This window comes from Paenibacillus xylanivorans (assembly GCF_001280595.1).
GTDB classification, from domain to species: Bacteria; Bacillota; Bacilli; order Paenibacillales; family Paenibacillaceae; genus Paenibacillus; species Paenibacillus xylanivorans.
In genome coordinates, this window is sequence record NZ_LITU01000040.1 from 60,378 (window position 1) to 102,198 (window position 41,821).

General features: G+C 47.9%; 36 protein-coding genes. 13 read left to right on the plus strand and 23 right to left on the minus strand.

The annotated features are described in order from the left end of the window. From AMS66_RS05935 to sbnA, 14 genes are all read right to left on the minus strand, one after another. Window positions 1-662: 3'-5' exonuclease (locus tag AMS66_RS05935; RefSeq protein WP_053779913.1), on the minus strand; the 662-nt coding region annotated here is incomplete at its 3' end. Between the two features lie 286 nt (window positions 663-948). Continuing rightward, the gene (locus AMS66_RS05940; protein ID WP_144424421.1) at window positions 949-1,551 is read right to left on the minus strand and encodes a hypothetical protein; all 603 of its coding nucleotides are present in this window, start codon (window positions 1,549-1,551) and stop codon (window positions 949-951) included. A 70-nt stretch (window positions 1,552-1,621) separates the two neighbouring features. Next, on the minus strand, window positions 1,622-2,209 hold the full coding sequence (locus AMS66_RS05945) for a histidine phosphatase family protein (protein ID WP_053779915.1): 588 nt from the start codon (window positions 2,207-2,209) through the stop codon (window positions 1,622-1,624). Next, on the minus strand, window positions 2,206-4,509 hold the full coding sequence (locus AMS66_RS05950) for a class I SAM-dependent methyltransferase (protein ID WP_053779916.1): 2,304 nt from the start codon (window positions 4,507-4,509) through the stop codon (window positions 2,206-2,208). The genes AMS66_RS05945 and AMS66_RS05950 overlap by 4 nt, the downstream gene beginning before the upstream one ends. 43 nt (window positions 4,510-4,552) lie before the next feature. Continuing rightward, window positions 4,553-5,365: a phosphotransferase family protein gene (locus tag AMS66_RS05955; protein ID WP_053779917.1), complete on the minus strand. Its 813-nt coding sequence runs from the start codon at window positions 5,363-5,365 to the stop codon at window positions 4,553-4,555. A gap of 76 nt (window positions 5,366-5,441) precedes the next feature. Further along, a complete protein-coding gene (locus AMS66_RS05960) occupies window positions 5,442-7,040 on the minus strand; it encodes a helix-turn-helix domain-containing protein (RefSeq protein WP_160319670.1) in 1,599 nt (532 codons plus the stop codon). A 45-nt stretch (window positions 7,041-7,085) separates the two neighbouring features. After that, the gene (locus tag AMS66_RS05965; RefSeq protein ID WP_053779919.1) at window positions 7,086-8,093 is read right to left on the minus strand and encodes a FecCD family ABC transporter permease; all 1,008 of its coding nucleotides are present in this window, start codon (window positions 8,091-8,093) and stop codon (window positions 7,086-7,088) included. After that, window positions 8,090-9,091: a FecCD family ABC transporter permease gene (locus tag AMS66_RS05970; RefSeq protein WP_144424422.1), complete on the minus strand. Its 1,002-nt coding sequence runs from the start codon at window positions 9,089-9,091 to the stop codon at window positions 8,090-8,092. The genes AMS66_RS05965 and AMS66_RS05970 overlap by 4 nt, the downstream gene beginning before the upstream one ends. A 288-nt stretch (window positions 9,092-9,379) precedes the next feature. After that, on the minus strand, window positions 9,380-10,351 hold the full coding sequence (locus AMS66_RS05975; RefSeq protein ID WP_160319671.1) for an ABC transporter substrate-binding protein: 972 nt from the start codon (window positions 10,349-10,351) through the stop codon (window positions 9,380-9,382). Between the two features lie 134 nt (window positions 10,352-10,485). Further along, window positions 10,486-12,552 (minus strand): IucA/IucC family protein, encoded by a 2,067-nt coding sequence (locus AMS66_RS05980; RefSeq protein ID WP_082350595.1) that lies wholly within the window; start codon window positions 12,550-12,552, stop codon window positions 10,486-10,488. Between the two features lie 24 nt (window positions 12,553-12,576). Then, window positions 12,577-14,457: an IucA/IucC family protein gene (locus tag AMS66_RS05985; RefSeq protein ID WP_053779921.1), complete on the minus strand. Its 1,881-nt coding sequence runs from the start codon at window positions 14,455-14,457 to the stop codon at window positions 12,577-12,579. A 43-nt stretch (window positions 14,458-14,500) separates the two neighbouring features. Further along, window positions 14,501-15,724 (minus strand): type III PLP-dependent enzyme, encoded by a 1,224-nt coding sequence (locus tag AMS66_RS05990; RefSeq protein ID WP_053779922.1) that lies wholly within the window; start codon window positions 15,722-15,724, stop codon window positions 14,501-14,503. Continuing rightward, a complete protein-coding gene (gene sbnB, locus AMS66_RS05995; protein WP_053779923.1) occupies window positions 15,715-16,734 on the minus strand; it encodes a 2,3-diaminopropionate biosynthesis protein SbnB in 1,020 nt (339 codons plus the stop codon). The genes AMS66_RS05990 and sbnB overlap by 10 nt, the downstream gene beginning before the upstream one ends. 26 nt (window positions 16,735-16,760) lie before the next feature. Further along, window positions 16,761-17,768: a 2,3-diaminopropionate biosynthesis protein SbnA gene (gene sbnA, locus AMS66_RS06000; RefSeq protein WP_144424424.1), complete on the minus strand. Its 1,008-nt coding sequence runs from the start codon at window positions 17,766-17,768 to the stop codon at window positions 16,761-16,763. A gap of 232 nt (window positions 17,769-18,000) precedes the next feature. Here sbnA and AMS66_RS06005 point away from each other — a divergent pair, with 232 nt between their 5' ends. Together AMS66_RS06005 and AMS66_RS06010 are read left to right on the plus strand one after the other, a co-directional pair. Beyond that, window positions 18,001-19,308 (plus strand): MFS transporter, encoded by a 1,308-nt coding sequence (locus tag AMS66_RS06005; protein WP_053779924.1) that lies wholly within the window; start codon window positions 18,001-18,003, stop codon window positions 19,306-19,308. Window positions 19,309-19,325: 17 nt separating this feature from the next. Next, window positions 19,326-21,170: an IucA/IucC family protein gene (locus AMS66_RS06010; RefSeq protein WP_053779925.1), complete on the plus strand. Its 1,845-nt coding sequence runs from the start codon at window positions 19,326-19,328 to the stop codon at window positions 21,168-21,170. Window positions 21,171-21,195: 25 nt separating this feature from the next. Here the strand turns inward: AMS66_RS06010 and AMS66_RS32665 are convergent, their stop codons facing one another. From AMS66_RS32665 to AMS66_RS06020, 3 genes are read right to left on the minus strand one after another with little or no spacing between them, the layout of a single operon-like run. After that, window positions 21,196-21,360 (minus strand): hypothetical protein, encoded by a 165-nt coding sequence (locus AMS66_RS32665; protein ID WP_160319672.1) that lies wholly within the window; start codon window positions 21,358-21,360, stop codon window positions 21,196-21,198. A gap of 11 nt (window positions 21,361-21,371) precedes the next feature. Beyond that, on the minus strand, window positions 21,372-21,962 hold the full coding sequence (locus AMS66_RS06015) for a GNAT family N-acetyltransferase (RefSeq protein ID WP_181014093.1): 591 nt from the start codon (window positions 21,960-21,962) through the stop codon (window positions 21,372-21,374). Window positions 21,963-21,967: 5 nt separating this feature from the next. Next, window positions 21,968-22,414, minus strand: coding sequence for a RidA family protein (locus AMS66_RS06020; protein WP_053779926.1), 447 nt, complete (start codon window positions 22,412-22,414; stop codon window positions 21,968-21,970). A 188-nt stretch (window positions 22,415-22,602) separates the two neighbouring features. Between AMS66_RS06020 and AMS66_RS06025 the strand changes: the two genes are divergently transcribed. From AMS66_RS06025 to AMS66_RS06030, 3 genes are all read left to right on the plus strand, one after another. Beyond that, window positions 22,603-23,223, plus strand: a complete 621-nt coding sequence (locus tag AMS66_RS06025) for a glycoside hydrolase family protein (RefSeq protein WP_236703226.1) — start codon at window positions 22,603-22,605, stop codon at window positions 23,221-23,223. A gap of 44 nt (window positions 23,224-23,267) precedes the next feature. After that, the gene (locus AMS66_RS33515; RefSeq protein WP_236703228.1) at window positions 23,268-23,489 is read left to right on the plus strand and encodes a hypothetical protein; all 222 of its coding nucleotides are present in this window, start codon (window positions 23,268-23,270) and stop codon (window positions 23,487-23,489) included. A 245-nt stretch (window positions 23,490-23,734) separates the two neighbouring features. Further along, window positions 23,735-24,169: a hypothetical protein gene (locus AMS66_RS06030; protein WP_053779927.1), complete on the plus strand. Its 435-nt coding sequence runs from the start codon at window positions 23,735-23,737 to the stop codon at window positions 24,167-24,169. A gap of 52 nt (window positions 24,170-24,221) precedes the next feature. Here AMS66_RS06030 and AMS66_RS06035 read toward each other — a convergent pair whose 3' ends face one another. Beyond that, window positions 24,222-25,106: an AraC family transcriptional regulator gene (locus AMS66_RS06035; RefSeq protein WP_053779928.1), complete on the minus strand. Its 885-nt coding sequence runs from the start codon at window positions 25,104-25,106 to the stop codon at window positions 24,222-24,224. A gap of 127 nt (window positions 25,107-25,233) precedes the next feature. On the opposite strand from AMS66_RS06035, the gene AMS66_RS06040 reads away from it, so the two are divergent. From AMS66_RS06040 to AMS66_RS06070, 7 genes are all read left to right on the plus strand, one after another. After that, entirely contained in the window at window positions 25,234-26,523 is a 1,290-nt protein-coding gene (locus tag AMS66_RS06040; RefSeq protein WP_053779929.1) for a Gfo/Idh/MocA family oxidoreductase, read from the plus strand. Between the two features lie 108 nt (window positions 26,524-26,631). Then, a complete protein-coding gene (locus AMS66_RS06045) occupies window positions 26,632-28,449 on the plus strand; it encodes a cache domain-containing sensor histidine kinase (RefSeq protein WP_053779930.1) in 1,818 nt (605 codons plus the stop codon). Continuing rightward, window positions 28,421-30,022, plus strand: a complete 1,602-nt coding sequence (locus AMS66_RS06050) for a response regulator (protein ID WP_236703229.1) — start codon at window positions 28,421-28,423, stop codon at window positions 30,020-30,022. Before AMS66_RS06045 ends, AMS66_RS06050 begins: the two co-directional genes overlap by 29 nt. 121 nt (window positions 30,023-30,143) lie before the next feature. Continuing rightward, on the plus strand, window positions 30,144-31,058 hold the full coding sequence (locus AMS66_RS06055) for a carbohydrate ABC transporter permease (RefSeq protein ID WP_053780030.1): 915 nt from the start codon (window positions 30,144-30,146) through the stop codon (window positions 31,056-31,058). A 5-nt stretch (window positions 31,059-31,063) separates the two neighbouring features. After that, complete coding sequence (locus AMS66_RS06060) at window positions 31,064-31,903, plus strand: carbohydrate ABC transporter permease (protein WP_053780031.1); 840 nt, start codon at window positions 31,064-31,066, stop codon at window positions 31,901-31,903. Between the two features lie 80 nt (window positions 31,904-31,983). Continuing rightward, complete coding sequence (locus tag AMS66_RS06065; RefSeq protein ID WP_053779932.1) at window positions 31,984-33,294, plus strand: ABC transporter substrate-binding protein; 1,311 nt, start codon at window positions 31,984-31,986, stop codon at window positions 33,292-33,294. 23 nt (window positions 33,295-33,317) lie between these two features. Beyond that, entirely contained in the window at window positions 33,318-34,964 is a 1,647-nt protein-coding gene (locus tag AMS66_RS06070; RefSeq protein ID WP_053779933.1) for an MGH1-like glycoside hydrolase domain-containing protein, read from the plus strand. A gap of 211 nt (window positions 34,965-35,175) precedes the next feature. Here AMS66_RS06070 and AMS66_RS06075 read toward each other — a convergent pair whose 3' ends face one another. Continuing rightward, the gene (locus tag AMS66_RS06075; protein WP_053779934.1) at window positions 35,176-35,520 is read right to left on the minus strand and encodes a hypothetical protein; all 345 of its coding nucleotides are present in this window, start codon (window positions 35,518-35,520) and stop codon (window positions 35,176-35,178) included. 125 nt (window positions 35,521-35,645) lie between these two features. Between AMS66_RS06075 and AMS66_RS06080 the strand changes: the two genes are divergently transcribed. Further along, window positions 35,646-36,044, plus strand: coding sequence for a hypothetical protein (locus AMS66_RS06080; protein WP_053779935.1), 399 nt, complete (start codon window positions 35,646-35,648; stop codon window positions 36,042-36,044). A gap of 234 nt (window positions 36,045-36,278) precedes the next feature. Here AMS66_RS06080 and AMS66_RS06085 read toward each other — a convergent pair whose 3' ends face one another. From AMS66_RS06085 to AMS66_RS33520, 4 genes are all read right to left on the minus strand, one after another. After that, window positions 36,279-39,452, minus strand: coding sequence for a bifunctional cytochrome P450/NADPH--P450 reductase (locus AMS66_RS06085; RefSeq protein WP_053779936.1), 3,174 nt, complete (start codon window positions 39,450-39,452; stop codon window positions 36,279-36,281). A gap of 369 nt (window positions 39,453-39,821) precedes the next feature. Next, window positions 39,822-40,376 carry a glutathione peroxidase gene (locus tag AMS66_RS06090; RefSeq protein ID WP_053779937.1) on the minus strand — a complete coding sequence of 185 codons (555 nt, stop codon included), beginning with the start codon at window positions 40,374-40,376 and terminating at the stop codon, window positions 39,822-39,824. A 259-nt stretch (window positions 40,377-40,635) separates the two neighbouring features. Next, window positions 40,636-41,361: a LutC/YkgG family protein gene (locus tag AMS66_RS06095; RefSeq protein WP_053779938.1), complete on the minus strand. Its 726-nt coding sequence runs from the start codon at window positions 41,359-41,361 to the stop codon at window positions 40,636-40,638. Beyond that, on the minus strand, window positions 41,351-41,821 hold a 471-nt coding region (locus tag AMS66_RS33520), incomplete at its 5' end, for a lactate utilisation protein LutB domain-containing protein (RefSeq protein ID WP_236703231.1). The genes AMS66_RS06095 and AMS66_RS33520, both read right to left, overlap by 11 nt.

Sequence of the window (41,821 nt, forward strand, 5' to 3'; positions counted from 1 at the left end):
GCTGTCAAATACATCTCGGGTATAACAAAACGTTTCATCGCATGTTCAGCGTCCGCCGTAAAATAATCCAATGCAAGTTCCTGATATTCGTTCAGGACATGTTCAAAAATACGAGCAATCACACTACAATCCGCCAAGGCATTGTGCCTGTGAATTCCTTCTGGATCCAGATCGTAATAATGAATCAAGAAGTCCGTAGAAATGACATCGGAAATTTTCGGATGAATATATGTGAACATCGCTTTTGTATCCAAAACCGGATTGGTCAACATTGACAGCCCATACATATCACAGTGGCGTTTCAGAATGGGCAGATCATACTCATAACCCGCCTGCGTTACTAATACCTTATCCCCGATGAATTCCAGAAAAGTGTGATATGCTTCTGCGAACGAGGGGGCCTGGATCATATCTTCATTCGAAATGCCCGTTAACTTCGCGACCGCTTCCGGAATCGGTTTGGAGGCATGCACAAGTGAAGAGAACGATGAATCTAATGATTCTCCTTTTTTGTAATACATCGCACCAAATTGGGTCTCACTCTCTGCTGTCGGATTAATCCCTGTGCCCTCTAGATCAAATATGCAGTACGTCCTATCATGCAAGTGAGGGACTTTCAGTTCTTCAACAGTGTATGTATCCGACATAAACGTAATCTTCATACAGCGCTTGCCCCCTTTCATCTAGTCCAGCCGATTAATTCGCGTCATTTGCTGTGTTGGTGTTATCCAGGTTCGACATACAAAGTACTGGGGAAGTTGATCTACGAATGACTCTATGAAAGGAACACTCGGCGCATAGAAGAAGGAACCTCCTGGTTTTAGCGCTCTTAATAGCTCCATATATTTCTGAGCGTATCCTTCTGGTTCGCCGTCTGCCTTGAGATGATGATGTGTAAAATGGTTGGAGAATGCCAAATGGGATATTATTGTCCCCCACTGTTCTTGTTCAAAAGAAGATTCCATCCATCCCATAAGCTTCTATCTTTTTTTCACGTAAAAATCGGACCAAATTTGCCTGCGGGCCGCAGCCAAGATCAAGCACCGGTGGATGCAGGTGCTCTACATCCAAGCCGAGCCAGGATACCTGTAGATCCGCCGAATACTCCTCACAAGGCACCCAGAAGAGATGTGGATCCATTGTATATTTTTTAAACAATTCCTCGCTGTTGGTCTGTATTAGAAATGTTCTTAACTGTTGATAGTGCTTTTGGAAAAATTGCTGCACTACCTCTTCCCCTGCCCCCTCGTTCTGCAAAAGAGACCAGATTCGCATAAATTGATCTTTATATAATTCTGCCAATTGCAACTTGTCTTTGCTCGTAAACTGCATAAACTGGTTCACCTGGATAAAATGGCGGATTTCTTGCTCTGCTAGTTTAATTGTAAAATGATTCAATAATCCATCTGTAAAAATAGGTTCTAATGCTTTTGCCACTTGAGCGCGATATTCCAATAGCAAGCACAACGTTCGCGGAGATGGCCCTAAGGCAGACTTGCCCCGATTATAAAATAAACTTTTATTGTCATTAAAACGGATTTGTTGCTCCAAAACGGACCCTATCAACTTGAGGTTCAGTATAGTCGCCTCCTATCGTCGTTAGAACGTGTTACCAAGAGAACTAAACCTGTTCTTCCCACAATCGTGTTACCTGAACCAACCTGCTTTCACGTTCAAACTCCAGTTTGTAGATGTCCGGCATCGTTGTATTTACCCAGAAGTCATAACCATAGGACGGATCATAATAATTGAAAATCAACGTCATGATATCCCCATGGGTGCCAATCACTATTTTTTGTCCCGTATGCCTATCCAGGATACGCTGTATAACAGCAATTGCCCGCGCCCCAGCGACTTCGCCGGATTCTCCACCTGAATAAGCAAATGCAGGATCATCATAAAGCCTTTGTTTGGCTTCACGAAAATGTTCATGCTTCACTTCAGGACCGGACAGCTCACGCTCACGCAAATCCTCTTCGGTGACCACAATGCCACCTGACACTTCTGCCAACCCCTGAATCGTATCCACGGACCGTCTATACGGACTGGAATAAAACAACTGGATCTGCTCCCGATGGAGCAAACCCGCAACGCTAGCCGCATCCCTTTTCCCTTGTTCCGTCAGACCTCGCTCGCGTTCCTGCCCTTCGATATATTCAGATTCCGCGTGCCTTACAAAATATAAAGCCGTGTTGGCTTCATTTGTCATCTGTCCGCCATTCCTTTCTTCTTTTCAATCACGATCAGGCAGGTGCTGTCTGGCAAAGGTGCAGGTTGACCCTGTTCATCCATAAATATAATTCGTTCTCCAAGCGCCTCCGTATATCCTTCTTGAAGAAAGTGTCGGAATGTAATAATCTCGGCTTGCTCACCCAGCGCTTCGCGAATACATTGCTCATATGCCGATGGGGTAAATATGCCGAATTGTTCCTGAATCTCATGGACATATGCTTCTTCGCCCCATGTATAGGTGTACAGAAATTCCATAGCATCATTGATATCCAGCAGCGCCTCGTCCTTAGAGATTCGCTCGAATTCAATGCTGCGTCCCTGGAAATCCTGTGCGTACCGCTCCAGCCATCGCATCCCATCCGGTTCGAGGAAACGAATTCGACGCTTCTGCGCTTCGGGTTCAGTCATGATACCATCCCTGATCAGAATCCGGCCCCCGGGGGACAACACGTTAAATGAACTTCTTAGCGCAGCAACGACCGTATCCCTGTTGAATCTGCGTCCGTCACGTTCAATATACGAATACAGTTCATGCAGAATGGATGAAAAAATAACCGTATCCACCGTGCCTGACTGCACGTATTGATCCAGTTGAAGAGCATCCCCCTTCAATACTTGCCAGTGATGTGCCTCCCGCTGCTTTTTGCGCTCCAACGCCTCAATGACATTCGCTGAAATATCAATGCCGATTGGTTCCATCTCAGGTCGTTCCTGTTCAATCAGATCGAGCAAGATTCCACCGCCGGGACCGATATCGAGCACACGTTTGCCAACCATGTAATCCAGTAGTACTTTCTTGTAATCACCTGAGCTGTTCATGTCGGCCAGATACGTCTCTTCATTATGGAACCGATCATACGCATCCCGACGCAATCCAAACAAGTCAAATAACAACAGCACAGCCTTCTCGTATAACGGAGACTTTTCTGCCTCTATACAGAAAGCAATCAGCTTCTCTGCCGCCGGGGAAAATTCAAATGTCACAAATACCGTATCCCGTAAATCCGGATGCCGTTCAATTCGATGTGTCAGATGAGGGTAAGTGATCGTCTCACCCGCTTCAATCTGCTCCCACGAATATTGCTCCAAATATTTTTCAATCATTCGTTTCTTGTATATATTCAGTTTCTTGACACCTTTGTAATCGTAATACATCGTGTTCATTAGTGGTTCGAAGCTGATATGCCTCACCGCATCTAATTGTTGCTCCTGCGAAGTCGAATTCAAGCCCACTCCTTCTTCTTCGGTTACTCTGCCAGTGCTGTTCTTCATCGAATCATCTACAGATAACACCATAGCTTCACTGCGCAGCGTCAAAAGGAAAATCTTAACCATCTCCTGCAACGAAAAATCGTGCATCGCTGACTCCACATACCATAAGGTTCGATGAGCCAGAGGAGCAAGTACCTTATCCATCTCAAGCTCGGCTTGAAGTTTGGCATACGCTTCATCCATCGCTTCTCCTTGACGTATAGACGAGCTCCGCAAGCGTGACAGCCGCTCCTTCACATTCCAGTCCGTATGATCCGGCTCTGTAATAATCCAGCCTACGATACGCCGCACTTCAGACTGAACCTGATTCCACAGTGCTGGATCAACGCCTGCAATGATGCATTCATTTAATGACATCAGAATAACCTGCAATTCATCTGCGGTCAGCCACCCTTGCGGTATGAACGAATGCAGTGGGGCATTTTCGGCAAATGGGATTTCTCCTCTGATGTATTGACCAATAAGCCCGTGTGTGGCAATAAGGGTTCGAATGATCTCATGCCGAAGTGTGGTCGAACCATATGCAGTTTGCGCAATTTGTGTACTACCACTTGGATAATCATTTGATAAATCACTCAGGGATTCCAATCGAGATGAATGTTCCTCCTCACGATTGCCTTGCTTGCCGTGCAAATCCCCAACTCTTCCATACATGTCGTATAGCTGGGCTGAACCCAAATTGTGCACGAACAAGTTAATCCCCTTCTTCTGCCATTTCCGTCGCTGTTTCTGTGATCCTGCCTTTGCCGTTTCCGACCAGACCAGCACCTCCTCCAGGATTTCTCGCACCCAAAAAGAAACCTCAAGCTGCTCCAGCACCTGAAGTGTGCGTTCTACGTAATCCAGTACCGGATTCGTACCTTCCAGCTCTGCTATGGAATGAATGCGTTCCAGGTTAATATTCGGCTGCTCCGCCGCTGCCAGCAGCTGCAGCCACAATGGCTGCTCCCCCTCCGGGAGATAGCCTGACTTGTAAGATTGGATGGCTTTTAATGAATTCAGCATGGATTTCTTCACCTCGTTATCCTTGTTAGTTAAACTATATATATCATTTCAGCAGACGAATACGATCCTGTACAAGCTTGATTAACTGATCCGCTTCCACTGCAGGTAACCTCTCGTCTAGACGTGCAGCGGCAACAGGTAGAATCCAGGCATCCAACTCCTGGCGGGATATCCCGGAAATCTGTATATACTGCTGGATGTAATGATTCAGCATTACATTGCGAGCCAATTCAAATCCCCTGTGAACAGCCGGGTCCGCATCCTCCGGCAACGTGCCGCTCATTAATATTACCCAACTACGTGCCACATCACCCGCCGGATCACCCGACATGCCTGTCATCCAATCTATAACCCAATGTTGATCTCTTGTTTCATTCAGCATGACATTATCGGGATGAAAGTCGCCGTGACAGATTTGCTTTCGCTCTGGAAGGGTCGACAAATAAGTAATTACCAGTGCTTTATCCTCTTCAGACAGCAGAGAGGTGTTTCGAATGGCTCCAGTAAGAATCTGCTTTTGTGTAGGGAGTGCTCCTTCATCATCCTGTTGGGCGTGAAGGCTATGATGACAGACTGCCATTTGACGCGATAGTTCTTCGATCAACACGGGCTCCTGAATCATGAGGGATAACATCGTGCTGCCTTCAATCCGTTCAAATATAATCCCTTTGCGCGTTGCATCATCCATATACAACCTTGCTTGTGGAACAGGTAAGCCCTTTTGGAATACTGCCTCGGTAATTCGAAACTCATTCTGGACAGCTTCGGTTGGAAAATCCGCATGATATAATTTCATAATCTGATTGGATGGGTACGCATAGATCTCAGCCGTTCTTCCTTGCCCAATTCGTCTCATTCTTCACTCTCCCTGATATGAGTAGATTGCCTATTGCAGTACGATCCCTGTTGAAACGCCACCAGTTCAGCACTGTTTATCCCTGTTGATGTTCACCCACGGCTGCCATTAATTCATTCATGATTCGTTGTCTACCGAGCGGGGTCCAACTCATTACAAACCAATTGGGAATGCGCTTAACTTTTCCATCCTTCACCGCCAGAATCTGGGGCCATGCTGCCGTTCTGGTCAACTCGTCATACATTTTATCACTACCAGCGAGAATATGATGATGATGAATCAACAGATGTTCCGTCTCCAATACAGGCATAGCCTCCGGCTGCAGCTCCATTCGCCACAGTTCTGCTGGAGCCTGATTGCCCGGGCGTAGACCAAGCTCGCCGTATATCAATTCATTGAGCGGATGATTCACCTTCCCCTGAATGCCAATCGTCCGATGGCTGACTTGCATGATAGTAATCCGTTTCTGGCCCAGCATCCGGCGCAGCGTCTGTCCCGTTGTCTCAATCTGCACATCCAGACGTGTCAGCATCTCCGAAGCCTCGCGTTCCCGGTTCACCAACTCGGCAATTTTCTCAAAGTTTCCTTTCCAGTCCCACACAGAGAAATCCAAAAATACAGGGGCAGCGGTTTGTTTGAACTGCTCTCTGAACGCGGTATGATAATGGTCGGCGATAATCATATCCGGATTGGACTGCTCCAACTTCATCAGTTGGCTGTGTAATTGTTCTGCATACTGCTCAGTGCTCTGACCTGGATACTGGAATAAATCCACCACACAAACCGGTTCGATTCCAACTGATTTCAGATGGTCGTCGAATCCAAGCGAGGATGCTACAGCCACCTTTAACTTGCCTCGCTTCATATATAATGTAGGTGATACACCCACCATGCGCTGAAACATGCGGCTAAAGTAAAATTCACTTCGAAAACCGACCGCAGCTGCCACTTCCTTCACTCGACTGTTCTTCATATTCAGCATCTGCTTCGCCCGGGTCATGCGTACATTGCTCAGGTACTCGACTGGCGGCAAACCGGTTTCACTTCGGAACAAACGTGAAAAAGCAACCGGCGGCATGCCACCTGCTGCTTCAGCCAGCTGTTCAATGCTTACTTTGTCCGTATAGTGCTGCTCCATATAAAGGATGCTCCGTTCAACCCGTTCATCCATTACGGTACTCTGCTGTTCCGGTTCATTCTTCATAATATCCTGGATCAACTGCTCCAACTGGATTCTCAACTTCAATGAGTCCCGTTTTCGTTCCTGCCGACTATGATGATACAACTGTACGATCTGTTGGAGAATCTGTTGCGGATGATGCACGGAAATATGCCCTGGCGAGAGTGCACCGGATAGGGACAGGGAAGGCAATGCTTCATATTTCCCTCTAATTTTGGTAAGCCTGAGCGGTTCAAACCATATCCCATAATATTCGAACGTACTGCCTTGCTCCGGGAATTCCACAATCATGCCGGGTACAAGCAGATATAACTGGAGAGGACGAACCTTCTGTAGCGCACCATCCAGTACAACAACACCTTCGCCCTCTGTAATAAAGCATAATATGTATACAGGAACCCGAACATGTTTGGCTTGTCGGGTCATGGGAAACTTTCGTTTACGTACTGAAGATAAAAGATAGATTAGATTGGCTTCGTTCACATATGATGGCATGAAAAGATGCACCAGCCTTTCTTGCATTCTGAATCCTTTTCTTCATTATATCCCTCTGCGTCGTAACAGCAAATACATCATATACGGAGCCCCGATCATCGCCGTAATTAATCCGGCCGGAATCTCATACGGAGCAAACCATGTCCGTCCGGCGAGATCTGCAAGCATAACGATCAGTCCTCCAAGTAACGCCGCAATCGGCAAGCGAACCAGACTCCGACTGCCTGCCAGATGTTTTGCCATGTGAGGAGCCATTAAGCCAACAAATCCAATCGTTCCTGCCATCGACACCGCAGACCCAGCGAGTCCTACGCTCATCAGAAGGAACAACACCCGCATGGTCTCCACGCGCAGACCCAACCCAGCGGCTGACTGGACATCCAGCAGAAACATATCCAGCCTTCTGGACATCCATATTAATAGAAGAAACAGAATTAGCACCCACGGCAATAAAGGCCAAAAGTGTTCCCACGTTCGTCCGTACAGACTGCCTGCCATCCACACGGATGCCTGGGAGACCCGAAATATTTTGCCCACCGTCAGCAAATACGTGATTAATGCACCTGCCATTGCAGATATGCCCACACCAACCAGCAGCATGCGAACCGTGGAACTCGCCTCTCCTTTTCTCCATGACAATCCATAGATAACCGTAGCCGCGAGAAAGGCTCCAATGAATGCAATCCAGGGCATATGCCGCATCGGAAAAGTAGGAACCAGCACCATGACGGCAACCACTGCCGCAGCCGCACCCGAATTCAACCCAATCACGCCAGGTGATGCCAGAGGGTTTCTCGTAATGACCTGCAAGATTGTACCCGCCAGTGCCAGACCGCACCCAACCAGGAACCCGGTCAGTACCCGGGGTAACCTTAACTGGTGAATGGTGAAGTAATATTCCTGCTCTCCCCTGCCCATCAGGCTACGCAATACTTCTCCTGGAGCAATGGAACGATCCCCCAACATCACATTAAGCACAAGCGCTCCCGCATTCAAAAACAGGAGGATCAGAATAACGGTGATTGCACGTCTCTTTATAATAGAAGAAATCATATCGATCTCTCCTTTCTTTGGGCCAAATAAATGAGGAATGGTGCACCGAAGAAGGCTGTGACCACTCCAACAGGAATTTCCTGCTCAGGCAATACAAATCTCGCCCCAATATCAGCTGTCAGAAGCAACAGTGCCCCCAGAACAGCAGAGTACGGAATCAACCAGCGATAATCGCTGCCCGTTATGGACCTTGCAATATGCGGAACGGCCAACCCGATAAATCCGATTGGTCCGGCAAGCGCCACGGCACTGCCAGCCAGCAGAACAATGGCGATAATACAGATGATCCTAATCATCTTCATTCGCTGTCCTAATCCTTGAGCCACTTCATCTCCTAAGCCAAAAATGTTCAATTGACTGCTTAATGCAAACCCACAGATGATGCCAATAATCAGATAAGGCAGGATTTGAATAAACAGTTCCAGATCTCTGCCTGTCAATGAACCCGCCAACCAGAAGCGCATCGTATCCAGGGATTGCTCATTCAGGATGAGGATGCCTTGTGTTAATGAAGCAAATAGCAAATTTAATGTAGCTCCGGCCAGGACAAGCTTGACTGAAGATAAGGGTTGTCTGCCCGTGGAACTAAGAAGGAACACCAGCACACCTGCTACTGCCGCGCCCAACAGAGCAGACCATGCAAATAATTGCAGGGAAGTTGTTCCCAACCAAAAGGAAGCAAGCACCGCGATAAGTGCAGCGCCATAATTAATGCCGAACAGTTCAGGGCCCGCCAGGGCATTCCGGCTAATTGCCTGCATCAGGCAACCGGCCACAGCCAGCGAACTGCCAACCACTGCGGCAATAACTGCTCTTGGCAGCCTGACGGTTTGAATGATCAGGTGTTCACGCGATCCGTCAAAGGCATAGAACGTATCAACAACAGAACGAAATGGAATCTGTACGATGCCATACATGATGCTGAATAGAAACGCGAGAAGTGTCAACACGATGATGGTTGCTAAACCAGTGATTTTAAACCTGATGTTTGTGTTCATTTTTACGCCTCCGACCTGCATGCTGCTTGATTTATGTACTTCAATATGTTGTATAAATCATTTAAGAAAACGGACTGTAAAAATTTTTCCTTCTATTATATAGGATCAAATATAGAGCACGAATATAACGTGGCACGAGCCATATGCAGAAAAATCAGAAAAATTGGATCGTCACATTCGACGACCCAATTTTACAGTTAAGCTATGACCACTTGGAAGCATAATTGCAATTGTTAATACTGAATTCCCAATCCCTTATCTCCGGAAACGGTACAGCATGTTTTGCGTTTAGTTGGCTACATAGGTGTTCAAGTCATCCACGACCTTGTTTACAGCCTGAATGCCCAGACCACTCATCCAGTACTCCCAATCGACCGGGTGCACAGCTTGGTTTTGGACTCCTTTCAACGTCGCCCACAATTTACTTTTCTCCAGCTTGGCGAATGCATCCGGCTCACGGTTAAACCAGAAGATTACGTCACCATCGAGATCAGCAATCTGTTCTTCTGTAATATCCTTGGAGAAGCCTGCATCCTGCTGTGCTGCAGGACGAACAATTCCGGCATCCTCCATAATCGTACCTGCAAAGGTTTCTTTCAGATAGACCTGAATTTTGTCTTCACGGGGACGGAACAGCGATACTTCCTTGGCATCTTTGCCTGCAAGCGTGGATTTCAATTCCTCAATGCGCTGCTGATATGTATCCAACAGCTTCTTGCCATGTTCCAGCTTGTTTACAGCATCGGCATGAAGCTGCAGATTTTCTTTCCAGGTTACCCCGAGTGTTTCTACAAACACCGTAGGCGCGATTTGTTTTAACTGATCATGGATGGCATCATGTGTATCTTTATTACCAATGATCAAATCCGGCTTCAGTGCATCGATAGCCTCCAGGCTTGGTTCATTCACTGATCCGATATTCTCAATGCCTTCTGTGCCTTTCAGATAGGCCGGGTAAGGATCGCCTGCTGCCAGAATGGAAGGTGCGCCTACAGGTTTAATGCCCAACTCGAGCAAATTATCCAAGGCCCCAATGTCCAGTACCACAATTCGACTTGCATTTGCCGGAACCTGAACCTCACCATATGCATCTTTGACGGTACGTGTATCTCCAGTATTGGCTACGGTTTCTTCTTGCTTTGGTTCGGTTGGAGCTGTTTCCGCTGCTGAACCGTTGGCGGCACCCGATCCCGAATTCCCACAACCCGCGAGCACCAGCATCAGTACCGCCAGCATAACAAAATGTACCCATGGTTTCATTCCAATCCTCTTTCTCTCTACTTGCATTCCATCCAACCCCCTGTTCCTATTTAATAGCCTAATTAATAATGATTATCATTATTAAAACAATATCCTACAATTCCAGTTTCTGTCCATGCAATATTCTTTTGATATCATATACTATTTTTTATTTCATCCTCATCTGACCCATATTTATCCATAAACGAGTGCGCTAATGGATTCGGAACCTGATGAATACGCAATTCATCATCTGGAAACAAGCGACGCTTCGTCAATTGCTCCACTCCGATCTCAGGATCAAACAAGGAATACAATTCGTAACGTGCTTGAAATTCAGGGAAACGTTGTTGATAGTCGGTAATGATTTTGCGAACAATGTTCCAGAAATACTGTTCCGTGATTTGGTAATGCTCCTGCATAAATAAGGCCAGTTCTCCAAGATTGATAAAGAAAAAGGCATCATGTATAAAATCTCGCACTTCTGCCGGCTCTTCCGTCTCCAGAAATGAATTGCGGTTCACACGGCGGTGATATTCCGTTACCTCGACAAGTGCTGGACATAACTGCGGATCGCTAAGTGCATCTCTTGTAAATCGAATTCCATCGTGAAAATCCTTCAGGGCAATGCGGAAGGGCTTGCCTTCCCGGTGAATAAGCAGCATATTCTGTGCATGAGACTCCAGAGCAATTCCATGAGCGAATAACCAGTGAATGAGTGGTCGTACCGAAGTCAGAAGCAACTCGGACAGCCATTCTTCCGCACCCAACTTTTTCACCCAGGGATCAATCGCTGGGTGGCCTGCATGGTCCAGTGTAGCCAATGCATTAAACGGAATTGCTGATTCACCCTGTTCCAGCCGGGAATGTACACTTTCCCTCCAAATGCAGGACAGCACACCATACGAGAGGGGCTTCAAGGCATCCGGTATCTGGTGATTGTCGTATGCAACACCAGCGATCTCTCCCAGAAGAATGACACGCAGCTCATCTCTCAAGTATGGATCTTGCTTGTGAATTCCCTGCAACCAGTCGGTAATGCGAGGTGCGTTCTCCACCGTATGTGGGGCGATGACCCTGCCTGTTGATGTGTTAATCATACTCAGCGACAGCTTCAAGTAGGGTAAATGCGGACGTGATCGGTTAGCTAGCGTGCGAATCGACTGTTGAGCAGTATATCGGTCTTCGCTGCTGCCAAGCGGGACGATGCTCCCGTTACGAATGTCTTCAGCAAGTACGGAACTGACCGTTGTTCGCCATTGCCACGGATGGACTGGCATGAGCACATACTCTGCCGGATCAACACCGTTCTCCTGTAGTGCCATGAAGAAGCGTTCCAACTCTCGTTCGCCAAGTTGTTCCTGAAGCCAATCCCCTGTATCCAGGCCATGTTCATTCGCGCCATGACTTATCCGTGCGTTTTGCTTATGAATTCCGACCCATATCGGTCTAATCCATCCACCGAACTCGGGTCCATATTCAAGCTGATCTTCAATTCGGAACCCAATACGGGATTTATAACTCGGATGGTATGGATGACCTTCGATAATTCCACTTTCCCAGTCCTCATCGGGAAGAGCATGGAGATTGTTCTGCCGCTCAGCTCGTACATATCGTGCCAGTGTGTCATTGATCAGCGTCTGCTCCAGCTCTTTAACAAAATGCAGCAGCTTCCCCTCATTCGCGCCTATAGCTGGTCCGACTTCCAGCAAAAATAGAGAAATCGACTCCGCTTCTTGTCCCTCTATAGTTTCGAGCTGAATAGATTCTCCCCTCTGGAAGCTGCTGCCTTTCGAAGCTGGAATCTCATCCACATCGACACGTCTTGTCATCGGTTCATGGTTCAGCCGCAAACGGCCAAAGGTAGGATGCCTTGTTCCCTTGCATGCGTAGATGACCCGTTCACCATTCAGCCCTGTACCCTCCATTTCCCAAACGTTGAACCCCGACTCCTTCTGTGAGCTATATTCAATCACACCTTCGTACATCAAGGATTCAACCAACTGTCTGAAAATGCGTCTGCGTGCATCGGTATAGTGATGTGAAGACAGGGCTGCGGTGTACAGTTTTCTTTGCTGCTCTTGCCAATGCTCCTTCTCTACTCCAAGTCCGGGGCTTGCAACACCATTTTCTGAATGGCTAGAGGATTCATCTATGCAAAACGACTGCCTACCCTGATCCTCGTCATGGCTCTGACATTCAGATATTCTCGTTCTTTCCATGCGCATGTACTCCTCCCCTCCTGATTAATCCTGCGGCACTGGCCTGTAGACATGCAGTGGATTACTTACCCGGTGCACACAATCCCCCGGCCCTTCATGAATTCGCCGTCTGGTCAGTTGCTCCACTTCAATCTCGGGTGCAAAAACATCAAACTGTTTAAATCGCGCCTGTAACTCCGGGTAACGCTCCTGGTAATTCAAGATCACTTCGGCAGTCATGCGCCACCATTGCTTTTCACTCAGGCCAAAATGCTTCTCCAGGAAAAATGCCACTTCGGTCAGGTTGATAAACAGCAACGCGTCCAACATAAAGTCCTTCACCTCTGAAGGATCTTCTTTCTCCACAAACGAATTGCGATTCACCCGCTGATGGTTGGCAGGCGGATATTCAATATCCGGGTATCCAAGCGGGTGGGGAATAGATGGGCAGTAACGGATACCGTCATGGAAATCCTTAAGCGCAATCCGGCTGGGCCAGCCATGCTTCAGCACGATGATCATATTCTGCGCATGAGATTCCAGTGCAGCTCCATGTGCGTACAGCAAATGTATCAACGGTACCACCGCAACATTCAGCAATTGCCGGGCCCAGCGGTCCAGGCCATATTCGCTTACCCACGGTTTAATAACCGAAGTGCCCTGCTGATCGAGATGACACAAAGCATTGAATGGCAAAGCATCTTCTCCTGCCATCAAGCGTGGATGCAGCCTTTCCCGCCAGATCGCCCCGAGTGATCCGTATATTTTTTGCTCCAGCACATTGGGCAGTTTCTGGTGATAGTACGATACCCCTGTAATCTCTTTTAGAACAATCAGACCAAGCTCGTCCTGCAAAAATGAATCTTCCGCAACCACACGACCAAGCCAGTCCGAGATACGGGCCGCATTCATGATCGTATGCTGTGCCAGAATTCGTCCGGAGGACGTATTCACCATATTCAGCGGCAGTTTGACATAGGGTTTAACTTGATGACTCACATTCGTCAATGTTCGAATGGATTGCTGGGGACGATAGGTGTCACCTGCTTGACCCAGATACACGATCTCCCCAGTTCGAAGCTGCTCCGCACACGCCACCGAAATTATCCGTTCCCACTGCCAGGGATGCACAGGAACGAATACATATTGATTCACACTTGCATCCTCATTCGTATTCCCATCCACCTCGACATCGGTATTGGCATTGGCATTCAACTTCAAATTCACGTCCGACACAACTCCCTGCAGAATCGACTTGAATGCCTGCAGTTCATGTCCCAGCTCGTTATGAATAAATTCCGCATAGGTGTCCAGTGAAGACGAAATGGATATTTGGGCAGCATCCTGTTTAATCGCAACCCAGACCAGCTTGAATTCAGGTTTGAACTCCGGCCCATAGGCTTCATTGTCAGAGAGCGTGAATCCAACTCTGGATTTGTAACAAGGATGATACGGATGCCCTTCAATCAGGGCAGATTCCCACTCGTCGTATTCCGATACCTGGGGTTCCGGCTGACCAACACGCCATCGCACGGACTGCGTGTCCTTCAGATGGGTTTGCTGAAGCTCATCCATGAATTGCGCCAGCTGAGCTTCGGATGTGGGAATATGCGCAGCAATCTCCAGTAAAAAGAGGGGAATGGAATCCGCTTCCGCTCGTTCTCTCGAAGTTATCCGTATAATTGGTTTGTCTGACAGCCGGATGCGGTCAAAGCTCTCTTTTCGTACAGCCCAAAAGGTATACTCCACCTTCTCTCCTGTCTCCGTCTCCCCTCGTAGCTTATACTCTGCCTCCACATGATGCCCGATTACCGGTTCACTCAATATTCGCTCGTACAGAAACGACTCTACCAATTGCCTGAAAATACGTCGCCGCACCCGTATCCACTCCTCGGACCTGACCAACGATGCTGTAAGACCGTTCATAATGACACCTCCCATGATTGCTCTGCCTCAAAACGTTCATGTGTTACTGCAAATATATGTGCTGCGGATGCGGATGACTCAAAAAGTCATGATGCGAGATCGCCCAACCGTAGGCGCCCGCGAAGTGGAACAGCAAAATGTCTCCTGCCCGAACTCTGCCTGATGTAATATCACTTGCCAAAATATCTTTCGGAGTACATAACTGACCTGCCACGGTATAAGCGGCTTCCTTCACCTCGGGTCTGTCATACGGATGCATCCAGCCCTCCACCTCAATCAATTCGAACGGATGACTATGCTGCCAGGAAACGGGCAGGCGGAAATGATGCGTACCGCCGCGCACGATGACATAGGTTTTGCTGTGATTGACTTTAACGTCCAGCACCTCGGTTGCATAATACCCACTCGATGCAGTGAGATAACGCCCACATTCGAACAACAAAGTCGTTTCCGGAGGCAGTTCCTTCTCCAATACCGGTGTGATACCATCCACAAATGTGTTCCAGTCGAACTGTTGCTCCAGATGGGCATAGTTCACACCAATTCCACCCCCGGCATTCAAATACCGCAACGTGAATCCATATTGCCTCGCCCAATCCCGCGCGATCGTGCAATAATATTCAACCAGTTTCACATGCTGCTCCGCATCCAGATTGTTCGAAAGGGAGTGAAAATGAAACCCTCCGACCTGAATATGTGGCAAATGCCGAATCTGGTTCATCACGTGTGGCAGCATGACCTCGTCGATCCCGAACTGGGTCGGACGACCACCCATCGCCAGTGTCGCTTGTGGCAGTGGACCCTTCAGGTTAATCCGCAGCAATACGGATACCCGAACGTCATTTTGACTGGCAATCTCGTTCAGCTTGTTCAGCTCGTGCATACTCTCCACATGAATAAGCCGCACTTTATGCTCTATTGCTCCCTGAAGCTCGGCTTCCGTCTTGCCTGGTCCACCAAACAAAATCGGAATATCGGCAGAGATTTGTCTCACCTTCACGATCTCGCCCAGAGATGCCACTTCGAAGCCATGCACCACCGGTGCCAGCGCTTGAAGCACCTCTTCTTCCGAATTGGCTTTGATGGCATAGAATAGCTGACTGGACTCCGGCATGGATTGTACGCGCTGATGCACATGAGCGACGAGTGCTGTTACATCCCGGATGTAGGCACATACCGGTTCTGTCTGCTGTTCTTTCAGTGCCAATAGGTGCTCACGAACTCTTTCGACCTGAGGCATACGCCCTGTCTTTAACTCTACAGCCATAATCGTGTGCCCTTTCCTTGTTCAACGGCTCTTGCATACATCTCGGCCGCACTCGAAATATCTTCGATCGCCATCCCCATCGGGTTGAGCACAATAATCTCATCCTCATGTTCTCGTCCTAGCTTTTCCCCAATCAGAATCTCGCCGAGTTCGGCGTGAAGCTGTTCACGGGAGAACTTGCCTTCCAGCACCAGCTGATTAATTATCTTTTTCTCCCGGTTGGATTGATCCCAATCGTCTACGACCACTTTGTCTGCTTGCGTAAATACATCCTTGTGCAAATCCATGATCGAGATGTTGCTGACAAATGTACCTTTCGCAATCCATTCATACGGAATATGCGGCGATGAGGCTACCGTAGCCGTTACGAGTACTTCCGCTTGTCGCACCGCTTGTTCTGACGAATCTTCCACCAGTACTTCAACCTGATCAAAACGCGAATCAATTTCATCGGCAAGTTGGCGGGCCGTATCGGCATTCAGGTCATACAGGTGGATGGTACGAATGGAGTCAAATTGTTCAAGCAGTGAGGTAATTTGCATTCTGGCGATTACCCCGCAGCCGATTACGCTCACCGTACGGAAACCTTCTCTGGCTAAATACTTTGCCCCGATAGCTGTAACTGCTGCTGTGCGCATCCCACTGATAACACTGCCTTCCATCACTGCCACCGGATAGTTACTTTCCGGATCATTGAGGATAATAAGAGCGCTTGCACGTTCCTTATGACGCTTTGAAGGATTATCATGTTTGCTCCCAATCCACTTGAGACCACTGATCGCTACATCGCCACCCACATAAGCAGGCATCGCAATAATACGATCGGCAATATGGCCGCTCTCCTCGTTAACCCGCAGATAAGGCTTCAACGGTTGCACGATATCCCGCTTGGCATGAAGCTCCAGAGCACGGGTTACTGCTTTGACATATGGCTCTGAATACAGCCCTCCCAGATCTATAATATCCTGTTTACTCATATACAAAAGGCTGTGATTCTGAACGGTACTCATATCTGATCTCTCCTCCGAGATAAATTTTATATACTTTTGATCGTTTGGCTTGGCGGTAATTGATTGACCCATTGCTCGTCATACACACTGTCAAGATAGCGTTCTCCTCGATCTGCAAAGACTGTGACTACCTTGGCTGAGGGCCGCAAAGTCGGAACCAATTTCTCCAATGCAGCAACCAGTGATCCGGACGAACCCCCTGCAAAAATGCCTTCCCGTTCCAGCAGCTTTTGGCAGCCCAGCACGGATTCCCGATCATCCACATGAATCACTTGGTCAATCTCGTTCGGGCTGAATAACTCAGGTACCCGGTTGGCTCCGATGCCTGGCAATTCACGCTGACGGGATGGTGTGCCAAAAATAATCGAGCCGACTGCATCAACGGCTACGATCCGCGCATGTGGATTTGCTTCTTTCACGCGGCGGGATATGCCCAGAATGCTTCCAGTCGTACTCACTGCGCACACCAGTACGTCTATCTGTCCATCCATCTGCTCCACAATCTCCTGACCTGCACCATGATAGTGAGCTTGCCAGTTCAAAGGGTTGGCATACTGGTTGATCCAGTAACCTGCTGGGTCTTGACTGGCTAACTCCTTGACCCTGCGAATGCGGGATTGCAAATAACTCCCGTGTTCATCCGGTTCAGTCACCATGTCAACCTGTGCCCCGAGGTAGGTTATCATCCTCAGATTCGTCGATGTGATTTTCGGATCAACCACACAGGTGAATTTCAGGCCATATCGTTTGGCGGTTAATGCAAGGCCAATTCCCAGATTTCCTGAAGTGCTCTCGATGAGATGGGTATCCGGCTTGATCGTTCCATCTCGCAGACCCTGCTCGATAATGTATCGTGCAGGTCGGTCTTTCATGCTGCCGCCGGGGTTCATCATTTCCAGCTTGGCATACACCGAAGCTCCTGAAGATCCGAACAATGAATTCAAGCGAACCAGTGGTGTTTGACCGATACAATCGATAATGGAATCCGCAACTTTAAGCGAGCGATCCTTGATTTGCAGGGTACTTTGTTCCATGTGTTTACACCAGCTTTCTGGGCATATTGTTGTCCAAAATCGTTTTATTGATAATGATTATCATTTTCATAATTGGACACAGGGCCTATTATGCATATCCTTTTTTTTCCTGTCAACACTAAAATTTTTGGAAAGTTTTTGAAAAAATTAAGATTGACATTGAGAATCATTCTTGATAATCTGATCAGCAATTGGTTTAAAATTGCCAAAATCAAGGTGGTGAAGTGAACACATGATGTCTCAGATGGCATGGAAACAGAGCGTCCGCATTTTATGGGGTGGACGCTTTCTTTCCAGTACCGGGCTGACTGGAATCAGCCCTTTTATACCGTATTACATGGAGCATCTGAACGCGGGAACTCCAGAAGAAGTGCTACTGTGGACAGGTCTGTCCGTATCTGCACCTGCATTATCCTATGCTCTTCTAACCCCTTTTTGGGGTAAGATCGGAGATCGTTGGAGTCGAAAATGGATGGTTGTCAGAGCGCTGGTCGGACTGGCCCTCAGCATGTTTCTGATGGGCATTGCCCAGACCCCGTTTCAATTCTTTTTGTTCCGTCTCTGCCAAGGAGCATTTGGAGGCATATCGGATGCAAGCAGTGCGTTTGTGGGAACCCATGCCCCTGACCAAAAGCAGGGATCTGCGCTCGGACAGTTGGAGCGGGCATCGGCAGCAGGCCTGCTCGTGGGACCACTGCTTGGAAGCATATGTGTAAACACGTGGGGAAGTCGTCCGCTATTGTTCATTACGGCATCGTTGACGTTGAGCTTTGCTGTTCTTGCCGCACTCGTATTAACGGGGGCGACGACGCATCTGACTCGTACGGCTAAGAACAAAAGTCACGTGCCTCCTGTGGAACAGCCCCAGCCTTCACTTGCAATGTCGAATAACCAGGACAAAAACAGAAACAAGGGCGGAATTATCCATGCCTTCGTTTCGCTGATTACACATCCTATTGCCCGAAGGCTGGTTATTGCAGGCATCATTTTCAAACTCGCTGATTTTGCAACGTTTACGATGTTCACCCCGTTTATTCGCGAAATCCTCCCTTCCTCAGGTGCTGCTGCGCTTACGGTCGGGGTTCTACTTGCGATGTCATCGGTTGGGGAGCTGGTGGGCGCATCTTGGTGGGGAAAACGGAACGACCGTTACACACCCGAACGCAATCTCCGGCTGGCTGGCTTGTTATGCGGCATGTGCCTGCTTGCACATACTCTTCCATTCGGGGTGGCTTGGCTGCTGGTAGTGCGTTTTCTGCAAGGATTCTTCTACAGCGCCCTATTACAGACGGTCATGCTGAACGTGCTGAGATCCTCCACCGATCAGGATCGGGGCGTACGCATTGGAGCTACTAACAGCATGTTAATGGCTGGTCAGATTGCCGGACCGTCCATCGGAGTCCTGATCGGAGGTGTTTGGGGAATTCCGGCCGTATTCTTCGTTATGGGGATAGTCATGCTCACCGCTTCCCTTGCTGTACGTCGGCCAGCAGTTCATGAGCCGAAGCTCCCGTACAACTGCCACTCCAATAAATTGTGAAAGGATGATAATCAATCATGACCAAGGATAATGTCACCATCGATCAATCCCGGCAGACTGCATGTCCTTCTGTCGTTTCCCCGAAAGAGCTTGCCTGTCAGGAGATGCTCAGCCGCATGTTGAACGCTTATCTTCGGGAAACGGGGCAGCATGATCCTTATGTTCGACTTGACACCAAGCCAGATATTTCACTTGTTATTGAGCTCCCACGTACAAACCAGAGGATATATGGAAATCTGCATCACCGTTCCGCCGCTGGACATCATGTCTATGGCGACAAGTTTCACATTGCTGAACTAGAAGAGGCACAGCCTGGTAGTAGGAGAGAGCTTTCTTTTGAACAAATTACGACGCTGTTACTCGATGAAATATCATCTGTTGAACCCAATCCTGATGCCAGAATGTTGAAACGAGTACAGCTGGAGCAAATGGTTTATAACAGTTTGGAGCATATGACCTCATATCTGAAGCATGCAATGAATACATCATCTCCTGTAACATTGGATTTTCGCTATCTGGAACAGGTATTGTTATGCGGTCATCCATTTCATCCAACTCCGAAAAGTCTGGAGGGCTTCAGTGCTTCGGATTCGCATACCTATTCGCCAGAATTTGGCGTTAGCTTTCCTCTCAGTTGTTTTGCTTCAACCCATGAACTTGTGTTAGAGGATTGGTTGGATACCGTGGATTATGGCAGCGAAGCACCCTGGGTTCCTGCGGAAATGGCTGAGGCCGCCTGGACGCAACTCCCTCCAGAATGCAGACATTATGTGCTCCTCCCTTGTCATCCTTGGCAGGCCGAATATTTGCGGACACTTGAACCTGTAAAATCCTTATTAGAGCAAGGCGCATTAATTGATCTTGGCTCTACCGGGCCTTCCGTGTACCCCACCTCGTCGGTGCGTACGGTCTGGAATCCTAAGGAAAGCTGTTTCTACAAACTGTCTCTTCACATTCGAATTACAAACTTTATCCGCGAGAACAATGAGGAGCAGTTGCTGCGTACCCTAGATGCATCCAGGATTGTACAACAGATTCAGGATCGCTGGACGTCAGAGAAATTTCAAATTTTGCTAGAAAAAGGCTACCGCACCCTGAAGGTACCGGAGATACCTTCTTCCCCTCAGGATGCGCTGATCTCCGGATTCTCCATGATCCTGCGCGAAGCACCAGAGTCTTGCCGCTCTGCTTCAGCGGCGCCTTATGTCGTGGCCTCCCTAATGGAGGTGCTTCCCGGAGAAACCGAACCGCTGTTGTTCCGGGCTGTCCGGGAAAATCTACAATCTGCTTCATCGGCGAATAGTAAAAATGATGCGAGGCTGCAAACAGACTGGTATGCCTGGCTTCGTCAATATCTGGAGTTATCCATGGTTCCACTTGTGGAATTGTATGCCGAGACAGGCATTAGTCTGGAAGCTCATGTACAGAATTCCATGCTGCGTCTTGAAGATGGCATGCCTGCCGCTTTTGTGGTTAGGGATCTGGAAGGCATCAGTGTCAATCGAGCCTTAGCGGAACAGCAAGGTTGGATTGGTCAGGTAGTCAACGCCAACAGTCCTGTCCTTTATACAGAGGAAGAATCACGTCACCGATTAAAATATTATTTCTTTGTCAATCACCTCAGTCATGTGGTACAACGTCTTGCTTACTATACAGGTCAAGAGGAGCAGCCTTACTGGAGAGTGGTGAGAAATACGTTGGAGGAGCTTCGAAAAAAGACAACCGAGTCTTCGCACATCAACGACGTCATTTGCGATCTGTTGACCGCCGAGGCCTTACCGGCCAAAGCCAATCTGCTCAGCCGGTTCCATCAGCGTGGTGAAACACCGCTATACGTTAACATTCCCAATCCTATGAGGTAAGAGAATTCCTCTTATCTGCTTCTGTTCATTCAGCACTTCTTTCAGTAAGTTCATTCAAAAGTACTTCCCAGCCTCCAATCAATTGCACATCAAAAATGGCCCTTGAGAACAACATACGCTTGTTCTTCCAGGGCCGTTTCTTTGTTCCAAACTCGTTTTCCAAATCATTTCCCGATTCATTTTTTCTCATTTCAAACTATTCTATTCGAACTCATCGCCTCTTACCTTCGCAAACACCATCATATCTACAAACGTTCCTGTACTGTCACGCCGCATCTTGCGCAATACACCTTCAAGCGTATAGCCTGCGCGCTCAGCCACTTTGGCACTTCGCACATTGCGGGCATCACATCGAATTTCCAGCCGGTTCGCCTCCAGATCGGTTATTGCGAACTGCTCAATGCCTCTGACCGCTTCTGTCATGAGACCCTCACCGGCACGCGAAGTTCTAATCCAATAACCGATCTCGAAACAACGTGCATTCCAGTCGATTCGATGCAGTCCGCTGCTGCCCACGAATTCATCCGTAAATCTGTCACGTAAATGCAGCATCATGTCGGTACGCTCCAGAAATTGCAGCCTGGCTTTGCGGGCATTCGCTTCCGATTCCTCCAGTGAAGGTATGTTCTCGGCAAAAGGCAGCCACAAACGCAATTGCTCCGCACTTTCACGAATTGCCTCATTCACTGCCGCTCCATCTCCCCACTGCGGGGCACGAATCGTGAGACGCTGGGTGTTGAAGCTTTCGGGAAAAGACAGCATTAGCGGATTAATTGAAGCGGGATTGGTCATGCAATCTACTCCTCCACCTGGAATATCGAGTCAATGATAAGTGGCAAGTTATCCCTCACGGATACAGCACCAAATACCGAACGGGCGTGCACACCCTGTTCTCCAAACACATCCAGCATGAGATCCGAAAAACCGTTTAAAACTTTATGGTGCTCCTCATACGAGGCAGTGGCATTGATGAATCCTTGTACCTTAACCACCCGCTTCACTCGATCCAACGAACCAAGCACTTCCTGAACGACAGCCAATACCTCGATGGCGGCATTTCGGGCAAAATCATATCCCTGCTCCGTCGTAAACTCTTCCCCAAGTTTGCCACGCTCTCGCGTATCGGGCCCTTTACCGGATACATACATGATTCCGTTAACAATCACCGCATTGGCATACTTCGCTGCCGGCGTACTTGCTCTGGGCAATACAATGCCTAATTCGTCTAATCTGTCCTGTATCATCCGGCTTCCCCCTGTACAAAATGTCCTTACAAACCATCAATCATTTAATTTTTTAAACTTTAAATTTATTCCTAATTTAGGTAAATCTCAATATACGCCGGTTCCTCCTGAACCGCAAGATGCAAATTGGGCTGAACGGAGATTTTCCTTCTATATAAGTAATTAATGGGGCTGCTGATCCAGTCGTTGTGTGGAATCGTTCCGAGCAAACCTGGTGGATGGTCTATACCAATCGCAGAGCCACAGCCAGAGGGCCAAAGTTCGCCTGGGTGCATGGTACAGATCTCGGCGTAGCTTCTTCAGCTGACGGTGGACAGTCGTGGACTTATCGGGGTACGTTAACTGGCTTGGAGCATGAATGGGGACATAATACGTTCTGGGCACCGGAAATTTTCTGGCATGAGGGCACGTATCACATGTATGTCAGTTACATTCAGGGGGTCCCTCATGACTGGGCGGGCCATGATCGGCACATTTTGCATTACACCAGCACGGATCTGCTTTCTTGGACTTTCCATGGCAAACTGGAGCTTAGCTCGGATCGTGTCATTGATGCCTGTATTTACCCGCTTCCGAACGAAAGGTTCAGGATGTGGTACAAAGATGAGGCTCATTCGTCCCATACCTACGCAGCAGACAGCACGGATCTCTATAACTGGGAAGTCCTCGGTCCGGTCATTACAGGACGTGCACATGAAGGACCGAACGTATTTCGTTTCCGTGATTCGTATTGGATGATTGTTGACGAATGGAGAGGACAGACCGTTTATAAATCAGATGACTTGAGCATTGGGAATGGAATAGTCTGATTCTCGATCAGCCAGGGATTCGTGAGGATGACGGCGTAATCGGTTTGCATGCAGACGTCGTCGTACAGGATGATGAAGCCTATATCTTTTATTTTACCCACCCGGACCGGACCGAAGGTGTAGATCATGCCAGCGAACCCGCACGTCGTTCCTCCACTCAGGCCGCGCGCCTCGATGTGATTGATGGTGTGATGGTCTGTCCTCGGGATGAAGAGTTACAGATGAGGTTGCGACCGGAGAACGATACAAGTGATATTTCGGTTTGAGCGGCGTTGTCCATGACGTGAGATTTAAACTCAGTTATACAACGACATAATAAAGGACCTGAACCAATGTCTGCGCTCGCAGGATTGCTCAGGTTATTTTTTTTACATGTTTGCCTTCGGATCACGATTTATCAAAAATCCCCTTCCTCTATTTACCTATAGGTTTAACGTGTCATTGCATGTTATGATGTAGAACTCCATTTTCAAAATGGGAAAATACTAAATACATAAACAAGGACGTATTTATGAGTACAAAAACACGACATATTATTCTGATTTTATTCAGTATCATTCTGATCATTGCATCCATCTTTTTTCATAAGTACCGTGAACTCAAACATCGCATTGAGTCTTCCTCTGACTCAGCTTACCGCAGTGTTATTCTGGAAAGTATACATTATAAGAAGGAGCTTGACCGATATATCAAAAGCAACAAAACAACAGATGAAACAAACCTGAGCATTTATACGAACAATATTAAGAACGCTTTCGAATATTATGGGCTCATTACTAATATGGTCGATGGAACAGCACAAAGGTTATATATTGAGCGAAGTGATTTTTTCCATCAGTACTGGTCCATGGTCCCTCCAGCCTATGCGAAGCTTTCATTGGAAGAACTTCAAAAGGTAAGTGACAAAACAAACATCATTATTAAAGAATTCCAACGATTGAAATAAACATGTTAAATCTTGTTCCATATCTATATCAAAATCTATATCGCAGTCCTCCCTATTTCAGCACTCCCATCGAACCTGCTTCTCTATATTCCTGCCGATATATCCTCGGTGATACCTGAACCGTCCGCTTGAACATCTTTCCAAAATGTGAAAAATTGCTGAATCCCGCTTGCAGGGCGATCTCCGTTATGGAATCCTCGCTTTCACGCAGCAAACGCTGTGCTTCCTTCACCCGAAGCAGATTAAGATAATCGCTGAACGTGAAACCTGTGGTCTGTTTGAACAGACGGCTGAGATAATGCGGGCTGATTCGAAACAATGCAGCAACCTCAGGCAATGCTAAAGCTTGCTGATAGTTTTCGTTAAGATGGCGGACCACCGCCTGAGCCTTGGGATGCAGAACCGGTTCGCTGTCAGCTGACTGTACAGTGCCCAGATGTTTATTACGGTAAGCGAACAACAGCAATTCAACGGATCGGTGACGCAGCAGCAGGCTGCTTCCAGCTCTGGTATGGATCATCTCATCAATCATTTCGCTGACCATTCGATCTGCTGCCTCACTTACCTGTGAAGGAAGACTCAGAATGGGAATTTCCCAGCTGAATGGCTCCTTCAGTCCCTCTGCCAACTCAGGTGAGATGGCCAGTTCAGTGAATAGCTCTGGCTTAATATACAGAACAATCCGATCATGGTCCGGTCTCCCACTCTCCATTGTCTTATGAACGGTATTCCGGTTGATGAATACAAAGTCTCCTGCTCTCACCCGATAGGTGCGGTCCTTGATGAAGTATATACGTTCACCGGATAACAGATAGTACAACTCATAATGGTCATGCAGGTGGTCATCCGTCATGGAGAAATATCCAATGCGGCGATCATATTCGATATTCAAATATCCGGTGGGATCATTGTAATCCGCTCGAAATGTCTGTGTCATGTAGCCTGACCCCCTTTCCTTGAATTATAGCAAAATAAGCGGCATTTGAAAGCGATTACGCACAAAAAGCGGCGAAAGAAGTGTTCCCTTGTTATAGTCTAGAGCTATATTCAAGGAGGCGATAGACATGAGTAACAAAAAACGCTACGTATTGGTCGGAACAGGCGGCCGTGCTGAATTTTTCTATGGAGCATTAGCCCAAAATTTCAGGGAAACATCCGAGCTTGCCGCTTTTTGCGATATTAACCAGACACGCATGAATTACGCCAATCAGCTGCTGAGAGAAAAATATAAATACAATGAGGTGCCTACTTATCCTGCGAATCAGTTCGATCAGATGATTGAGAACGAGAAGCCGGACTTCGTCATTGTAACCAGCGTCGACCGCACCCATCACAAATATATCATTCGCGCGATGGAGCTTGGATGTGATGTCGTGACCGAGAAGCCGATGACCATCGATGAGCACAAATGTCAGGATATTCTTGATGCCGCCAAGCGGACCGGACAAAATATACGCGTCACCTTTAACTACCGTTATGCACCACACCATACCAAAATACGGGAACTGATTCAAAATGACACCATCGGCAAAGTGACTTCGGTCCACTTCGAATGGCTGCTGAATACGCGCCATGGTGCGGATTACTTCCGCCGCTGGCACCGGGATAAGCGTAATAGTGGCGGACTGCTCGTACACAAATCTACACATCACTTCGATTTGGTCAATTTCTGGATCGGTTCGCAGCCTGAGACCGTTTTCGCATTCGGGGACCTTATGTATTATGGTAGAGAAAACGCTGAGGAACGAGGCGTGACCCAGTTTTACACTCGCGCAACAGGCAACCCGATTGCGCAAGAGGACCCTTTTGCCCTGCACCTGGACTCGGATGCACATCTCAAAGCCATGTATCTGGATGCCGAGCCGGAAGACGGCTACCAGCGGGATCAAAGCGTATTCGGAGATGGCATCAACATCGAGGATACGATGGGTGTTCTCGTTCAGTATCAGAACAAAGCCATTTTGACCTATTCGCTAGTTGCATACCAGCCGTGGGAAGGCTATCGCATCGCCATTAACGGCACCAAAGGCCGGATTGAGATGAACATTGTGGAACAATCCTATGTTAATTCGCTCGGTGATAAAAATCTCGAAGGTGCGTTAATTGGGAAAACACTGCGAGTACTTCCCATGTTCGATGCCCCGTACGAGGTTCAGGTTGAGGAAAAAGAAGGCGGCCATGGCGGAGGCGATCCGGTTCTTCTGAATGATCTGTTCGGAGAACCTACAGAAGATCCATACCATCGTGCTGCAAACCAATTGGATGGAGCGAGATCCATCCTCACCGGAATTGCAGCCAATCGCGCCATCGCAACTGGCTTGCCTGTTCGCATCAACAATCTGGTTCGTTTCTAGGAACACAATGCCGCTCCAACCACATTCCCATTCAAGGCTGCGTATACTACGCAGTCTTTTTTCACATTTGACGTCGGCCCTAAAGTCTATTTACTTAAGGAGGACCCTATGTTTTTCTCATTAAAAAGCCGCCTGATCGCCTTTATCGTTGTGCTCTTCGTCCTCTGTTTTGGCACGCTCTCCTTCCTGCTCTTCAAGGAGTCGCGTACCGTAATCCGCTCCTATATTGAATCCTCTGCTCTGGAGAAGATGGAGGAATACGGTTCTTATGTCGATATGGTTCAAATGCAGATCTATGATGTGGCCTCTCTTGTCTTCAACAGCGATACCGCCAAGAACTGGGATAACGCAATAAGTGACCCTGACCTTCCTGAAGGAGAAAAGATGCTTGTCAATCTGGCGATGAGCCGTTTTCTGACCCAGGCTACGAACAGCTACACCAGTATCTCCGATGTATCCATCTATCGACGGAATGGGCTGCGAATTGGCAGTGAGAATCAAGTAGCGACCGACCCTCTCTTTTTGCAAGAATCATGGTACCAAAATTTCTTCATCTCTGGCAATCACTGGCTGCCTGTACATACCGATCAACATGAAGCAATTAGGGATCATGGCAATCCGGTGGTCAGTCTTCTGATGCCCTTAGGGACCTTTCATCATGCTACAGCCCAGAATGTGATGAAAATTAATGTCAGCGAATCTTACTTTCTGGAACCGCTTAACCGAATCCATCTGGCCGATAGCAGCACTATCTTTCTGCTGGGTGAACAAGGATCCCCTATTCTTTCACAGCAGGCAAATCAGCTTGGCGCCGGAGCTTTAGCAGAAATCAAGCAGATTCGGAACAACTCGCTCAAATCGGGTGTGGTGTATCTGAACAACGAGGAAGGACAGCGTGACATTCTGGTATACAAAAAGCTGGGGCGAACCGGCTGGATGCTGGCTGGTCTGGCGCCGGAAAAAGAGCTATATTCATCTCTTCACAAGCTTCAGAGTACCATTCTGGTGGTCACGATAGTTCTAATTCTCATCTCTCTGTTTGCTGCTGCATGGCTCTCTTATGGGGTAACCAAACCCTTAACTCGACTGGTACTGGCCATGAGACAGGTACAACGGGGTGCATTCGATCAGGCAGAATCCCTTCTTCCTCCAGACAAAAATGTAAAAAGCGAGGTCAGTTATGTCATCTCCACTTTCCGCTACATGATCAGCCGATTGCGACAGCACATCCAGAATGAATTCGAGCTGAAGCTGCTCCGCCAGCAAGCGGAGTATAAAGCGCTGCTCATGCAGATTAATCCTCATTTTATGTTTAACACGCTGGAACTAGTGAGCAGTCTCGCTATGCAGCGACGAACTGATGATACGGTTCAGGTCATTGAAGACCTTGGCAAAATGATGCGATTTTCCATGAACACAAGTGACGACAGGGTACAGCTTGCAGAGGAACTGTCTTACATCCGCCACTATATTTCCATTCTGCAAACCCGCTTCAATCATAAACTCGACATTACTCTGACAGAGGAGGGAAAGCTGGATTCCCTGATCATCATCAAATTTATTCTTCAGCCGCTTATTGAGAATGCCGTCAAATACAGCTTTCAGCATCAGACGACGGCTGAGATACACATCCGGATCTCCAGACGGAATAACCGCCTGCATTTCAACATTTCAGACAATGGGCCTGGTATTCCGACCGAAATCATTCAGAAACTCCATGATCCTGTTGAAGCATCTCAGCTGGAACCCCTATTGCGAAGCCAAAGCTGGCACATTGGACTCGGAAATGTGGTTGCACGCTGCCGCTTGCATTACGGTTCCCTGTTTACAATTCAGATCAAGAACGGAGAACGTTACGGCACATGTATTGAACTGATTCTACCCGTACAGGAGGAATATGATGTACAACGTATTGATCGCAGATGACGAGTTCGAGGTTCGCGAAGGGTTGAAATTGAAAGTGGATTGGCAAGGCTTGGGCTTTGCCATTTCAGGTGAAGCGGCAAACGGCATCGAAGCAGAAGAGCTTCTGAAAGCTGAACATTTCGACTTGTTAATTACAGACATGAACATGCCTGTCATGGATGGCGTACAATTGCTGGACATTTGCCGCAGCCACAATCCTTCCATTCAGATTATCATCATTACGGGATATGAAAGTTTCAAATACGCCAGATCAGGTGTCCGCAGCCAGGCCATGGATTATTTGCTAAAGCCTGTAACCCGGGATGAACTGAAAACCACATTAAACAAAATCAAAGAGGAATTAGATAAAAAGAAACTGGTGCACGGCAATTCCGAAATGATGCAGTGGCGTCTCTCCCAGTATTACAAAGAAATGAAGCAACGTTTCCTGCTTGATCTCGTTAGGGGACATCGACTTCCGTCATCTTCACTACCAGAGCGAATGCGACTGTTTCATCTGGAATCCTGGCAGGATCACAACGTCTGTTTCATCACCGCTGGCATGCGAGACTCAGATTTACAGACTGCTTCGGTGGGGCGTGTTCCCGAAAAACTCTATCTTCCCTTTGAGTTGCTTTGTCACGAAATGGCCCAGTCCTATCCAGATAATGTTCAAATGTTCCATGACGGAGCCCACCCAGGAATCACGCATTTCATTACATTGGACGGAATTCAGCACGAATTCGCTCAGGATATCACAACACAAACCCGCTCTATCTTAACGATGGAGGTACAGGTTGGATTGGGATTGCCTGTATCGGGGCTTGAACGGTGGAAAGATGGCTATATTCATTCCCTCTTGGCATGGAAATCTGCTGGACGGAAAGCTACACAGGACCGGACGCCTGTAGTAGATCATAGTCCATTACTGCCAGAGGAAACCAACCGAATGTTGCATCGATGTCTTCTTCGGGGAGAGCTGGATTCCTTCCGCAGCGTGATTCGAAAGGAACTTGCTGACTCATTTCGAATATCCACTTCCCATATGATCCGAAGCCTTTTTCAAATTTCTCTGCTGATGGAGTCCACCGCAATAGAATATACTCGGCCCCCTTTCGAACAGGAATCCACGTGGATTTCCCCGGAATGGGTGCTTTGGCTAAAGACTCCAGACCAGGCAGAACTGTTCCTGATGCATTGGGCTCAGGAATTCGTGAATCAACAGCAGTCATCCGAGGCTGGAGAAGCTACGGTCATTGAATCGGCCAAGCGATATATCGAGGAAAATTACATGTTGGAACTGACATTAACTTCGCTGGCCGAGCAGTATAACTACTACCCAACCTACTTTTCGGAAATGTTCAAGGAGGCTGCCGGCGTTTCTTTTATTCAGTATGTGACCGAAGTTCGAATGAAACATGCTCTTCGTCTACTGAAGGAAACCCAATTAACTGTCTGGGATGTTACAGAACTGACAGGCTTCCGTTCTCCAAGCTATTTCAGTTCAAAGTTCAAAAAAATGTTCCATATGAGTCCCTCGGACTATCGATTGCTGCATTCCGAAAAAAATGATAATGATGATCCGAAGAAATGAGATTCCAGCTTTCCGTCCTCCCCGGTATGATGAATTTACCAAAAGAATCGCCGCCAGTATTGTAAGCGGATTCAATTCCGAGGTGATTATGAAACACATCCATCCTGAAGGGAGGCCTATGATGAGAAAGCTGTCCAAGCCGTTATACGGCCAGCAGAATATGACAGCCTATTTGTTTCTGCTGCCCTGGCTCATCGGACTCTTCTGTCTGACACTGGGACCTATGGTTGCGTCATTCTACCTGTCTTTGACGAAATTTAATTTGCTGTCACCACCAACGTGGACGGGGCTCAGCAACTATGTCCAGATCTTTACCGAAGACGATACCTTTCGCAGATCTTTGGGGCTAACGTTCTATTATGTATTTCTATCCGTTCCGCTAAGACTTGCCTTTGCCCTGCTGGTGGCGATGGCGCTGAACAAAGGGATTCGGGGGCTCGGCTTATACCGGACCGTGTATTACATTCCTTCCCTATTGGGCGGCAGTGTGGCCATTGCGATCGTCTGGCGCCAGATTTTCGAGGGAAGCGGCTTGGTCAATCAGTTCCTAAGCTGGTTCGGGATCACCGGTCCCGCCTGGATTGCCCATCCCGATTACGTGGTCTATACGATCGTCACGCTCTCTGTATGGCAGTTCGGTTCGGCCATGGTTATTTTCCTTGCCGGCCTGAAACAAATTCCAGCCGATTTATATGAAGCTTCGGACGTAGATGGGGCTGGAAAGTTACGCCAGTTCTTCGGCATCACACTCCCGATGCTTTCCCCTGTTATTTTTTTCAACCTAATCATGAGCATGATCAATTCGTTTCAAGCCTTTACACCCGCTTATGTGATCGGTGATGGACGGGGAGGCCCGCTCGACGCAACGATGTTCTATACCTTGTATTTGTATCTGAAAGGCTTTTCGTTCTTTGATATGGGTTACGCTTCTGCCCTGGCGTGGATCATGCTGGTCATTATCGGGGTATTCACTGCAATCGTCTTTCTCACCTCAAAATTCTGGGTATTCTACAGCGACAATCAGGAAGGGAGATAATGCACATGCCATTAAAGCGACGATTAGTTCAAGCCGGGAGGCATACCGCCATTATCCTTTTCGGTCTGCTGATGTTGTATCCGGTGTTATGGTTAATTCTCAGTTCGTTTAAACCGAATCATCTCATCTTCACCAATAGCAGCCTCATTCCAACCAGCTTCACCTTTGAGCATTTTGTGAATGGATGGAAAGGATTACAGGGTGTGTCGTTTGGTCGCTTCTTCGGCAACTCGGCGCTGATCTCGGTCTTGAGTGTGTTAGGAAATGTGATCTCCTGCTCCCTTGCAGCCTATGCCTTTTCCAGATTGAGATTCAAGTTCAAAGGACTGTGGTTCAGCATTATGCTGGTCACCATCATGCTCCCTTACCATGTAACTCTGGTTCCTCAGTACATTCTGTATAACGAGCTGCATTGGATTAATACGTATTTTCCGCTCATTCTGCCCAAGTGGCTGGCACAGGATTCCTTCTTTATTCTGCTCATGGTTCAATTCATCCGTGGTATCCCACGGGAGCTGGATGAGAGTGCAACCATTGACGGCTGCGGGCAATCGCAGATTTTTTTCCGAATCGTAGTGCCTCTTCTCGTTCCTGCACTGATTACAACAGCGATCTTCACCTTCATCTGGAGCTGGGATGACTTCTTCAGCCAGATGATCTATTTGAGCAAAATTGATCTGTTTACCGTACAGCTGGGCATACGGTCCCTGTTCGATCCATCGGGACAATCGGATTGGGGAGCACTGCTCGCCATGTCCACGCTGTCTCTACTGCCAGTGACCATCATCTTTCTGGTATTTCAGCGTTATTTTCTTGAGGGGATTGCAACGACTGGACTGAAATGATTACGAAGATACCTGTCCAGACGCAATAAGTGTACAACAGATATTATGCTTTTCATTATCTATCGTCAGGGGGATTTATCATGTTCAAACGATTGATGATTAGTAGTATAGCTTCACTCCTGTTATTGGTAACTGCCTGCTCTGGAACGGATCATACCGGTGCTGATGAGCAAACAGGAACCGCTGAAGGCGGGCAAGTCGAACTGCGCATGATGTGGTGGGGCGATCAAAAACGGGCAGACCTTACGAATGAAGCCCTGAAGGTTTTTCAGGAGAAACATCCGAATATTAAAATTGTAGGTGAATTTGCACCTTCCTCTGGATATTTTGACAAGTTAAATACACAGCTGGCGTCAGGCACCGCTCCGGATATTTTTTTCCTCGGTGGTAATGTAGTTGATTACGCGAAGAAGGATGTCCTTCTGAATCTGGACCCATATGTTGGTAATGAACTGAATCTGGACGGCATGGATACCACCATGGTTGAGTATGGCCGTCTTGATGGAAAGCTGCAGCATATTTCCGCTGGTGCGAATGCACGGGGCACTGTCGTCAACCAGGCGCTGTTCGATCAAGCGGGGATTCCGTTGCCAGCCTCAGATTGGACTTGGGAAGATTATGCTGCGATCAGCAAAGAGCTTTCCGACAAACTCGGCAAGGGCTATTACGGAACTTATAATTTCACCGTTGACGGTATGGACATCTTTTTAAAACAGCACGGCAAACAGCTATATGATATGAAGAACGGCACGCTCGGATTTGCAAAAGAAGACATTTTGGAATGGTTCACCTACTGGGAGCAGGCGTCCAAGTCAGGTGGTGTGGTTACGCCTGAATTGCAAGTTTCCAATCCACCGGATGACACCAGTAAATCCTTGCTTATTACAGGCAAAGCGGCGATGAGCCTGCTTCCTTCAAATCAACTGGCTGCTTTCCAGAGTCTGACCGAAGACAAGTTAATTCTTTTACCTGTACCAAGAGGTCCAAAGGGAACTGGAGTTGTATTCGAGTCTAGTCAGGGATTGTCCGGTTATGCGAATACCAAACATGCAAAAGAAGTCGCGATCCTGATGGATTTCTGGATCAATGATCCGGATGCAGCCAAAATTCTTGGCAACGACCGCGGTGTGCCCGTGACAGAAGCCAACCGCAATCTGCTTCAGCAAGAAGCGGGACCTGTTGAAGAGATTGTATATAATTACACCAGCTTTGTATCTGAAGCTACAAAAACGGAGCCTTTTGACGTGAGCTACAACCCTCCGGGATTTGCTGAATTCTCCAAACTGGCCCAGACAACCAATCAGGAAATCGGCTTCGGCCGAAAAAGTGTGGAGCAAGCTGTCACTGACTTCTATAATGGCACCGTGCGAATCTTTGAATCCAATCAATAAATAACCGCTACAAGGAGGTCGACATGACAGAAGCACTGCTGAACAAGCTGCGCCAGATCTCGATTCACGATGATGTAAAGCCAGATAAACCGGAAGATCAAAAGTTAATACAGGAATGGCAGGCGTCGGGTGTTCGATTCGCGGCATCCGGCGGACGACTGCAAACGACTTATTATTCCGCACTGGAGAAGTTACTCACTTGCATTGTGTCCCTGAATGGCAGTGAGCCCATTCTTCAGGAAGGCGGCATCTATCTGGGCTGCTGGCTGGAGAGTACCGGCACCATTAATGCGGAGCTGCTGTCACGTCTAATTCCTTCTGTATCGGAAACGACCTATCTCGCTTTTGCCCGACACCAAAGAGAAGATGGATTGCTGCCATATAAGCTAACGGAAAACGGCCCTTCCTTCCGCCAGATTCAGCTCGTTACACCATTGGCACGAAGTGTATGGAACCACTACCAGCTTCATGGAAAGAACCGCTCGTTCCTAAAGACCATGTACAAGGCCATGGTACGTTACGACGAATGGATTGCCACGTATCGCAATACCCGAGGGACAGGTTGTGTGGAGGCTTTTAGCACCTTTGATACTGGGCATGATCTGTCCCCCCGCTTCTGGCATGTTCCGGATACGCCTTATAAGAATGATGCCGCGTCCTACCATCCGGACTCTCCGCTTCTGCCTTTTTTGGCACCAGACTTAACCGCCAATATCTATTGCCAGCGCATGTACTTATCCCGTATGGCCGTGGAGCTCGGGGAATCCGGTGCAGAGTGGAAAGCAAAAGCTGAAGCTAGTCTGGAAAGTCTCTTCCGTTACTGTTATGACGAAGTAGACATGTTCTTCTATGATCGGGATCGCAATGACGAATTGGTCAGAGTACAGTCCGATGTGCTGCTGCGTGTGATGGCGTGCGAGGTGGGCGACCGTGAAATGTTTGATAACATGCTGCGCCGGTATTTGCTGAATACAAGCAAGTTTTTTGCCAAGTACCCGTTTACGTCCATGTCGATGGATGATCCACGGTTTGATCCGTTTTCCTCTTATAATAGCTGGGGTGGAGCGTCCAACTTCCTGAGCCTGATTCGTGCACCACATGCATTTGAATATCACCATCGGTATGTGGAATTGTCGTGGGTGATGCAACCTATCCTGTCGTCCCTTTCCAAAGCAAAGCGCTTTGCGCAAGCATTAAGCCCATGGACCGGGGAGGAAGGTTTTACTGAAACCTACTCCCCCTCCATCCTTTGCCTGCTTGATTATGTGGAACGGTTATGTGGCATCATGCGGGTTGGACCGGACCAACTGTGGTTTACCGGTCTTCTCCCCATCGACATGGATCATGGCGAAGAAGTCGCTGGCCATACGGCGTATAGCCGCACGGTGAATGGGCTTCATTTTGAATTGGTGAACACGCCAGAACGGGTAACGGTATATCAAGGTGATAACGTTCTTATAGAGGGGCCAGCGGGAATTCGGTTGGTTACGGACCGAAGTGGACATTTGGAAGGTATCATCGGAATGAGCGTGCGCACCATTGAGGGTGAACTGATCTATCGAGGTACGTCCATTCCGATTCGAATCAAAGGAAATGAACTGAAGCGGTATACAGACGGAAACTTGATAACAGAGCGAGATATCGGCATCATCTATCCTTCCTATCGCTAGTGAGTTGAAGAAGTGTCTTCTCTACAGGAACATTAATAAGGCCCATTCCCGATATAGAGTTGCAACACCAAAAGCGCAAGTAGCAAGGGGAAATCCCCTGTACTTGCGCTTTTGGTGATTTACTATCGAGATGAGTCTCTCCACAACGGATGAATAACCGATGCTGATTCCGTAGACTCCTTTTATTTACACGAGAAAACGGACCTTTCGTTTACGCCTTCCGCTCCCACGCAGGGTGACGATAGAATTCAATCGTATCAATATAGTTCACCGTGTACTTCTGTTCAACTTCCGACAGTTCCAGCAGCTTTCGGTCGATTTGTTTCAAACCCATGACCACGTCATGCCGAAGAAGGTCCATAGCGATTTTGCCCACAAAGCCGCCTTCCAGCTCCTTGTGTTTATTCCGAAATTCCTCATTATAGATCAGTTCCGGTGTAAACGATGCTTCAACAAATGCGTTGACGAGCGTAAGCTCATTCCCCTCCATCTGTACCGCGATATAATAGTTGCCACGTTCATCCCGAATGAGGTCTTTATACATTTCCACGTTCATCTGAATCACTCCCTATATCTTAAGTTGTACTATTATTATGAGTAATGAACATGGGCGCCATTTTGCTCACCTCTTGCCCTCGTCCATTCATATAGTAGGTATAAATGGCGAACGGAGGATTGCTTATGAATTGGCACCAACTTCATACAGGAAAAACACTTCAGCAGCGTCTGGCCAAGTTACAGGGACATCTGGCAGAATTGAATGCTCCATTGTCCGGTCTGGAACCTGGAATAATCAGCAAAGTTTTCCCGCGCAGTTTTATCAAAGTCAATCGGCAGTTATTTGTTCCACTCAGTTTGTTTTCCATTCGAGTATTTGATATTCCACGAGCACAACGAGGCGTCCGGGTAGGCATCCGCACGGTATTCTCATCGGGAAACGCATTTAATAATATCCGACTTGTTGGTGTTGGGCTGGATTACATTGAGCTGCAGGGAAAAGGTAGATTCTCTTCACGTATTCTCTTTCCGTTAACCCAGGTTGAATCGATCTACCGTCCAACGAATAAAAAGAAGAAATAATGAGACCAGAAATAGCTTTAGTCATGTCTCTGCCTGCAACAGTCCGATTAGAGAAACGATCCATATCCGGGATCAAACCCATGTCATAATATGCATGTTTCTCTTTCCTAGTATAACTCATACGTGCATTGGTCTGCTCGGATATTGTGCCATAGCAAAAAGAGGTGAGCACAGAACCCTTCTGTGTCTCACCGCGCAGATGCCTATCCATCATTGGAATCATGATCGTATCACTCAGATACCTGTCCACACATCCTTGGCATAACGACCTTCCTGCTGCAAACGTTCTAACCACGCATCGGCCTGCTCCGTGGAATTACCACTGACATCAGCGTACGCTTTCTTGAGTGTTGCTTCAACATCAGGTGCCATCTTGCTGCCATCGCCGCAAACATACAGATGTCCACCCTGTTCGAGCAGAGGAATCAGCTTGTGGGTATCATCTCTCATCAGATGCTGCACATAACATTTCTCTTCCCCGTCCACGCGGGAGAACGCCGTATGAAGCTGGACAAGACCCTCTTGCTCGGCTGTTTCGAGTTCATTTTTATACAAATAATCATGTTCCGGGTTGCGACATCCAAAATACAGATGGGCTTCGCCAACTCGCTGACCTTGTTCCTTCAGTATACGTCTTGCCTGCAGGAAACCACGGAATGGAGCCACGCCCGTTCCGGGACCCACCATAATGATCGGAGCCTCTGCATTTTCTGGCAGTTCGAACCCGGACTCAGGCGTCCGTATGAACATGACTACCTCCTCACCCGGCTTCAGGTTTGCCAGATAGTTGGACGCTATGCCTTTATATTCTCCCTGACCACTCCACGCCGGAGCACGCACTACGCTGACGGTTATGCTGGACTGCTCAGGTTGCACTCGCGGTGAGCTGGAGATCGAATAATATCGGGCTTTCAGGGAAGGCAGCAATTCCAAAAACCGCTCGAAAGGCAGCTCACATGCCTCGTATTTCACCAGATAATCCAGCATGGATATGCGTTTCTTACGCACTTCTTCCATGTATACAGACTCATCAAGAAGCGCTTCGAGCTCCTTCTTATGCGGTGGGCACACCGTGTACGCCGCCAGTTCTCTCAGTTGGGCCCGAGTTGCCGCTTCCTGAAGCTCCACACTGTGACTAAGCAGATCGACCAAATTTACTGGTTGGTGCAATGGCAGATGAGCTGCGCTGCGGCCCGAGGCATCCAGAACCAAATGTTCCGTACCTGTGAATCCATATCGTTTCAGTACTCGTTCTACGAGCTCAGGTGGGTTTTGCGGTAAAATGCCCAGGTGATCGCCTTCCTTATACGTAGCACCTTCAGGCAATTTAATCTCTAGATGACGTGTGCTTCGTTCACTGCCCGCATCGTGAAGCTCCCGATTCTCAAGCACTTCGGCAACGTGTGCATCATACGTATCCGCGAGCGGCGTTACCGCCAGTCCGCTGACAAACTGTACAGACAAGGAACTGCGCTCACTACCAGAACTCGTATTCAACTTGAGGCCCAGCGTTCGTGCCAGATCCGGCCATAGTTGCTCGGTCCAGTCTCCAACCTGTTTTTCAAAGTCCCCGCTGGCATCACTTTCTCCGATCGGTGATAACCGCTCTGCTCCTTTGGATGACAACTGTTCATCAATTAAACGCGGAATGCGCTGGTACGTGCTGGCCCAGTTGTGATCCCCACATCCGAGAACGGAGAATCGTACGCCTTGGAATTCTCCTGCATCCGCATGTTCAATCCATTCGACGAAATCCTTGGCATTGCTAGGTGGCTGACCATTGTAGGATGCACTCACAATGATGACGGCGCCTTCCTTGGGCAGTTTGCCTACACGATCATCCAGAGTAGCCACTTCGCTGCGGAAGCCCTGATATCTGGCGGTGTCTGCGATCTCACGCGCAATGCCTTCCGCAGTCCCGAGATTGGAGCCATACAGGACAAGCATCGGGGTGTGATGGGCATTGGCTGTATCCGGCTCTTGTCTTTTGGCAACCGGAGTCGGCTCCTCTACGGCAACACCCGGAACAGCCATGACCGGCTGACCCCCACGTGCACGAACACGGATCGTGAAGTTATCAGGTTTGAGCGTCAATGTTTCTTTCACTTTCAACTGATAATCCGCATGATCGATGAATTCAAAATGCTTAAGCACCATGCCCAGCACAAGTGTTGCTTCCTGAAGGGCGAACTGCTGACCAATGCAGGCCCGCTGACCATTACCAAATGGTTTGTAGGCATCATGTGGCACCTTGCTCGGATCTTCGAACCGTTCCGGACGAAATGCCTCTACATCTTCACCCCACGCATCGCGGTCCCGATGCAGCTTGGGAATGAGCACACTGACACTATCCCCTTTCTGCAAAGGATATTTCCCGTCCAAAACAAGGTCTTTCTTGGCGTATAAGGAGAATGCCGGAGCCGTAGGCCACAACCGCAAAGCTTCGTTTAAAACCATTCGAACATACTTCAGATTGCGAACCTGATTGTATGTCGGAACCGGATCTTTCAGAACCTGATCTGCTTCAGCCTGAGCCTTGGCGAGTGTATCCGGATTTTTCATTAAATAATAGATGGCAAAGGACAACAAGCCACTCGTCGTCTCATGCCCAGCAATCAGGAAGGTGATGATCTGGTATCGAATATTTTCATCGTCCAGCGTTTCCCCGGTTTCCGGGTCCTTGCCACTGAGCATATGGGACAACAGATCGTCTGCCCCTTCCTGGGGCTGCTCCTTGCGCTCCGCAATAATATGATCCACCAGTGAGTACATCGAACGGATATCCTGCTCAAACTGTTTCTTTTTGGTGATCATCAGCTTGTCTTGCAGACGTAAACGCTGCAACGAACTCATCGATTCGTCCAGTGCTCGAACCATGCTGGTAATGAAAGGATGCGGTTCTTCCCGGTAAAAGCTGTTAAATCGGTAGTTGAACCCACACAGTCCAATCGTATCTAGGGTGAGACGAGTCATATCATCAGGTACGTTAACCGTCTCATCCGGATTCAGTCTGGACCACTTCTGCACCAGTTGTACAGCGAGATCAATCATTTTGTTGTGATATCCCTGCATCGCACGCTGGCTGAAGCTGGGCAGCAACACATTGTGAGCTTTTTTCCAATTCGGCTCTTGTGTCCAACTCGTAAACAGGCCATCTCCGGCAAATGCACGAACCTTCTCCAGCGGTGCCCATACACGTTTATCGAATTTGGATTCGTCGCTTACCTCGGCTACCAGTTCATGACCAGAGATATACAATTCACTTCGGCCAGGATAATCCATTCGAAAAATAGGTCCATACTCTTCGGCGAGTTTCACCAGCGATTGTACAGGCTCATCGGTATTTATCTGTGGTAAGTTTCCTAAAGGCCCAAACGTTTTGGGTTGGGGAACTGAAATTTGCGCCATAATACTCACTCCTCTTCCAAGTAATACGTTCTACAAAAAATAATACCTTCGTTCAACTTCGACTTCAGATCAATAGACATGACTTCATTTTCTGCACATTTTCATATTTCATCCAGATAACTTAAAAATCATAGATGGAACCAACTGACCGAAATGGTTTATTGGTCATTTTAGAATAAAAAAAATGGGTTCCTTCGTTATCTTTCTTTTACCCTAACATTTCCAGTCTCAATCTTCAACAGTCTCAAAGTCGTAGGACCAATGGGTAGCCATCAGATTAATGTGGAAAATTTTGGCCCCTCTTGGCCCAACCATATTGAGTTTTTAGAACTTAATGAGCTGCTTCATTCTCGAAATAAATCGTTAAATCTAGGACCGCATCAGCAGATCCTTAATCGCAGACTCCATCTCTAACGGCGCCACCGTAGTCTCATAGCGGCTACTCACTTCCCCGGTTCGATCAATTAAAAATTTGGTGAAATTCCATTTGATCCCGTTTCCCCGGTATAAGTCGGGATGTCTCTCCTTGACAAATTGATCCATCCATCGACCTTCTTCCGATGCCATATCATAACCCTTAAATGGGGCAATCTCGACCAGATAGCGAAACAAAGGGTGCATCGATTGCCCGGTGACCTCAATCTTCTCAAAAATCGGAAAGGATATATGAAAATGATTTCTGCAATACTGAGCTACTTCATCATTGCTCCCCGGCTCCTTGTGATTAAACTGATCACAGGGAAACGCCAGAATCTCCAGCCCTTGATCACAGTACTGTTCGTACAGTTGCTGAAGTTCGGTGAATTGTCGAGAGTAACTGCACTCGCTCGCTGTATTCACAATAAGTAGTACTTTGCTCTCATAAGCAGATAAGTCGCCCGTGTGTCCATCCATGAATGGAACCTGATAAGAAAATATACTCATTCATAACGCCTCCTTGGTCGGTTCTCACATAAACCTTTTCTTGAAATGGATTATACGCCGCTTCTCTTGATAGGTTAAATATATAGTTATTATAAAGTTAATAGTTTTTATCTATAAAATATCTTATCTGCTGCCATATGATTATATGGCTCATTATCCTTTTCATAATGGACATACTAGAAATAGAAAAAACTGCCCTTCGCAGACAAAAAGCTGCGTTTGGACAGTCATTCGTGATGTTATGCATTTCGAAATGTAGTTACCCCATAATAAGGCCATATACAATACCAGGGCCATGTACCCCAATGGTCAAATCATTTTCAATATCGGAAGAACGACTCGGACCGGAAATAAAATGAATGCCTGCCGGAAGATTCTCTCTTCCCGCTTCGTCGAAGCGATCAAGCGTTTCACCAAGTCTGGTGTAGAGCCGTTCAATTGGAATAATAATGATGAGTACGGTGGGCAATAAACTAACGGAGCGTCCCTTTTCTGGCGAAGAAAGCACCGTGACGGACCCCGTATATGCTGTGGCATAATCCGCCATCACTACTCCGATATCTGCCTCGGCTGCCCGTGCCTTCCAGTTCTCCTCTGCTTGGCTGTTCCATACAGAAATCTGCACATCGGGAAGTTGCTCTTCCAATCCAAGATCCGTCAGCGCCTGTTCATTCTGACGTATGATATATTTCGCACTCAATTCATGAGATTTATTAGCGATGAAGTCAGAGGCTTCGCCAATGTCTTTTACGCGCGCAATATGAGCACCTACACTCACAAAATTATCAGTGAATGCCTGTATGCGCTTATCGATGTCCCACTCCAAATCCGTCCAGAACGCGGGTGCACCGCGAAAAGGTTGAGTCGGAGCATGGGTCTGCCGTGGTCTCCTCAATTTGGAGGCGATGTCATTCATAAACTGCTCCTGTTTCGCACGGGACTTCTTCTCTAATTGCTCCAGCCATTCCTGATGTTCAGTGTTCATGTTGACCACCGCTCCCCTCGCGTTCACGAAGAATCTGTTCCATTCGGTTCCGAACGGAGGAATCCATCTCTTTCTGCTCCTGATTCAGCTCCTGTTCGAGTTTGTTCCACTGCTGACGGAAGGAACGCTTCGCCAGGCTTGGCGCAACCCGATATCTGTTCCAGCCCTTGAGAGGCCCAAGTTTGAGTGAAATTCCGTTATTGCGTACAACGGCTTTCTGACCAATCTGTCCAAGACGAATAGCCGCACTGAATCGTTTAGAGTTGGATACAACCGCTGCAAAACCTTTCATACCAGCGCTCTCAAGCTTGTTACCATGACCCTCTTCCACCTTGCGTCTGCGTAAATATACAAGCATATCATGCAGCGGAATTTTGACCGGACAGGCTTCATAACAGGCTCCGCACAGACTGGAAGCACCGGCGATGTCATTCCATTCATCGATATTGCCATTCAGTGC

Coding starts and splice junctions, on each gene's coding strand:
- AMS66_RS05945 (WP_053779915.1), bottom strand. CDS start 2,209: ATGACAAATGAAGCCAACACGGCTTTATATTTTGTAAGGCACGCGGAA.
- AMS66_RS05950 (WP_053779916.1), bottom strand. CDS start 4,509: ATGCTGAATTCATTAAAAGCCATCCAATCTTACAAGTCAGGCTATCTC.
- AMS66_RS05955 (WP_053779917.1), bottom strand. CDS start 5,365: ATGAGACGAATTGGGCAAGGAAGAACGGCTGAGATCTATGCGTACCCA.
- AMS66_RS05960 (WP_160319670.1), bottom strand. CDS start 7,040: ATGCCATCATATGTGAACGAAGCCAATCTAATCTATCTTTTATCTTCA.
- AMS66_RS05965 (WP_053779919.1), bottom strand. CDS start 8,093: ATGATTTCTTCTATTATAAAGAGACGTGCAATCACCGTTATTCTGATC.
- AMS66_RS05970 (WP_144424422.1), bottom strand. CDS start 9,091: ATGAACACAAACATCAGGTTTAAAATCACTGGTTTAGCAACCATCATC.
- AMS66_RS05975 (WP_160319671.1), bottom strand. CDS start 10,351: ATGAAACCATGGGTACATTTTGTTATGCTGGCGGTACTGATGCTGGTG.
- AMS66_RS05980 (WP_082350595.1), bottom strand. CDS start 12,552: ATGGAAAGAACGAGAATATCTGAATGTCAGAGCCATGACGAGGATCAG.
- AMS66_RS05985 (WP_053779921.1), bottom strand. CDS start 14,457: ATGAACGGTCTTACAGCATCGTTGGTCAGGTCCGAGGAGTGGATACGG.
- AMS66_RS05990 (WP_053779922.1), bottom strand. CDS start 15,724: ATGGCTGTAGAGTTAAAGACAGGGCGTATGCCTCAGGTCGAAAGAGTT.
- sbnB (WP_053779923.1), bottom strand. CDS start 16,734: ATGAGTACCGTTCAGAATCACAGCCTTTTGTATATGAGTAAACAGGAT.
- sbnA (WP_144424424.1), bottom strand. CDS start 17,768: ATGGAACAAAGTACCCTGCAAATCAAGGATCGCTCGCTTAAAGTTGCG.
- AMS66_RS06005 (WP_053779924.1), top strand. CDS start 18,001: ATGATGTCTCAGATGGCATGGAAACAGAGCGTCCGCATTTTATGGGGT.
- AMS66_RS06010 (WP_053779925.1), top strand. CDS start 19,326: ATGACCAAGGATAATGTCACCATCGATCAATCCCGGCAGACTGCATGT.
- AMS66_RS32665 (WP_160319672.1), bottom strand. CDS start 21,360: ATGAGAAAAAATGAATCGGGAAATGATTTGGAAAACGAGTTTGGAACA.
- AMS66_RS06015 (WP_181014093.1), bottom strand. CDS start 21,962: ATGACCAATCCCGCTTCAATTAATCCGCTAATGCTGTCTTTTCCCGAA.
- AMS66_RS06020 (WP_053779926.1), bottom strand. CDS start 22,414: ATGATACAGGACAGATTAGACGAATTAGGCATTGTATTGCCCAGAGCA.
- AMS66_RS06030 (WP_053779927.1), top strand. CDS start 23,735: ATGAGTACAAAAACACGACATATTATTCTGATTTTATTCAGTATCATT.
- AMS66_RS06035 (WP_053779928.1), bottom strand. CDS start 25,106: ATGACACAGACATTTCGAGCGGATTACAATGATCCCACCGGATATTTG.
- AMS66_RS06040 (WP_053779929.1), top strand. CDS start 25,234: ATGAGTAACAAAAAACGCTACGTATTGGTCGGAACAGGCGGCCGTGCT.
- AMS66_RS06045 (WP_053779930.1), top strand. CDS start 26,632: ATGTTTTTCTCATTAAAAAGCCGCCTGATCGCCTTTATCGTTGTGCTC.
- AMS66_RS06050 (WP_236703229.1), top strand. CDS start 28,421: ATGATGTACAACGTATTGATCGCAGATGACGAGTTCGAGGTTCGCGAA.
- AMS66_RS06055 (WP_053780030.1), top strand. CDS start 30,144: ATGAGAAAGCTGTCCAAGCCGTTATACGGCCAGCAGAATATGACAGCC.
- AMS66_RS06060 (WP_053780031.1), top strand. CDS start 31,064: ATGCCATTAAAGCGACGATTAGTTCAAGCCGGGAGGCATACCGCCATT.
- AMS66_RS06065 (WP_053779932.1), top strand. CDS start 31,984: ATGTTCAAACGATTGATGATTAGTAGTATAGCTTCACTCCTGTTATTG.
- AMS66_RS06070 (WP_053779933.1), top strand. CDS start 33,318: ATGACAGAAGCACTGCTGAACAAGCTGCGCCAGATCTCGATTCACGAT.
- AMS66_RS06075 (WP_053779934.1), bottom strand. CDS start 35,520: ATGAACGTGGAAATGTATAAAGACCTCATTCGGGATGAACGTGGCAAC.
- AMS66_RS06080 (WP_053779935.1), top strand. CDS start 35,646: ATGAATTGGCACCAACTTCATACAGGAAAAACACTTCAGCAGCGTCTG.
- AMS66_RS06085 (WP_053779936.1), bottom strand. CDS start 39,452: ATGGCGCAAATTTCAGTTCCCCAACCCAAAACGTTTGGGCCTTTAGGA.
- AMS66_RS06090 (WP_053779937.1), bottom strand. CDS start 40,376: ATGAGTATATTTTCTTATCAGGTTCCATTCATGGATGGACACACGGGC.
- AMS66_RS06095 (WP_053779938.1), bottom strand. CDS start 41,361: ATGAACACTGAACATCAGGAATGGCTGGAGCAATTAGAGAAGAAGTCC.